At 65.7% G+C, this 43316-nt stretch carries 37 protein-coding genes and 1 riboswitch; of the genes, 20 read left to right on the forward strand and 17 right to left on the reverse strand.

Going from position 1 to position 43316, the window contains the following annotated elements:
• Window positions 1-908 precede the first annotated feature (908 nt).
• The 6 genes from V8683_RS25800 to V8683_RS25825 form a co-directional block, all read right to left on the reverse strand.
• On the reverse strand, window positions 909-1943 hold the full coding sequence (locus tag V8683_RS25800) for a hypothetical protein (RefSeq protein WP_411192899.1): 1035 nt from the start codon (window positions 1941-1943) through the stop codon (window positions 909-911).
• A 72-nt stretch (window positions 1944-2015) separates the two neighbouring features.
• Window positions 2016-3101 (reverse strand): type VI secretion system protein TssA, encoded by a 1086-nt coding sequence (tssA, locus tag V8683_RS25805; protein WP_411192898.1) that lies wholly within the window; start codon window positions 3099-3101, stop codon window positions 2016-2018.
• The gene (locus V8683_RS25810; RefSeq protein WP_411192897.1) at window positions 3098-7003 is read right to left on the reverse strand and encodes a type VI secretion system protein; all 3906 of its coding nucleotides are present in this window, start codon (window positions 7001-7003) and stop codon (window positions 3098-3100) included. The genes tssA and V8683_RS25810 overlap by 4 nt, the downstream gene beginning before the upstream one ends.
• Window positions 7000-8100: a DotU family type IV/VI secretion system protein gene (locus V8683_RS25815; RefSeq protein WP_411192896.1), complete on the reverse strand. Its 1101-nt coding sequence runs from the start codon at window positions 8098-8100 to the stop codon at window positions 7000-7002. Before V8683_RS25815 ends, V8683_RS25810 begins: the two co-directional genes overlap by 4 nt.
• Complete coding sequence (gene tssK / locus V8683_RS25820) at window positions 8093-9472, reverse strand: type VI secretion system baseplate subunit TssK (RefSeq protein WP_411192895.1); 1380 nt, start codon at window positions 9470-9472, stop codon at window positions 8093-8095. The genes V8683_RS25815 and tssK overlap by 8 nt, the downstream gene beginning before the upstream one ends.
• A gap of 34 nt (window positions 9473-9506) precedes the next feature.
• Entirely contained in the window at window positions 9507-10007 is a 501-nt protein-coding gene (locus tag V8683_RS25825; RefSeq protein ID WP_411192894.1) for a hypothetical protein, read from the reverse strand.
• Between the two features lie 452 nt (window positions 10008-10459).
• On the opposite strand from V8683_RS25825, the gene tssB reads away from it, so the two are divergent.
• The 9 genes from tssB (at window position 10460) to V8683_RS25870 (ending at window position 21879) form a co-directional block, all read left to right on the forward strand.
• On the forward strand, window positions 10460-11026 hold the full coding sequence (gene tssB / locus V8683_RS25830; protein ID WP_411192893.1) for a type VI secretion system contractile sheath small subunit: 567 nt from the start codon (window positions 10460-10462) through the stop codon (window positions 11024-11026).
• A gap of 141 nt (window positions 11027-11167) precedes the next feature.
• Window positions 11168-12643 (forward strand): type VI secretion system contractile sheath large subunit, encoded by a 1476-nt coding sequence (gene tssC / locus V8683_RS25835; protein ID WP_411192892.1) that lies wholly within the window; start codon window positions 11168-11170, stop codon window positions 12641-12643.
• Window positions 12644-12753: 110 nt separating this feature from the next.
• Window positions 12754-13251 (forward strand): Hcp family type VI secretion system effector, encoded by a 498-nt coding sequence (locus V8683_RS25840; protein ID WP_411192891.1) that lies wholly within the window; start codon window positions 12754-12756, stop codon window positions 13249-13251.
• A gap of 28 nt (window positions 13252-13279) precedes the next feature.
• Entirely contained in the window at window positions 13280-13774 is a 495-nt protein-coding gene (gene tssE, locus V8683_RS25845) for a type VI secretion system baseplate subunit TssE (protein WP_411192890.1), read from the forward strand.
• Window positions 13758-15545, forward strand: a complete 1788-nt coding sequence (tssF, locus tag V8683_RS25850) for a type VI secretion system baseplate subunit TssF (RefSeq protein WP_411192889.1) — start codon at window positions 13758-13760, stop codon at window positions 15543-15545. The genes tssE and tssF overlap by 17 nt, the downstream gene beginning before the upstream one ends.
• The gene (tssG, locus tag V8683_RS25855) at window positions 15509-16663 is read left to right on the forward strand and encodes a type VI secretion system baseplate subunit TssG (RefSeq protein ID WP_411192888.1); all 1155 of its coding nucleotides are present in this window, start codon (window positions 15509-15511) and stop codon (window positions 16661-16663) included. The genes tssF and tssG overlap by 37 nt, the downstream gene beginning before the upstream one ends.
• Complete coding sequence (tssH, locus tag V8683_RS25860) at window positions 16660-19287, forward strand: type VI secretion system ATPase TssH (protein ID WP_411192887.1); 2628 nt, start codon at window positions 16660-16662, stop codon at window positions 19285-19287. Before tssG ends, tssH begins: the two co-directional genes overlap by 4 nt.
• Before the next feature lie 28 nt (window positions 19288-19315).
• On the forward strand, window positions 19316-21304 hold the full coding sequence (locus V8683_RS25865) for a type VI secretion system Vgr family protein (protein ID WP_411192886.1): 1989 nt from the start codon (window positions 19316-19318) through the stop codon (window positions 21302-21304).
• A 14-nt stretch (window positions 21305-21318) separates the two neighbouring features.
• Window positions 21319-21879: a toxin-antitoxin system YwqK family antitoxin gene (locus tag V8683_RS25870; protein ID WP_411192885.1), complete on the forward strand. Its 561-nt coding sequence runs from the start codon at window positions 21319-21321 to the stop codon at window positions 21877-21879.
• 45 nt (window positions 21880-21924) lie between these two features.
• On the opposite strand, the gene V8683_RS25875 is transcribed toward V8683_RS25870, so the two are convergent.
• Window positions 21925-22320, reverse strand: a complete 396-nt coding sequence (locus tag V8683_RS25875; RefSeq protein ID WP_411192884.1) for a DUF4280 domain-containing protein — start codon at window positions 22318-22320, stop codon at window positions 21925-21927.
• A 75-nt stretch (window positions 22321-22395) separates the two neighbouring features.
• Window positions 22396-22478, forward strand: a riboswitch (cyclic di-GMP riboswitch).
• 60 nt (window positions 22479-22538) lie between these two features.
• Between V8683_RS25875 and V8683_RS25880 the strand changes: the two genes are divergently transcribed.
• Together V8683_RS25880 and V8683_RS25885 are read left to right on the forward strand one after the other, a co-directional pair.
• Window positions 22539-23387 carry a spherulation-specific family 4 protein gene (locus tag V8683_RS25880; protein ID WP_411192883.1) on the forward strand — a complete coding sequence of 283 codons (849 nt, stop codon included), beginning with the start codon at window positions 22539-22541 and terminating at the stop codon, window positions 23385-23387.
• 342 nt (window positions 23388-23729) lie between these two features.
• Complete coding sequence (locus V8683_RS25885; protein ID WP_411192882.1) at window positions 23730-24926, forward strand: porin; 1197 nt, start codon at window positions 23730-23732, stop codon at window positions 24924-24926.
• Window positions 24927-25100: 174 nt separating this feature from the next.
• Here the strand turns inward: V8683_RS25885 and V8683_RS25890 are convergent, their stop codons facing one another.
• Together V8683_RS25890 and V8683_RS25895 are read right to left on the reverse strand one after the other, a co-directional pair.
• Window positions 25101-26339, reverse strand: coding sequence for a Bd3614 family nucleic acid deaminase (locus V8683_RS25890; protein ID WP_411192881.1), 1239 nt, complete (start codon window positions 26337-26339; stop codon window positions 25101-25103).
• A 168-nt stretch (window positions 26340-26507) separates the two neighbouring features.
• A complete protein-coding gene (locus tag V8683_RS25895) occupies window positions 26508-26843 on the reverse strand; it encodes a GNAT family N-acetyltransferase (RefSeq protein WP_411192880.1) in 336 nt (111 codons plus the stop codon).
• Window positions 26844-27004: 161 nt separating this feature from the next.
• On the opposite strand from V8683_RS25895, the gene V8683_RS25900 reads away from it, so the two are divergent.
• Window positions 27005-27745 (forward strand): SET domain-containing protein-lysine N-methyltransferase, encoded by a 741-nt coding sequence (locus tag V8683_RS25900; protein ID WP_411192879.1) that lies wholly within the window; start codon window positions 27005-27007, stop codon window positions 27743-27745.
• A gap of 147 nt (window positions 27746-27892) precedes the next feature.
• Here V8683_RS25900 and argG read toward each other — a convergent pair whose 3' ends face one another.
• On the reverse strand, window positions 27893-29227 hold the full coding sequence (argG, locus tag V8683_RS25905; RefSeq protein WP_411192878.1) for an argininosuccinate synthase: 1335 nt from the start codon (window positions 29225-29227) through the stop codon (window positions 27893-27895).
• A gap of 163 nt (window positions 29228-29390) precedes the next feature.
• Here argG and V8683_RS25910 point away from each other — a divergent pair, with 163 nt between their 5' ends.
• A complete protein-coding gene (locus tag V8683_RS25910) occupies window positions 29391-29984 on the forward strand; it encodes a helix-turn-helix domain-containing protein (protein ID WP_411192877.1) in 594 nt (197 codons plus the stop codon).
• Entirely contained in the window at window positions 29981-30520 is a 540-nt protein-coding gene (locus V8683_RS25915; RefSeq protein ID WP_411192876.1) for a GNAT family N-acetyltransferase, read from the forward strand. Before V8683_RS25910 ends, V8683_RS25915 begins: the two co-directional genes overlap by 4 nt.
• A 39-nt stretch (window positions 30521-30559) precedes the next feature.
• Here V8683_RS25915 and V8683_RS25920 read toward each other — a convergent pair whose 3' ends face one another.
• The 3 genes from V8683_RS25920 to V8683_RS25930 all read right to left on the reverse strand — a co-directional run bounded on the left by V8683_RS25920 (window position 30560) and on the right by V8683_RS25930 (window position 33357).
• Window positions 30560-31672 carry a GGDEF domain-containing protein gene (locus V8683_RS25920; protein WP_411192875.1) on the reverse strand — a complete coding sequence of 371 codons (1113 nt, stop codon included), beginning with the start codon at window positions 31670-31672 and terminating at the stop codon, window positions 30560-30562.
• Window positions 31673-31765: 93 nt separating this feature from the next.
• On the reverse strand, window positions 31766-32581 hold the full coding sequence (locus tag V8683_RS25925) for a DUF2182 domain-containing protein (RefSeq protein ID WP_411192874.1): 816 nt from the start codon (window positions 32579-32581) through the stop codon (window positions 31766-31768).
• 8 nt (window positions 32582-32589) lie between these two features.
• Window positions 32590-33357 carry a DUF899 domain-containing protein gene (locus tag V8683_RS25930; protein ID WP_411192873.1) on the reverse strand — a complete coding sequence of 256 codons (768 nt, stop codon included), beginning with the start codon at window positions 33355-33357 and terminating at the stop codon, window positions 32590-32592.
• Between the two features lie 180 nt (window positions 33358-33537).
• On the opposite strand from V8683_RS25930, the gene V8683_RS25935 reads away from it, so the two are divergent.
• The 3 genes from V8683_RS25935 (at window position 33538) to V8683_RS25945 (ending at window position 36048) form a co-directional block, all read left to right on the forward strand.
• Window positions 33538-34770 (forward strand): helix-turn-helix domain-containing protein, encoded by a 1233-nt coding sequence (locus V8683_RS25935; RefSeq protein ID WP_411192872.1) that lies wholly within the window; start codon window positions 33538-33540, stop codon window positions 34768-34770.
• Between the two features lie 9 nt (window positions 34771-34779).
• On the forward strand, window positions 34780-35460 hold the full coding sequence (locus V8683_RS25940) for a Vgb family protein (protein WP_411192871.1): 681 nt from the start codon (window positions 34780-34782) through the stop codon (window positions 35458-35460).
• A 90-nt stretch (window positions 35461-35550) separates the two neighbouring features.
• Entirely contained in the window at window positions 35551-36048 is a 498-nt protein-coding gene (locus tag V8683_RS25945; RefSeq protein WP_411192870.1) for a cupin domain-containing protein, read from the forward strand.
• A gap of 68 nt (window positions 36049-36116) precedes the next feature.
• Here the strand turns inward: V8683_RS25945 and V8683_RS25950 are convergent, their stop codons facing one another.
• Window positions 36117-37166 carry an aromatic ring-hydroxylating dioxygenase subunit alpha gene (locus V8683_RS25950; protein ID WP_411192869.1) on the reverse strand — a complete coding sequence of 350 codons (1050 nt, stop codon included), beginning with the start codon at window positions 37164-37166 and terminating at the stop codon, window positions 36117-36119.
• A 24-nt stretch (window positions 37167-37190) separates the two neighbouring features.
• On the opposite strand from V8683_RS25950, the gene V8683_RS25955 reads away from it, so the two are divergent.
• The 3 genes from V8683_RS25955 to V8683_RS25965 all read left to right on the forward strand — a co-directional run bounded on the left by V8683_RS25955 (window position 37191) and on the right by V8683_RS25965 (window position 40062).
• Window positions 37191-38222: a LysR family transcriptional regulator gene (locus V8683_RS25955; RefSeq protein ID WP_462880691.1), complete on the forward strand. Its 1032-nt coding sequence runs from the start codon at window positions 37191-37193 to the stop codon at window positions 38220-38222.
• A gap of 214 nt (window positions 38223-38436) precedes the next feature.
• Entirely contained in the window at window positions 38437-38919 is a 483-nt protein-coding gene (locus V8683_RS25960) for a hypothetical protein (protein WP_411192868.1), read from the forward strand.
• A 72-nt stretch (window positions 38920-38991) separates the two neighbouring features.
• A complete protein-coding gene (locus tag V8683_RS25965) occupies window positions 38992-40062 on the forward strand; it encodes an MBL fold metallo-hydrolase (protein ID WP_411192867.1) in 1071 nt (356 codons plus the stop codon).
• A 25-nt stretch (window positions 40063-40087) separates the two neighbouring features.
• Here V8683_RS25965 and V8683_RS25970 read toward each other — a convergent pair whose 3' ends face one another.
• The 3 genes from V8683_RS25970 to V8683_RS25980 all read right to left on the reverse strand — a co-directional run.
• Window positions 40088-40960, reverse strand: coding sequence for an AraC family transcriptional regulator (locus V8683_RS25970; protein WP_411192866.1), 873 nt, complete (start codon window positions 40958-40960; stop codon window positions 40088-40090).
• A 107-nt stretch (window positions 40961-41067) separates the two neighbouring features.
• Window positions 41068-42801 (reverse strand): purple acid phosphatase family protein, encoded by a 1734-nt coding sequence (locus tag V8683_RS25975; protein ID WP_411192865.1) that lies wholly within the window; start codon window positions 42799-42801, stop codon window positions 41068-41070.
• A gap of 114 nt (window positions 42802-42915) precedes the next feature.
• Window positions 42916-43316 (reverse strand): LysR substrate-binding domain-containing protein (locus tag V8683_RS25980; protein ID WP_462880690.1); only part of this gene is annotated, 401 nt, incomplete at its 5' end.

The raw sequence follows: 43316 nt of genomic DNA on the forward strand, positions 1-43316 counted from the left end.
CGCCGAACAGCCAGCCCGAACCGATGATCGAGCCGAGGCCCGTAAACATCAGCGCGAACGGGCCGATGTTCCGTTGTATTGATTGATTCACATTGTCTCCTGTCGACCTCACCTGGCGCTTTGGCGTCCGGTAGGATCCCATGCAATACGGTATGGACAGCGCGCGGGAGCGAGGCAGGCGAATACGGTACGCACGCGGCGATGTGCTGCGCCTGTCTCCGCAAGTCGGCGGGGTGCCGATAGCGCTGTTTTTTGTTGCGGTGCCCTGTGCAGGCGGGCGACCGCCGTTATGGCGGAGACGCGATGATGAAGTGGCGGGTCGCAGTCGTCTAATGCTGTATCAGCATGGGTATATGCAAAATTTGCATAACAGGCCGGAGCGCCTCCCTGCCCCCACTCGACGACGCCGGCCATCCTCGGGCGCTTTGGTCGCCGATGACCTCGCGGGCAGGTTCGGCGAACGCGTGGACGGCGTCCGGATGGCACGAACAAGTGTAGGCGATGGCCCGACGTTGACCGCCGCTTCGTGAGGGGTCACTCGACCGTCCGACCGGCATTGCCGAAATAGAAACGGTTGGTAAGCCGTTGCGCTTTGGGGACCTAGCTTGAGGAATTGCCCTGCATCTGCGTCGATATGCTCGGAGTTCTCATGCAAGCCATGAAGCCGTTCACGACGACGATCGAACCATGTCAACAGGACATCCCGCTTTTCGCAGCATTTTCAGGCGCCTTGTGTTCGCGGCACTGCTGACTTCAGCGATGTCGCTTCAGGGCTGCGCAACCGCCGTGGAGAATATCGCCGTGGGCGCCGGGCTCGGCGCGGTAGGAACTGTCGCGGCGCTCGGCTGCATGTTGACGTGCCAGGGACACGAACCGGGGTGGTAAACGCCAGCGCCAGCCAACCCGACTCACATTGTCATTATTGTCGCGTAGGCCGCCGCCCCTCCCGCCATGATGGTTCGATAGTTCACCTGCCCATTCGAGCGGAAAATGTGGCCGCCCTCGGACTCAAAGACAGATGACTGGGTAATGGGATCGTAGGCAAGGTAGAGATGAGTGGGCACTGAAAGTGAATCCGGTATCTTGTAAGGCAATATTGTCAGGCAGTTGTGCAAAAAAATAGGCATCTCACCCGTCGTAGGTTTGGGCTCAAGGGTCAGCGGATCGGCCTCGATATGTTTCATATCGCCGAAAAATGCCCATAAAAGACTCCTGGTCTCGGGCGACGGCTCCCATATGTTCGTGATCTGGGTTGTCACCTTCTCATCACAAAACGGCTTGCATTTCCCTACGCTAAACAGCCTGGAGGAAGATATTTTCCCCATGGCTTGCGTACTGATACCGGCGAGCATAAGCAAAATTCTCGTCGGCCTTAGCCCGCTTAAAAAAATGCTGTTCGCAAGATTGAAAATTTGCGTTCCCGAGTAGCTGGCGTCGTCGACATAGAGCACGTCATATTGTCCGGGCGGCAATCCCTTCTTGTGCTCTTGCTCTGGAATAAGTTTGGCACGCACACCAAAGCCAATGCCTTCCGGGTTCAAGTCCGGCATCCTTTCCGTGCCCAACACCAGCCCGGTAAGCCAGGCGTCGCTTTTCCAGTCCGAGTTAATGACAGGGTAAATCGGCCGCCTTTCTGCTTTGAGCTGCGCCACAACCACTTCGGCGACTTGCTGGGCAAAATGAAGTTCTCCAGTGCGCATCAGGAGAGATACATTCCACGCCGCTTCCAGGTCACGGTCCAGTTTGTCTTCCCAGGTTGGGGCGTTTAAAAGGCTTTTGATTTTCTGGCCCGCTCCATCTTCCCGGAAGTTCGCAATCTCATTGAGCTTCGCTTTGAGCCAGTCGGTGTACGCCTTCGTGCCATGGGGTACCACACCACCAAACGAACTCATGCTGACCAACTTGCTGCATTCGGCCAATTTTTCGAGGTTGACTCTATACATGAAGCGCACCTGTGCCTGGTTGATAGTCGAGTTCGCGCAATGAACCGCTGAAAGACGGATTCGGCATTCCCCCTACCGCCCCTGTTCAGTCTCAGGCAGCAACCCCAGGGCACTGCCCAGCGCCCGACCTCTTTCCCCCGCCGTCAGTTCAAGCAGAAGCTCCGGCAACGGCCTCGCCCCCCAATCCAGCGCCCGCCTCAGCATATAAGGCACAGGACTATGCGGCTCATAACGCATCAGATAATCGGCAACGACCGCCAGCAACCGGTACGCCTCCTCGCGCGACTGCAGCTTGTCGATCCGCTCGACGGGCCGGCTCTCCGGCATGCCAACCACCGGCGACTCCTGAATCGGTGCGACTTCAACCATCGCTTCCTCCTTCCAGTCCGGATGCAACGCGAGCCACTCGCGCAAGACACCCTCGATCCGCTCGATCGTTTCCAGCAGCGACGCGAAACCCGGCGCCTCCGCACCCAGCCGTGGCGTGCACCACGCATCGAGTTTCGCAATAGGCTCACGAGCCGCGCCAACGGCCCGCAACTGCGCATGCAATGCGGCGGGCGTAGCGCCCAGCACCGCCTGCACCAGCGCCATCGCCGCGCGCGCCGCTTCTTCTCGCTTCGCGGCCGGCACATCCTTGCGGTCCTTCACGGCGATCGCCTCGCGCTGGGTGGCCACCCAGCGAGCAAGCGTCAACGCGGATCCATCTGGCCCGGCACACAGAGCCACACGCCCCGCAAGCAGGGTTGGATAGTTCTGCGAAATCCACGCCAGCGGCGCGGCACGAAAGCCATAATCGCCATCGCGCGGCAGCGGATGCAAGCAATCCCAATGACGCGCACAGAGTTCGCTCAGCAGTTCGAAACATGCCGGCAGCGCGCCGCATCCGTATCGATGCAGCCAGCTCTCGCCCAGCCACGCCGCCAGCGTCAGGTCCTTGCTGCGCTCCACCAGCAGCGTACGGCATCCGGCTTCGACCTCGGCCCAGTCGGCCACTTTCAGCGCGGTCTGCCAGATGCCGGCCGGCAACGCCGGATCGTCTTCGCGGCGCGCGGCCTTGATCGCGTCGAACGCGGGATCGTGAAGCAACGAGACGCCGCCGGGCGTGTCGCCCGGTATCGGCTGAACGAGCGCTTCGATGTCGTAGATCGGCTTCATCCGTGCCCTGCTTCGGTATTGGCCGGCCACTGTCCGTAGCTGACGGTTCGCGGGATGTATACGCTGCTCCCCGGCGCCGAGAACGGCAGGTCCGGATACGAGAGCGCGGTCTTCGACGCCCCCGTCATGCCCACGCGCATGAACATGCGCGCGGTCTGGGTGGCGCCGTTGCGATCGCGCACCGGGACGCTCAGCAGCATGCGCGCGTTGCCCGCGCCCTCGGCGCTATCTTCCGGTACCGCATGAAGGCGCACGAGACGCAGCAGCGCCCAGGTGTCGTTGGCGGCCCAGGTGGCGTCCTCGCCGTCGACCGACAAGGTCGGTTGGGCAGCGTCCTGCATCGGCCGCCACGGTCCGTCCTTCGCCCAGCGCAGGCTCAGCGCGGCGGCCTGCCCCGGCGCCCAGCGCAGCGGCGAACCGCCGCTGGAGGGCCACGCGAGCGTCTGACCACCGCTCTCGACCGACCACTGGATCACCTGGTCGGCGCCGGTTTCGTCGGCGCGATCGATGCGCCAGTCCACCGCCACGTCGACGCCCACGAGCGCGCCGTCCGCCCCCCGCGCGACGAGCGCGTCGAGCCACGGCTTCGCGCGCGCGAGCTTAGCGAGGAACTGCTGCGCGTCCGGATGCGCGGCCCCGCTCGCCTCGGCCGCGCTCATGCCGCGTTGCGCGTCCGCGAGCTTCGCATCGAGCAGCGCCACGAAGGCCGCCGTCTGGCGCAGATCGGCGGCCGGTGCATTCGCGTCGGCGGAAAACGGGAAGCGTCCGGCCAGGTTGCGCGCAAAAGTGCTGCGCAACTGTTCGTACGCATCCGTGCCGGTGCCGATCTGCAAGCGGTAGCAGCGCTCGCGTGCCGACGAGACGAGCTGCATGCCCGCGCTCGCGATGACGTCGCCCGTTGGCGGCACGTCCGCCTGAGCGAGCGAGGCGCCGCAGGTGTCGAGGTCCATCTTGTCGAGCTGATTGGAGATGACGGCCGGCACGGCCACGAGCGCGCTGGCCGGACTCCTCGCGCGGTATTGCGTGAGATCGGCGAACAATGCCTTCCAGCGGGCCACGAGATGCGCATCCGCAGTGGACAGCGGCGGGTTCTGCGTGGCGAGCCAGTCGAGCGCGCTCGCGGCACCGGCCGCCGTGTCGGACACGGCGCTGGCTTGCGCGGCAAGGTAGGTTTGCAGCGCTTCGGGCGTTGCTGCGCCAAAGGCGCGCTGCGATCCGCCCGGGCTGCCGTTCCATCCCGAGAAGTCGCCGCGCAGCGGTCGAAACGGTTCGAGCGATTGCAACTGGACGTCGGTCGAGCGCAGCACGCCGAGCGCCGCGTCGCTCACGCGCAGCGCGACCGCCTGCGCGAGATCCGTGCGCCCGAGCGAATCGAAGGCATCGACGAGGTCGAGCGCGTTCTTGCGCAAGGCGTCGAAGGGCGGCGCCTGCGTTTGCGGCACATACGCCACGTCGCGCGGGGTGCCGGGCGCCGCGGGCTCCGATAGCGCCGCCACCATGCTGTGCACGGTGGCGTTGCCGGCCGCGGCGAGCAACGCGCCGCGCCACGCTTCGGGCGCCTGGGCGAGAAGCCCGGCGGCGTACTGCTTGTACGCGGGCAGCACCGCGAGCGCCTGCTGGGCGGAATCCGCCGTCACGCCGCGAATCTGGGCCTCGGCGCCGCCTTCGCCCGAGACGAACGACTGGCCGAGCAAGGTGCGCAACGCGTCGCGCAGCGGCAGCAGGTCTTCCGCGAGTTGCAGCCCGCTGCTGGCATTCGAATTCAGGACGCCCGGCAGGTTGCCGCTCGCGAGCCACCGCGCCGCAAAGGCGCTCTGCTCGCCCTGTTCGTGTTCCAGCACGGCGGCTACCGGTCCCGCGCCGATCAGGTGCAGCCCTTTCGCCGTATCGAAGGTGGCGCCAAGGCCCGGCACCAGCTCCTGGCCGTGGGCGCCGGCCCAGCCGTGGTCCGCCGTATCGACCTGGGTGGCGAGCGTATCGATGCGCGTCGCCAGTTCGTCGAGCGCCGCCGTCGTGGGCGCCGCGCCCGACGCCTTGAGGTCGCCCAGCATGGACTGGATCTGCGCTGCGTTCTCCGTGAGTGAGGAGTCCAGATAGATCTGGTCGAACCAGTGATCGAACGTCTCCTCGAAGCAGACGCTCGTGCGCGCGCGCGCCGCAAGGGCATCGGTGCCGTCGAACGGCAGCGCCCCGTCGTCGGCTCCGTACACGCGCAGGGCTTCGTCCAGCTCCGCGCGATCCTGCACGTGATCGGGCGGAAAGCTCGCACCCGCCGTCCCGAGCATGAGGTGGGCCAGCATCGCGGTGTTGCCGCTTTCCGGATCGACGAGTTCGTTGTAGCCCTGGACGAGCCGCTCGGTCTGCGCGGCATTCGCCACGAGACGCGTCCCCATGGTGTAGTCAGGCAGATCCTGGGGCCGCCGCGCGCCGCTCGCCGCGGCGGCATCGCTGGCCGACGGGTCGGATGCCGCGGTCGTGTCGGCGCAGTTCAGACTGGCGAGACGGCTGACAAGCCGCTCGCGCAGCGGTGCGAACACGAGCCCGCTCAGCATGTGGTGCTGCGCTTCGGTAAGCCGCTGCCGCAGGCCGAACCAGGACAGCGGCATGAACAGCGTCGAAAGCTGCCAGCGCGGCACCTTGACGAACGTATCGGCCGCGCTGCCGAGCACGCGCTTCGCCGCCGCTTCGCTGTCGCTCGCCGCCGATTCGTGCCATGCCACGCCGGCCAGCGTCAGCGTGTCGTAGGCGCCCGCCAGCGCATGCGCGTCGCTGCGTACGTGCCAGGTCGCCACGCCCAGCCCAACGCTCCATAAGCAGCCCACTACGATCGCCAGCGCGGTGGCCACGCGGTAGCGCCGCATCCGCAGGGCGAGCACGCGCGGAATGGCGACGGTAAGGCCCTGCCCCCGCATCAGCAGGTCGTGCCAAAGGCGCGACGCGAAGACCGGCGGCGCGGCGGCAGCGGGTTCGCCCGGCTCGGCCGCGAGCGCATCCAGCGCGCGCGGCACCGCGCCCACGCACCAGATGCCGCGCATGAGCGGCGCGGTGCCGTCCGCGGCCCCGCGCAACGCGGGCTCGATGTGCTCGCACAGCGGCTCGCGCAGGGCATCGAGGCGCTGCGGCAGCAGGAAGACATCGCCGTCCAGCGCGCCGTCGAGCGTGCCCATTTCCGTGATGGTCGCCGCGAGCGCGCGGCACAGATCGGCAAAGGCGTCGTCCATCCACGCCGGCTCGAACGTGCGCCGCAGCGCGTATGGAGAAGCCCAGCCCAGCGGGGTCTCCGCACGCACGCGCTTTAACCGCGCCGCGAGCGTGTCGAAGCCCGGCACGGCGTCGCAGCCGGTCACCACGATGTAGAGCGGCAGCATTTGCCCCAACTGCCGCTGCAGCGCGATCAGCGTCCGCGAGGCCTCGATCGCCGCATTCGTGTCCGCGCGCGGTTGACCGTTTTCGTCGATCAGCGTGTCGTGCGCCACCACCCAGAGCAGCGCATCGAGCGGCCGACCGGGACGGTTGCGCAGCAGCGCGCGCGTGAGCCGCCGCCAGGCGCCGCGCCGACGCTCGGCCGCGGTGCCGAGCACGTCGCCAGGCTCCGCGAGCAGGATCCCTTCCGCGTCGTGCCAGACCCGGCCGTACCATGCCGGCTCGCCAACCGGAGCGAGGCGCCAGCTACGCGCGAGCGCGTCGAGCGCCGCCGGCGTTCCCGTCGCCAGCACCCGCGGCACGGAGTACGCGTCGCGCACGCCCATGGCGGCATGCACGGCGCGGATCACGGCGTTGAAGCTACGCAACGGCTGGCGTTCGTCGCGCCCGCGCAACCAGCGTATGAGCAGCGCAATCAGCACGCACGCCAGCAGAAGCGCGATGAGGACGAGGAGGACCGTCACGAGCGTATTCGTCATGGCCGCGCTCCCGCCTGCAGCGAATCTCCGCTCGCATCAGCGCCATCGAGCGTGCCGTCACGCGTGCCATCATGCGCACCGACGGTAACGGCGACGACCCGTTGCACCGCGACCGGAGGCGCCAGCGCGAGCGTTTCGGCCGGCGTTGTCGAAACAGTCGGCGTGGCAGGCGTCTGCGGCACGCTGGTGGAAGGCCACGGCGCACTGCCGCCGAACGGCGCCAGCGGGTGCACCGCGCCCTGCCTCTCTGCACGCGGCAACACCACGCCCGAGGTCGTGGTCGCATCGACATGGGTCGGACGTTCCGCCACGAGCGAAATCGCCTCGAACCGATCGAGCGCGGGCCTCACGGGCGCGGTCGCGAAGAGCCACAGCAGTTCCGACATGCCGATGAGCGCCGCGCAACCGCCCCCCACGAGGAGCGCGAGGCGCGCGCGATCCGGAAACATCTGGCCGAGCGGCCGAACCTCGCCCGGTGCCAGTGCGGTGCGTTCGAGCGGCGCGCTGAGGCGTTCGGGTTCGGGATCGCGCTGCATGGCGAAGGCGAACAACGCATGGCGCAGTTGATCGTGGCGCAGCGCGCCGGCCTCGCCTCGCAGCCGTCCCTTGAAACCTAACGTGAGGCAGGCGAGGTAGACGTTCGCGAGATCGCGCTGCGACGGATCGCGTTGCGCAAGCAAGGCCTCGATGGCGGTCGGCACGCGTTCGCCCGCGGAACGGGTGCCGAAAATCCGCGCCTCGAGCGGCTGCGTTTCCCATGCGCTCGCACCGGGCCACGCGGAAAACAGCAGCCGTTCGTCGAGCAGCGCGACGTAGGCATACTGCGCGGCGGCGATGTCCGCTTCGCCCGCCGCCCCCGTCCACGCCATCGCATCGCGCGCGAGCTTGCGCGTGGCGACTTGCAACTGGGTGGCCAGCGCATCGGCTTGCTGCCGGGCATCGGGGCGCGCTCCGCCGTCGTCGGCGGCGCTGGTCTCTCCTGCCGGTCCGGCCCGCTCGGCAAGGTGCGCGCGCGCTTCTTCGGCGTGCGCGAACGCCGCGACAAACGCACGCGTCAGCGGCAAACGCTCCTGATCCTTGTTGGCGGAGTCAAACATCGCCGGCTCCGGATCGGCGGCCATCGTCGTCTCCATCGTCGGACGGCGTGAACAGTTGCACCGCCCAGGGAGCGCGCCCCGTAGCGGCGGACCGCACCTCGATACACAAGGGCTGGGTGCGGTCGAACCACGTTTCCTCCGACGAAAGCATGAAGAGCGTCGTGTCGTCGCCCGTGGCATACGCGGAGCGCTCTTCGCGCGCAAGCCGGCGCCGTGACAGCCCGCGCATGCGCTGGCGCGCGAGCGTCGCCACATGGGGACGCGACGCCACCACGGCCTGATCGAGCCACTGGCTCGCATCGTGTTCGCCGGCGTCGGGAGGCATACGCAAACCGATCACGAGTTCGCGCGGCACGCTGCCGCCGCTACTACCGCTACCACCAAACGGCGGCGCAATCCAGAAACTGCCTCCCTCCGCGTTGAACGCGCGCACGCGATAGCCCTGCCGTATGGTTGCAAGAGCATCCTCCGTCCATTCGAGCAGCGGATCGAACGATGCAAGCAACTCCATGTAATCGAATGCCGCGAAGGCGGGCACGCCGTGCGCGGGACGCAGCGCGGCGAGTGCGCCCGCCATGCCGGCGACCGCGCGGTAAAGCTCGGCGGGATGCGCAACGCCCGTGGCGAGCGTCGCCTCGACCTCCGGCAAGCGGGTCCAGAGCGCGCAGAGCTGACGCTCGATCAACGCGGCATCGTCGCGTTCCTCCGCGCGCTGGGCCGCCTGCAACCGCCCCGCGAGAAAAACGCACTTCTCCCGCACGCGCATCAGCACCCGCATCACGCGCTGACCGAGCAGCGAGTCGGCGCGCACGAACGGACACGGCGCGGCGTACTCCGTCACCGCCACGCCGCCGCCCTGCTGCTTGAGGCGCATGAGCGGCAACCGGTCGAATTCGTGCCGGCCGAGATCCGTCATCAGATGCAGGCGCGGCGACCAGGTGGTGATCGAAGCGGGCTCGCCACCCGAGACGAGGTCCGGCACGTCCGTGCTTTCGCGCTGCCGGTAGCGCCCCGCCTGGGGGTCCAGTTGCCCGCTCCGATAAAGCGGCGGCACCGCGAGATAGATGGTGACGGCTTCATCGGGCTCGCTGAACGCGCGGGCCACGTCGACCTCCAGCACCGGATCGAGCGGCGTGTGGCGTATCGCGAGGCCGTCGGCCAGGATCGCCTCCAGCGCGCTGATACGCACGAGGCCTTGGGCGAGGCCCGCCGCGTCGTACTCGAGCGAGAGCACGCCCCAGTAATGGGAACGCGCTGCGCTGGCCAGCAACGCGGCATGACCTGCCGCGTGCAGCGCCTGGGTCTGAAAGTGTTGCGGCAGCAAAGGCATGCCGTCGAACCAGCAGACCGGATCGGGAAATGGGATGCGCATAGCGGAGAAGGTGGTCGCCTCGATGTGCCTTCATTCAGCGTGCGGCCTGCACGCTCAGGTCCTGATCGCCTAATAGCAGCAGCGCATTGGCAGGGCCCATGTCGAGCCTCACGCGGTGCGCGCCCGGTGTCTGGTAGTTTGCGAACACGACTACGCCGGCCCCGCGCTTGCCTCCGAACGCGAACGGCGTGGCCGCGATCTGCTGGCCCGGCACGACCTCGTAGGACACGACGGCAAGATCATCCGGATGATCGCGCCGCCATTGGTCGCGCTGCGCGAACCACTTCGAGGACGGCAAGCCGAGCAACGCATCGAGCAACTGGGGATTGCGAACGAGTACCGCATCGACTGCTATAGGCGTGTCCAGATTGGCCTGCGTCGACACCGCGATCGCCAGCGTGTCCACCTCGACCTTCGGCAGCGATGCGGAACAGCCGGCGAGACCCCACACGGCGAGCGCCGCGAGCGCGGCAAGTCCCCCCCTGCGCGGCGCCCTGGCCGTGCACGGCGTGTTGACCGATAGCGTGGTGATCACTGCGCAAGCCCCATTGTGTGCGTCGCCTCCGGTCCGCCACGATCTCCATCGCTCACGCGGATCCCCTCATGCTGGTTCGTATTTCTAATCATTGCGCATGTTTTCCATGCCGGCAGCTTCGCGCGTAGTCTACAAGCCGGAATGACGCTCGTGCAATAACGATTTATTACCGGATCTATTCATGAAATTCGTTAAAGCAATGTGAAAGTCACGCCAATTCATGCGCAGTAAATATTGTTTGAACTTTGTTGTTTCCTGTCCTAAAGTCGTGACCGTCGATCCCCGAGGTCACGCAGCACTGGCGAGCGAAGCGGTGTCATCGCGCCAACCCTGCTTGCGGCAGAACCCTCCGCACCTCGTATACGACATCGGGGCATGCCGCATTGCATTCGATATGCGCACAGGCCTCTTTCACTCGACTATGCAATAAAAGAAAGAATTCCGAGGTGACCATGGCCGACAGTACCCAGCACTGGTTCGAAAGGAACCGCCCACCGCGTGTCCAGATCACGTACGACGTCGAAACCGGCAACGCCATCGAAAAGCGGGAGCTGCCCCTCGTGGTCGGCATCCTGGCCGATCTGTCCGGCAAACCGGCCGAGCCGTTGCCGAAAATGACGGAGCGGCGCTTCGTCGACATCGACCGCGACAACTTCAACGACGTCATGAAGTCGATCGGCCCGCGCGCCGTACTGCAGGTCGACAACACGCTCGCCGCAGACGGCAGCAAGATCAACGTCGAACTGAAGTTCGAGAACATCGACGACTTCGATCCCGTCAACATCGTCCAGCAGATCGCGCCGCTCAAGCAGCTCTACGATGCGCGTCTGCGCCTGCGAGACCTCCTCACCAAGCTCGACGGCAACGACGAACTGGACAAGCTCCTCCAGGAAGTCGTGCACGACCCGCAGGGTTTGAACGAAATCCGCTCGGCCCATCCGCAGGACGCCGCGCCCGCCCAGTTGCCGCCGCCGGGCGACGCGCCGGAGCCGCCCGCCGGCGAAACGCCGGCTGCTTGAGCGTTCAATCAGGCGGCCGACCGGGTGGTCAACCGCGCGGTCGACTGCGCGGTCAACTGCGCGGCCAGCCGGGCCGCTAACTGCGTGGCCAACTGAGCGGCGAATGACGCCGCCAAACGGCCGCTACGCGAGGAGAAACTCATGTCCGATATCCAGGCCGCCGCGCAAGCGCAGGCGGAACCGGTCGCGCTGCTCGATCGCATCGTGCACGAAGGCCGCATGGCGCAATACGAGGAACAGCAGCAGCACGCGCGCGAACTGCTGGCCGAGTTCGCGCTGCAGGTGCTCGACAAGAACATGACCATCAGCCGCGACACGGTGGCGATGATCAACGACCATATCCGCAAGATCGACGAGCTGATCAGCGAGCAGCTCAACGAGGTGCTGCACCACCCCGACATGCAGGCGCTCGAATCGTCCTGGCGCGGGCTGCACTTCCTCGTCAAGGGATCCGAAACGAGTTCGCGGTTGAAGCTTCGTCTGCTGAACGCCTCGAAAAAAGACCTGCAGAACGATCTGGAGAAAGCGATCGACGTCGACACGAGTGCGCTCTTCAAGAAAATCTATGAAGAGGAGTACGGCACGTTCGGCGGTCATCCGTTCAGCGTGCTGGTGGGCGACTACTACTTCACGCGCCAGACGCCGGACGTGAGTCTGCTCGAGAAGCTGGCCTCGGTGGCGGCGGCCGCGCACGCCCCGTTCATTTCGGCGGCGCATGCGCAGCTCTTCGACATGACTAGCTTCACGGAACTCGGCGTGCCGCGCGACCTCTCGAAGATCTTCGAAACGATCGACATGCACCGCTGGCGCGAATTCCGCAAGAGCGAGGACTCGCGCTATGTCGCGCTCGTGCTGCCGCACATCCTGATGCGCCGCCCCTACCATCCGGACAGCAATCCGGTGGAGGGCATGAACTTCTTCGAAGACGTGGACGGCACGGACCATACGAAGTATCTGTGGGGCAATGCCGCCTACGCGCTCGCCCAGCGGATCACCGACGCCTTCGCGCAATATAGCTGGTGCGCCGCGATTCGCGGCGTGGAGGGCGGCGGCGCCGTGGAGAAACTGCCGGACCATATCTTCCAGACGGCCTCGGGCGACAAGGTCATGAAGTGCCCGACCGAAGTGGCGATCACCGATCGCCGCGAGAAAGAGCTCGACGCGCTCGGCTTCATCGCCCTCGTCCACAAGAAGAACGAAGGCCTCGCCGTGTTCTTCGGCGGACAGACCGCCAACAAGCCGGTCGCGTACAACACGCCGGAGGCGACCGCGAACGCCCGGATTTCGGCGATGCTGCCATACATTCTCGCGGCCTCCCGCTTTGCGCACTACATCAAGGCGATCATGCGCGACAAGGTGGGGAGCTTCATGACGCGCGATAACGTGCGCAGTTACCTGAACACCTGGATCGCCGACTACGTGCTCGTCAACGACAACGCGCCGCAAGAGATCAAGGCGCAGTATCCGTTGCGCGAAGCGCGCGTCGACGTGACCGAGGTTCCCGGCAAACCGGGCGCGTATCGCGCGACGGTGTTCCTGCGGCCGCATTTCCAGCTCGAGGAACTCACCGCGTCGATCCGGCTCGTCGCGACCTTGCCGCCGCCCGCGGCCGCCTGATCGCCAAGTTATCCTTACGACCGCGGCGCCTCGCCGCCTCCATCCCCTGAACACGCCCGGCGCCGCGATGGCGGCCCGCGCGGTTCCCCCTGTCCCGGGAGCAGCAAACCATGGATTCGATCATTCTCGACCTCGGCAGCGACATCAAAGGCGAGTGCACGCTGGAGGGCTACACGGACAAGATCGAGTTGATGTCCTATAGCCACAACGTGGCCATGCAGGTGACCAACGACGTCAGCAATTCGGAGCGCACGTCGGGCAAGCCCCACATCGGCGAATTCACCGTCACGAAGTTCGTGGACGTGGCCACGCCCACGCTCAACGAATACTGCTGCGGCGGCAAAGCCATTGCTTCGGCGTCCGTCGTAGTGGGCCGCAACGCCGCCGAAAGCGACGGCAAGATCATGCCCTTCATCACCTATACCCTCGACAATGTCGTGCTGAGCAACGTCAGCGTGTCGGGCGGCGCGGGCGGCAAGCCGGTGGAGACGCTCTCGCTGAACTTCACGAAGATCAAGTGGGAGCTGACCTCGCAGAAGGACGACGGCTCCAAGGAAGGCACGGCGGCCTCGACGTGGGATCTCGCCGCGAACAAGGTCGTGAAATAAAGGGGAACTGAGGCAGCGCACACCGCCCATGCCGAACGACCGTCCTGTCGTACTGATCGCGCCCATGCCGCTCTTCGAGCGGCTCGCCGACGACGCCCCTTTCGAGCTCGAAGAGCGCGGCAACGAACTCGCCGCGCGCATGCTCGACGCGGCGGGCTTGCGCGCGTCCGTCCGCGCAGAATTGCTGCGCCTCCTGAACACGCGCCGCGGCACGCCGCGCGTGCCGCGTGCGCCGGAAGTGCTGCTTTACGGTCTGCCCGACTGGAGCGCACAGAGCGCGGCGCGTGCGGAGGACCGGGCCGTGATCGAGCGCGAGGTGGCCGAAGTCGTCCGCGCATTCGAGCCGCGCCTGCAAGGGCCGCGCGTGAAAATCGAACCCGACGAAGGCGCGCCCTGGCGCCTGTGCCTGCGCATCATGGGCACGCTGCGCGGCAACGACGGCGTCGAGCATCCCGTCACCTACATCGCCGGTCTGGATGGCGAAACGCAGTCGATCGGGATCGTCGATGAACGACTCGCTTGACCCGGAACTGCTCGACTACTATCAGCGCGAGCTGACCTGGCTGCGCCGCGCGAGCGAGAGCTTCGCCGAGCGCTACCCGAAGATCGCGCGCCGGCTGGAACTCGGCTCCGGCGAGAGCGCCGACCCGCACGTCGAACGCCTGATAGAAAGTTTCGCCGTACTGACGGCTCGCATCCAGCGCACGCTCGACGACGAATACGCCACGCTCACCGACGGCCTGCTCGAGCAGTTCTACCCGTACGCTTCACGCCCGGTGCCGTCCATGACGATCGTGCAGTTCGAGCCGGACCCGACGCAAGGCAGCATTGCCGCGGGCTATCGCGTGCCGCGCGGCACGCCGCTCCTGCACGTGGATGCGAGCGGCACGACGATCCACTGGCGCACGAGCGCCGAGGTCACGCTCTGGCCGCTCGCCTTCGACGCAGTCCGGCTGCTGGACGCGGAAGAAGCCCAGGCCCTCACGGGCAATGCGTCGTTACAGTCGGCATTGCGCCTCACATTGCGCGGCATCGGCCCGCATGCGCTGGGCGCCCTGCCGATCGAACGCCTGCGCGTGCGGCTCGCGGGATCGCCCGTCACGGTCGCGGCGCTCTACGATCTGCTGGGCGCCCATAGCACCGCCGTGTGGCTACAAACGGAAGACGGCGCTTTGCATCGCCAGAGCGGCCTGCCCGCGCCGGTGGGCTTCGACGAGGAAGAGGCGCTCCTGCCGCTCGAAGACGGTGCCCATCCGGCCTGTCGCCTGCTGGTCGAATACTTCGCATTCCCGGAGAAATTCGCTTTCTTCGACCTGCCGTTCAAGCCGCCGCCGGAAGCGGGCGAAGCGATCCACCTCGTCGTCGGCTTCGCGGCGGGTCCGCGCGGCCGCTTCACGTTACATCCCCGCGATTTCGCTCTCGGCTGCGCACCTGCGCTCAACCTCTTTGCACGCACGTCGGAGCCGTTACGGCCGGATGGCACGGCGCGCGAAATGCGCGTGAGCCCCGATTCGCACCGCGAATCGTGCACCGAGATCTACGCAGTACGTAACGTGCGCATGGTAGCGGGCCGCACCGTGACCGACGTGCCGCCCTGGTACGGCGCGCGCCACGGCGTGGCTTCGGACGTCTACTGGCACACCCGGCGCGTGAGCGGGCTGCACCCGTCGCGGCCGGGCAGCGACGTGATGCTCACGTTCGTGGACACGCGGTTCGATCCCGCCGTGCCCGCCATGCGCACGCTCACCGCCGACCTGCTGTGCACCAACCGGCATCTCGCGCACCGGCTCGCGCCCGACGCCGCGCTCTCGTTCGAGGTGCCCGGCCCGGTGGCCAGCGTGCGGCTCGCGCATCGCCCCACGCGCCAGATCGTCGCCACGCTCGACGGCAGCTCGCGCTGGCGCCTCGTGTCCCAGCTCGTGCTGAACCACGTCTCGCTGGTCGAAGGCCCGGATGCCGTGCCGACGCTGCGCGAAATGCTCGTGCTGCACAATCTCGGCGACCATGCCCCGGCGCAACGCCAGATCGCCGGTATCACCCGGATTTCGAGCGAGCGCGTCGTGGCGCACGTCGGGTCCGATAGCTGGCGCGGCTGGCGCAGCGGCCTGGGCGTGCGGCTCGAACTCGACGAAGCCGGCTTTGTCGGCACGAGCCCGGTGCTCTTCTCCGGCGTGCTCGCGCATTTCTTTTCGCTCTACGCGAGCGTCAACCGTTTCGTGCAGACCTCGCTCGTATGCGACGGTCGGGAGATCCACACATGGCGGCCGATGACGGGCAGCCCGCTCGTACTCTGACCGAGCGGCTGTTCGAAGAGCCGCACGCGTTCGAGTTCGCGCAGGCCGTGCGACTCCTCGAACTGCTGAGGCCGAACGCGCAACCGCCGGGCACTGGGCTCGACCCGCGGCAGGAAGCCCTTGCGCTGAGTGGCACGCTCTCACCCGCGTTTCCCGCCAGCGCGCTCGGGCCGCTGCGGCGCGGTTTGCCGCGCTCGCTCGCGCTCGAGCCCGACGCGGGTGCTGGCGCGGGCCCTGAAACTCGCGGTGAATCTGCCGCAAAGCGAGCCGGACAGCCCCAGCTCCAGGTCAATTCGTTCGCGCTGGGCGGGCCCGACGGCCCGCTGCCCGGCGCCTGGCAGGAATGGCTGCAGGATCGTCTGCGCCGCAAGGACAGCGCCGCAACGGCGTTCCTCGATATCTTCCAGAACCGGCTGCTCGCGCTTCTCTATCACACGCAGCGCAAATATCGCAGCGCCGAGCCGCTGCCTGCCACGCTCACGCGGTCTGCCGATGTCGTTCTGCGGGCCGTCACGGGGCTCGTCTGGGCCTCGCCGCCCAAGGTGGACAAGCCCGCCGTTTTTGGCGACTCGCCCGACCTGCGTGCGCTGCTCGCGCGCGCAGGCCTCTTCGCGAACCGTCGTCGCTCGCTCGCCGGCTTCGACGTGATGGCGCTGCACCACTTCCGCGTGCCGGTGCGCTCCACGCCGTTCGCGGGCGGCTGGCAGACGCTGCCCGCCGCGAGCCGCACGGCAATCGGCACCGGGGGCCGCAACCGGCGCATCGGGGTGGACGCGGTGGCCGGCACGCGCATCTGGGACGAGCACCGCGGCATCCGGGTACGCCTCGGTCCGCTGAACCGTGAGCAATACGAAGCATTTCTGCCGGGAGCGCATGCTTACGCCGCGCTGCATGCCCTGGCCGCCGCCTGGTTCGGCGCGGAATTGCAGGTGCATCTCGAACTGCAGGTCCCGGCGGGCGAACTTCAACGCGCGATCCTGTCGCGCCATGCCCCGTTGCGGCTAGGCTGGACCGCCTGGAGCGGCGCCGCCCAAACGGCGCCGGCGCGCCTCACGCGTCTTGCGCCGCGCGACGCCACTCCGCCGGATACGGCATTCGCTGCCGCACCCGCGCCGTGACACTCGATCTCAAGTCCCTCGTCGCGCGTCTCGAGCGCGAGCCGCGCGAGGCGCTGGAACGCGCGGCGCAGCAGTGCCTGCGCGAATCGCATTTCGTGGTCGAAGTCGAGCACTGGTTACTCGCACTCGTCGAAACCGAGGGCGGAGACTTCGCGTGCGTCCTGCCCCACTTCGGCGTGGAACGCACGGTCGTTTCCGCCGAGATCCGGACCGCCCTGGCGCGCTTCAAGCGCGGCAACCCGGGCATGCCGTCGTTTTCGCCCGAGCTGCTCGTGTGGCTCCAGGACGCGCTCGTGCAATCCACCGTGGTGCTCCAGCAACCGCGCGTGCGCGCCGCGACGCTGCTCATCGCGCTCCTTGAAAACGACGCCCTGCGCGCGCGGGCAGCCCACTGCGCACCTGCGCTAACGCGCGTGGCGAGCGCCGCGCTGCGCGCCAACTTTGCGGTCTGGCTCGCCCCCATCGAGGCGCTTTCCCCTGCCGCGCCACCCGTCGCCGCGGACGAAGGGGCCGCGCTCAGCGAGCTGGGATCCGACCTGGCCGCCCCCGAGCCGACGCCGGCCATGCTCGACCAGTACACGCTCGACCTGACCGCCGAAGCACGAGCCGGGCGCATCGACCCGATCGTGGGCCGCAACGCCGAAATCCGCCAGACGGTGGACATCCTGCTGCGGCGCCGGCAGAACAATCCACTTCTCGTCGGGGCGCCCGGCGTGGGCAAGACGGCCGTGGTCGAAGGCCTCGCGCTGCGGATCGCCGCGGGCGACGTGCCGCCGCCGCTTGCGGACGTTTCCCTGCGCATGCTCGACCTCGCGCTGCTGCAGGCGGGCGCGGGACTGAAGGGCGAATTCGAGCGGCGTCTGCGCGCGGTGATCGACGAAGCGCGGCGCTCGCCGAGTCCTGTCGTGCTCTTTATCGACGAAGCGCACACGATGATCGGCGCGGGCGGCGCCGAAGGCGGCAGCGACGCGGCGAACCTGCTCAAGCCCGCTCTTGCACGGGGCGAACTGCGCACGATCGCGGCGACGACCTGGCTCGAATACAAGAAGTACTTCGAACGCGATCCGGCGCTCGCGCGGCGCTTCCAGCTCGTGCAGATCGAAGCGCCCGACGAGCCCACGGCCATCGCGATGCTACGCGCGCTCGCGCCAAGGTTCGAGGCTCATCACAGCGTAACGATCCTCGACGCCGCGATCGTCGATGCCGTGAAGCTCTCGCATCGCTACATCTCCGCACGCCAGTTGCCCGACAAGGCAATTGCCGTGCTCGACACGGCGTGCGCCCGCGTCGCGCTCGCCCAGCACGATACCCCGCCGCAGCTCGAAGCGGCGCGACACCGCCAGCGCGCGCTCGACGACGAATTGCTGCGCCTGCGCACGGAAATGCTGATGGGCGGCAATCACGCCCTGCGGCTCGCCACGCTCGAAAGCGAGCACGCCCGCAACGCCGCGCTCGTTCAGGAACTCGAAGCGCGCTGGCGCGACGAGGCGGCCACCGTGCGGGAAATTCTGGCGCTGCGCAGGCGCATTGCCGCACTCGACACCCAACCGCGCGACGAGACTGCGGCCAGGCTCACCGCAGCCTCAGCCGCCGGGAACGACGCGGCCGAAACCGCCGCCGACCCGCGCGAAGATCTCGCCGCCGAACTGGCGCGCCTCGAAAGCGGTCTCGAAGCCATCCGCGAAGACGACCCGATGGTGCCCGTCTGTGTCGATTCCAAGTCCATCGCGGCCGTGATTGCAAGCTGGACCGGCATTCCCGTCGGCAAGATGCTCGCGGACGAAGTGCATGCCGTGCGCACGCTCAAGGGCCGTCTTGCCCAGCGCATCGTCGGGCAGGACGCCGCGCTCGAACGCATTGCGAAGCGCATCCAGGCCTGGCGCGCGGGGCTCGCCGACCCCTTGCGTCCCGTGGGCGTCTTTCTGCTCGTCGGGCCCACCGGCGTCGGCAAGACCGAGACGGCCTACGCGCTCGCCGACGCGCTATACGGAGGCGAGCGCAATCTCATCGTGATCGATCTCGCGGCCTACCAGGAAGCGCACGCCGTCTCGCAGTTGCGCGGCGCGCCGCCGGGCTACGTGGGCTACGCGAGCGGCGGCACGCTCACCGAGGCCGTGCGCCGGCGTCCCTATAGCGTCGTGCTGCTCGACGAAATCGAAAAGGCCCACGCCGACGTACTGGAAGCGTTCTACAACGTGTTCGACAAGGGCGTGATGGAGGACGGCACCGGGCTCGTGGTGGACTTTCGCAACACCGTGATCCTCGCGACCAGCAACGTGGGCGCGGAACTGCTGCTCAATACGCCCGCGGCGGCGCTCGCTTCGGATGCGTTTGCGCGTCGACTTCACGAAGCGCTGCAACAGGTCTTTCGCCCGGCCTTTCTCGCGCGCATGACGGCCGTGCCCTACGCGGCGCTCGACGACACCGTGCTGCGCGCCATCATCGAGAAGAAACTCGAAGAACTGCGTGCGCGCTATCGCGACGCCACGGGCAAGCAGTTCGCGTTCGACGAAGGCATCATCGACGCCGTGCTCGCGCGCTGCCGCGCCGCCGGGGCACGGGAGATCGACAACGTGCTCATGAACGAACTGGTCGGCACGCTCGCCCAGTGGGCACTCGAATAACCCTTGATCGCGCCCCTCCAACTCCGCGATGAACCGTCCCGTTTCCGCCGATACCAACGCACGCATGAGCCTGACCGGCTCCGCCTTCAGTTCGATTTTTCCCAATCGTCTCGAAGCCCGCGAGGCGCTGGACACGCCCGCCATACTGAGTCTGCATGTGCAAGGCGGCTTGCCGGCCGTCGCGCCCGCCACGATGACGGGCAACCACACCACCCTCTCGCTCGCGTGGGGCGACGCGCCCCGTCTCATCGACGCGGTCTGCACGCGCGCCGCCATGCTGCCCTCGACCGTCGACGCAAGCCACTTCGCGCTGGAGCTGCGCTCGTGGCCCTGGCTGCTCACGCTCTCGTACAACAACCGCATCTTCCAGGGCAAGACGGCCCAGCAGATCATCGAAGCCGTGTTCGCCGGACACGGGATGACCGATTACTCGTTTTCGCTGACCGGCACGGCCGCAGTGCGCGAATGGTGCGTGCAGTATGCGGAATCCGATTTCGCGTTCGTCAGCCGCCTGTGCGAAGAGGAAGGCTGGTTCTACTTCTTCCGCCACGCGGCAGGCAGCCATACGCTCGTGATCGCCGACAGCAACGACGCCTTCGCGACGCTGCCCGGCAATGCTACGTTATCCTATACGACTGGCACCAGCGCGGCGCGCGAGATGGCGCAGATTTTCTACTGCGAGATCGTGGAAGACACCGCCGCAGGCCTGTTCGCACATAGCGACTACGCGTGGCAAACACCGTCCGCCCAGTTGTACTCGCAGGCCCAAGCCGCGTCGAACGGCTACACGGTTTACGAATATCCGGGCCGCTACACCACCAGTGACAGCGCATCCACGCTCGCGAAACAGCGGGTGGACGCCTTGCGCACGCCGACGCGCCAGCTCGTTGGCGAAAGCGACTGCCGTGCGCTCACGCCGGGCTACCGTTTCACGCTCGCGGATCACGAAGACGACAGCGCGAACGTCGAATGGGTTGTACGCAGCGTGGTGCACGAGGCCGATCACAATCGCTATCGCAATCGCTTCGAGGCGTTTCCGGCCACGACGACATGGCGCCCCGCACGTATCACGCCTCGCCCGGTCATGCCCACGCAAACGGCAACGGTGGTCGGCAAGAGCGGCGAGGAACTGTGGACCGACCAGTACGGCCGCGTGAAAGTCCAGTTCCACTGGGATCGCGACGGCAAGAACGACGAACAGAGTTCGTGCTGGATACGGGTTGCGCAGCCGTGGGCCAGCAAGCGGTTCGGGATGCAGTTCATGCCGCGCGTGGGCGACGAAGTCGTGGTGAGCTTCGTCGACGCCGATCCCGACCGTCCGCTGATTACCGGCAGCGTCTACAACGGTGCCAACCTGCCGCCTTATACGCTGCCCGACAACCAGACGCAGTCCGGCATCAAATCGAACACGTCCAAGGGCGGCGGCGGTTTCAACGAGTTGCGCTTCGAAGACAAGCAGGATAGCGAAGAAGTCTTTCTGCAGGCCCAGAAGGACCTGAACGCGAACGTGCTGAACGACGCCGCGTGGACGATCGGCCACGACGAAACGAGCACGATCAAGAACGCGCGCACGCATACGGTGAAGGAAGGCGACGACACATTGACGGTCGAACAGGGTAATCGCAGCGTGACCGTGAAAACCGGCGACGAGACCGTCGACATCAAGGGTGCGCGCACCGTGAAAGCCGGCGGCAACGAAACACGCACGGTGGGGGGCGACCTCGCGCAAACCGTCACGGGCAACATGACGCTCACGGTGGACGGCAATCTCACCATCAAGGTGAGCGGCACGCTCACGCTGCAGAGCGGCGGCAACCTGAGCGCGAAGAGCGACGGATCGATCACCCATCAGGCCGCGATGTCGCTGACGAATCAGGCCGGAACGTCGCTCACGAACAAGTCGGACGGCACGCTCTCGAACGAGGGGCAAAGCGTGACGAACAAGGGTGCCGTCGAGCAGACCGTGGACGGCGGCGGCATGCTGACCGTCAAGGGCGGCATCGTGAAGATCAACTGACTGGGGCACGCCTCATGGCTACGCAATCTGTTCGCAACGTGACGATCGAGCGCGGCGACTCGCGCATCGACGGTACGACGCTCGATGGCGAATTGCACGGCTCGGCGCGCGTGCTGGCCGGCGGCGTGCCGGTCGCGCTGCTGAGCTACGCGCATGGGGTCCTGCACGGCCCGGCGACAATGATGAACCCGGACGGCAAACCATCTGCACAACTGAACTACGAGAACGGCAAGTTGCACGGCAAGGCGGTGTATTACCAGCCGGACGGCTCGATACAGCGCGAGGCCAACTACGCGAACGGCCTGCTGCACGGCGAATGCAAAACGCGGCTGCCCGACGGCACGGTGCTGGAGCAGGCAACTTATCGCCAGGGCAAGCTGCAAGGTGTTCTACGGCGGTTCCATCCCAACGGCCGTCTTGCGGAACGCCAGGCGTACAACGCGGGCAAGCCCGTCGAACCCGCGTGGCGCTATGCAAGCGACGGGCGGCCGCTCGACGCGAACGGCAAGCCCGTCGCGCGCTGGAAACACTGGTGGCAAGGCTTGTCGGGCAAACCGATGGAAGCCGAAGCATGAGCCGAAGATCGCTCCAGCGCATGCCCCGGCGAATCGGAATCAGGATCAGGGAACGAGCGTGCTGACCTGCCCCGGCTGCGTAACCTTGATGACGCCACCCCAGATGCACATCAGCGTGCCTTGCGCATCGAGCGCGGGCATCGAGCCGACCAGCACCGTGGCGCCCCCGCCGGGTAGCCAGGGTGCAGGCGTGGCCGGCACGCACGGCATCGGCGTGAAGACGCCGAGCGCGGCCGCCGTGGCCGCGATGACCGTCGGGTTGGCCGCGCTTTGGCACAACGCGAACGGCGTGATGTTGACGATCGGGATCGAATCGGCAATCGTCGCGGCCGGCACGCCGCCAACCAGCGTGCGATTGACTGGCAATACGTTCAGCACCGCGGGCGCGCCGCCGAACGAACATTGCAGCGTGGCACCCGCGCAGACCTGTGGGCTCGACATGATTCATCTCCTTTCGCGGCACGACGATGAACGACTATAGCGAAGTCGACTCAAGATTATCCACTCGCGACCGTTATCAGCAGTTGGCAACCCCGGAGCGATCCGGCTACGCAAAGCTACAGGGACTCCAGGCATTTCGGAGTCAGCCAGTTACCCGCACGGTTTCCGATTCCCGGCGGGCCAATCAACCCGGGCTCCGAGCCCGTTGAAAGGCAAACATGAAAAAAACCCGCATCGGTACGACAACGGAGTCGGCTGTCCTGGCCGCGTTTACCCGCCTCAATCGCTGCGCCCGAATCTTCGGCACCGCGTTCCTCTTGACCGGTTCGCTGGCAATGAGCGGACCGGCCCACGCACAAACGGCGAAGAAACTCGAACTCGTCGTGCCTGCCTACTTCGATGCGCAAAGCGATCCGGCGGACTGGAATGCGCTGGCGACTTCCGCCGCAAGCGCACCCACCACGGCCATCCTCAATCCGGACAATGGTCCCGGCAAGAAAGCCGATTCGGCTTATTTTGCGGCTATCGCGAAGGTGCACGCGGCGGGCGGCAAGGTGATCGGCTATGTCTCGACGAAATACGGCAAGCGTGCGCTCGCGGCTGTCGTGCAGGACATCAATCTTTATACGCAGATGTACCAGATTGATGGATTCTTCATCGACGAGATGACCACCGACAGCAAAACGGCCGACCTCCAGTTCTATCAGTCGATCTACAACTACATCAAGGGACTTTCGGCGAACTACCAGGTAACCGGCAATCCGGGCACCAACGTTCCCGAGATTTACGCAAGCCTGCCGGTGGCCGACCAGCTCGTCGTATTCGAAGACAACGCCAAGGCCTATACGAAGTTCAAGGCGTCCGCATGGCAATCGAACTATCCGGTCAGCCGCTTCGTGCACATGGTCTACAACGTACCGGCGGCTTCGCTCGCCGGCGTCGTGCAGTTTGCCGCGGAGAATGGCGCTGGCGGCATCTACGTAACCTCGTTGACGCTGCCGAATCCATACAAAAAGCTTCCATCGCACTGGGCAACCGAAACCTCGGACGCCGCCGCGGGCCGATAAACGCCGCATCATCCAGATCCTGACATTGCCGAATATTTAAAAACCCGGCGCTCCTCGTGGGTATCGGCTGTCGGAAATTCACAACACGAAAAAGCAGGGTTTCCCCTGAAATATCGAGGCTCCGCGGCGCATGAGCCGACTAGTGCGTCCATCGGAGCCCCGAATTGAAGGGACAGTGCGCTCACTGCATGAATTTTTGTCATTTTTATGACGCACTTGCATATAGAAATCTCAATGACATTTTTGCAATGTTCACGCTATAGCATCACATCGAAACCTTACACTTCATCCCGCAGGAAATTTGCAGGTGAATTTGCAGGACAAACCGTAAGGGGTTAAGTGATGAAGAGTCGATATATTGCCGCCGCCGCGGCAATGCTGGTGACCGGTGTGGCGCACGCTCAAAGCAGCGTTACGCTTTTTGGCGTGCTGGATACCGGTATCGTGTACCAAAACAACGCACGCAAATCGGCGTCGAGCGCAAGCTCGGCGGGCGCGAGCCTCTGGTCGATGCAAAGCGGCAACGTCTATACGTCGCGCTGGGGTCTGCGTGGTACGGAAGATCTCGGCGGCGGTCTGAGTGCAGTCTTCTGGCTGGAAAGCGGTATCAACGTCGATACGGGCGCGCTCAAGAACGGCGGCGACCTGTTCGGCCGTCAGGCATGGGTTGGTCTTCGCTCGAGCCAGTACGGTACGCTGACGCTTGGCCGTCAATACGACTTCATGGTCGACTACGTCGCGCCGCTTAGCGCGACCGGTTCGGGATTTGGCGGCAACCTTGCATCGCATGTGTACGACAACGACAACCTGAACAACGACATGCGGCTGAACAACTCCGTGAAGTTCAGCAGCGTGTCGTACGACGGTTTCAAGGCCGGTGCGATGTATGCCTTCTCGGGCGCAGCAGGCCAGTTTGCGAATAACAGCGCATACAGCCTGGGCGCCGGCTATTCGTATGGCCCGTTCAATGTGGCGGCCGCGTACGTGCAGCTCAATCGTACGGCGCAGCCCGCGTCGGCCAATGCGACTGGCGCTGTGAGCACCGGCGACGGCGACGCGCTGACCACCGGCGGCGACCAGCAGATTTATGGCGTCGGCGCGCAGTACAAGCTCGGCGATTCGTCGATTGGCGTTCTGTGGACGCATTCGGTTACCTACAACGTGACCGGCGTCTGGCAAGGCGGCAGCACCTCCACGGGCGCACTGGGTGGCGAGTACGTCAAGTTCGACAACTTCGAAATCAACGGCCGTTACTTCCTCCGTCCGGACCTGGCGCTGGGCGCTGCGTACACGTACACGACCGGTGGCTTTGGCGGCGCGTCGAAGGGCTACGCGTCGGCTTCGCCGCACTGGAACCAGGTGATGGCTCAGGTCGACTACCTGCTTTCGAAGCGTACCGACATCTATCTCGAGGGTGTCTACCAGAAGGTTAGCGGCGGCAACAACAATGGCGCATTCGACGCCAGCATCTACAGCCTCGACCCGGCCTCCGGCGATGAACAGGTCGTCGTGGGTGTTGGCCTGAAGCACCGCTTCTGATCCAAAGAGTGCGAGCAGCGCTGCCCCGGCTTCTGGCCGGGGCGGTCGTCGGCGGTGCTGTTTCGGCTGCTGCACAGGCTGCCCGCACTTTTCTCGTTTACTGTGACGGACTATCGCCGCATGAATGTGCGTGGCGTATGCCGGGCTCTTGCCCGCTGCGCGTCTATATCTTCCTCAGCTTGACTGCGCCTCCAGCCCCTTCAGGTAATAGCCATACAGCGTCCTGGCAAACGGGCTGATTGCACACAGCAAATCCATTGCCTGGATCCACAAATCGACTTCCCACCGGCTCGGCGGAATATTTGCGCCGATCTTGAAGAACTCTTCGAGCGCATCGCCCATCAGGCCCCGCGCGGCTTCGGTCGCAAGGCTGCCGGTGGTGGATAGTCCCCCCTGGATGCCCAGGAGCGCAGGCCCGGTGGTTTCGCCCGGACGCATGACGTTGCTGCAGTTGTTCACGCGTCGATCCAGCGCACTGTTGGTGATGTTGCGGTCGTCCTGGCCGTAAATAACGGTGCAGTCCGGCGCGGCACTCACAATGGTGCCGGCGCACATATAGCAAGGTTTCAGGGTGGTATAGATGCGCGTGCCAACAGGCAGTGGTCCGCCGTTGGTGCGCTGGTGGGTCAGGATCGCCATCGTTTCGCCGTGCAAACTAGCCCCGACAGCGGTCAAGTTGAGCCCCCAGCCGAAGATCTTGCCAGTACCATCAATCATGACGCAGCCGATATTGTGGCCGCCAAACTCCTCGGCCTGCGTGTTGTGGCCGTCGTGCCTGATGGCACCCTCGGACCAGGACACCCGCACAATGGCATACGCCAGCGCCATCAAGATTGCGTCGCTCAGCGGGGTTGGCCGATAGTCCGGCGGCGTACCGGTAAAATCAGGCACCTCGACCACCGTGGGCGGTGTGTATTCACGCACCAACTGGCCGCGCATATCCTGAACCTCGGTCGAGACCATGGGCGGATGCAGCAATTTGCCATCCAGCCGATTAATGCGCAGCCAGCTATTGGCCATTACCACGCGGTTACTCGCGCTGGCGGTTACCCAAGGGCGAGCGTCTTCTGAATACGCCACTACGCCGGCCGCCCACACGAACGAAGCGACGGTGGCTTTGTAGATTTGCGAATCGGTTGCCCAGAACAGTCCGCCGGCCACCGAATTCATCTGGAACATGCCCTGATCCAGTTCGCCCGGCACATAACTCAGGCAGATCAAACCAGTGCGCCCGTAATTGCCATTGCGCAGCAAATTCACCAGCGCCGTGCGGATCTGGTAGCGGTCTGTTGCGGTACTGATCCCGCCTGCTTTCACGCCGGTGGTTTCGATATAGACGGCGACTGGCCTGCCGGTCAGCTCGGCGAGGGAATACGCGAAGTACAGTCCTTTTTCATGCAAAGACAGAGACATGGCGGCTCCACGATAATGTTATGCGAACATCGTAACGAGACCTCTCTCGAAGGTGGACCTTCCGATGCTGACTAGATCGAAGCGCCTCGCCACACTAACCGTTTTGATCGGGACTGGTCGACTACTGCCGCATTCTCCGGTAGCAACTCGGCACGGTCCGGCACCTCTCTATTGCGCATCAGGACGGCAATCTCCGCTCGTCGCTTCCAACTTTACGCATTCGACCGTCTTAAACCAACATTCTGCGGCAGAAATTAAAGCACGACCGATACCGTCTCCCCGGTAATGCTCGTCGACGACCATGCTGGTTATGCGCTCCAGATAACCGGCTGCATGGAACAGCGAAAGCACATGTAAGCTGATGCTACCGACGAATTTACCATCGATTGTGACTATTAATACCTTATCTGTAGGACTAGAAATCAATAATTCCGCATTTTTGAGGATCAGTGCGGGCGTCGTCTCGTACCCGAGACGATGCAACGCAAGCGGCCGTTTGACCACCTCCCTCAGTGATTAGGTGTGTAAAGTTAGCCTTGATCTGACAGCAGATATCAGAACATCGCCCTCTGTTCGACCAACAGCAGATACTTCGCCTATACTGATTTTTCTGACTCGCCAGCTAATTTAGCAAAATAATTGCTGCAAAGATGGAGAATCCGCTTATGGCAACATCCGCAGTTCGCTTTGCTGTCACGTCTTGGGGCAAGGAGTACCAGCTCACCGCCACCGAGCCGATTAAAGAAGGCGAGGTGATCGTATCCGAAACACCATTAGTCGCTGTTCTCGATGCCACCCCCAGGTACTCCACTCCCACTTGGGATCTGGTAGATAAAATCCTGTTGAAAACCGATCTGACGCAACGCTATTGCGCCTTGTGTCTGAAGGTAACCAAATATCTCATGGATCCAGAAGATAACCGGATCGAGCGAAATTTGGCGAAGAAGCATAGGCGCACCCGGGATTTCGTAAAAAAGCTCTACTTTGGCGTTGCCACTAACAACATTGGATATGTGGATGCCCGTCGCGAAATCATCGGCCATGGCATCTATCCCGTTATAAGTCGAGCTAACCATTCCTGCAGGCCAAACGCCACTTATGAACCGGGCAGTATCGAGAAAAAGGAGGTTACGCTTGTGGCGCTTCACGATGTCCAGGCGGGAGATGCCATCACCTGGAGCTATCCTCAGTCACCTGATTTTGATGACGCCGACTACGCAACGCGCAACTTTGCCTTGATGGATGTTTTTCGCTTCGTCTGTAGTTGTGCTCGATGTCAGGCAGAAATTCCATCAGAGCTTGCGATGCTACCTAATCTTCCCCGGTACTTTGATGATTGGATCATGCGCTTTACACGAGCAGAGGTGGAGAAAGAAATCAAACCTCCAGGAGGAGAGGCTTGGTGATGCAGTTGGCGGAAATTTTGCAAGCCGGTGAATCTGCGTCCCCCGCACACCTGCGAAGAACCCTAAAAAAACGGGCTGCAACGACTCCCTGAGTCGCCGCAGCCCGCTCATGCACCTGCAACTTCGCCGCGCAATTAACGGCGCTAGTTACTTCGTCTCTTCCTTCAGTTGCGGCAACGCCGAAGCCTCGCCCGGCGTAAGCAGCCCAACCTGCGAATAAACGCGCAGCTTGTCGCGCGTATCCGTGATGTCGAGATTGCGCATCGTCAGTTGTCCGATGCGGTCGCGCGGCGAGAACGTCGAAGCCACCTTCTCCATCGAGAGGCGTTCCGGCTTGTACGTGAGGTTCTCCGACTTCGTGCTGAGGATCGAGTAGTCGTTGCCGCGGCGCAGCTCGACGGTCACTTCGCCCGTGATCGCGCGCGCCACCCAGCGCTGGGCCGTTTCGCGCAGCATGATGGCCTGCGGATCGAACCAGCGGCCCTGGTACAGCAGGCGGCCCAGGCGGCGGCCGTTCTCGCGGTACTGCTCGATCGTGTCTTCGTTATGGATGCCGGTGACGAGCCGCTCATAAGCGATGTAAAGCAGCGCCAGGCCCGGGGCTTCGTAGATGCCGCGGCTCTTCGCTTCGATGATGCGGTTCTCGATCTGGTCGCTCATGCCCAGACCGTGGCGGCCGCCGATGCGGTTCGCTTCGAGCAGCAGTTCGACCGCGTTCGGGAAGGTCTTGCCGTTCAGCGCAACGGGCTGGCCCTCTTCGAAGCGGATCGTGACTTCTTCCTTGTCGATCTTCACGTCGTCGCGCCAGAAGGCCACGCCCATGATCGGGTTGACGATCTTGATGCCCGACTCGAGGCTCTCCAGGTCCTTCGCCTCGTGCGTCGCGCCCAGCAGGTTCGAATCGGTCGAGTAGGCCTTCTCCGCTGACATCTTGTACGCGAAGCCCGCCTGGCGCATGAACTCCGACATTTCCGCGCGGCCGCCCAGTTCGTCGATGAAGAGCTGGTCGAGCCACGGCTTGTAGATCTTCAGGTCCGGATTGACGAGCAGGCCGTAGCGGTAGAAGCGCTCGATGTCGTTGCCCTTGTAGGTGCTGCCGTCGCCCCAGATGTTGACGCCGTCTTCCTTCATCGCGGCGACGAGCATCGTGCCCGTCACGGCGCGGCCGATCGGCGTGGTGTTGAAGTACGTGACGCCGGCCGTCGTGATGTGGAACGCGCCGCTTTGCAGCGCGGCAATGCCTTCCGCCACCAGTTGCGCGCGGCAGTCGATCAGGCGGGCGCCCTCGGCGCCGTATTCCGTGGCGCGGCGCGGGATCGAATCGTAGTCGTCCTCGTCCGGCTGGCCGAGGTTCGCCGTGTAGGCGTAAGGCACGGCGCCCTTCTTGCGCATCCAGTGCAAAGCGGCGCTGGTGTCGAGGCCACCTGAAAACGCAATGCCAACTTTTTGACCCACCGGAAGACTTTCGAGAATCGTGCTCATGGACAGAACCGTGTAATGGACGTGGAGAAAAGGACGCGGAAAACCGTCAGTTTACTCGATGGCGCGAGGCATGCCGCTGCTGGAAATCCGCTATGGCGCGATTTGACCCGCCCCCGCAACTCGTCTATTTTACTGGAAAACGGCATCCACTATTCTGGACAGCATGGACATCCACGCCACGATCGCCCGCCGCATCCACGAGATCCGCGACGCCAAAGGCTGGTCGCTGGAAGCGCTCGCCGAGCGCAGCCAGGTGAGCCGGTCGAACATTTCGCTGATCGAGCGCGGCGAAAGCAGCCCCACGGCCGTCGTGCTCGAAAAGCTCGCCACCGCGCTCGGCGTCTCGCTGGCCTCGCTGTTCGAGTCGCCCCAGGGTGACAGCGCCGGTGCGCCCTCGCCGCTCAGCGCCGCGAGCGAGCAGGCCATCTGGACCGACCCCGAATCGGGCTATGTGCGGCGTAACCTCTCGCCGGCCGCGTGGTCGCCCATCCAGCTCGTCGAGGTCCGCTTCCCGCCCGGGCAGCGCGTGGCCTACGACACGAGCCTGCGCGATCCCGACATTTACCAGCAGATCTGGATTGTCGAAGGCACGATGGAGATGAGCGTCGGCGAGCGCCAGTGGCGCCTCGAAGCAGGCGACTGTCTGGCGATGAAGCTCGATCGCCCCATCGTCTACCGCAACCCCACGCGCAAAAGCGCCCGTTATCTCGTCGCGCTGTGCCGGCTCGACGACGTGCCTGCCAGGAGCAGCCGATGAGCGACACTTTCGCCAGCCTTTCGATCCGGCGTCTCGCTGCGGAAGACGCGCTCGCCCGAGCGCCCCAACTCGCCGAGGTGCTGATCGACTGCGTGGAGGGCGGCGCTTCCGTGAGCTTCATGTTGCCGATCTCGCGAGACACGGCGCTCGACTTCTGGCGCGGCGTCGCGCAGGGTGTGGCGCGAGGCGAGCGCATTCTGCTCGTGGCCGAGGACGGAGAGGGCCGGATCGCAGGCACCGTGCAGCTCGTGACCGCCCAGCCCGAAAACCAGCCGCACCGCGCGGACGTCGCCAAGATGCTCGTGAGCCGCCGCGCGCGGCGCCAGGGTGTCGCGCAGCGCCTCATGGCCGTCGTCGACGAAGCCGCGCGCGAGGCCGGCAAGACGGTACTGGTGCTGGATACCGTGACGGGCGGCGACGCCGAACGGCTCTACCAGCGCACCGGCTGGCAGCGCGTGGGCGTGGTGCCGAACTATGCGCTGATGCCCGACGGCACCTTCTGCTCGACGACTTATTTCCACAAGCAACTCGCGTAGCCGGCCCGCGGGCCCGGCGGCGCGCGCTTCAAACCTGCGTCAAACCGGACTGCCCGCCGCGGCGGTCTGCCAGTCCACGCGGTTGCGTCCCGCGCGCTTGGCCCGGTACATCGCCTGGTCGGCGGCGTCGATGAGCGCGCGCGCCGCGTCGCCGGCGGGCGGCCCGTCCGGCGCCATCATTCGCGCCGCCACGCCGACCGAAACGGTCAGCCTGAGCGGCTCGCCCGTGTCGTCGAGTACCGCGAGCCCCTCGACCGCCGCGCGCACGCGTTCCGCGACCACGCAGGCCTGCTGCGCATCGCCCTGCACGAGCGCGACGAATTCCTCGCCACCGTAGCGCGCCACCGTTTCGCCAAGCCGTACCGCACGCCGGATGCAGGCGCCGACGGCCACGAGCGCGCGGTCGCCCACGCCGTGCCCGTAGGTGTCGTTGATGGGCTTGAACGCGTCGATGTCGATGAAGAGGCACGCCACGGACGCTGCGACCCGCGCCGCACGCTGCACTTCCTCGTGCAGCCGGGCGTCGAAATAGCGGCGGTTCGGCAGGCCCGTGAGCGGGTCGGTCACGCCCTCCTGCCTCAGGCGCTGCCGGTGCGCGACGTTCACGAGCCCCGCGCTCACGAAGATCGCGAAGCGCTGCAGCAGGTCCGTCGCCATGCCAGGCACGAAACGGCCCGGATCGGCGCTGCCCATGCACAGATAGCCGCACACGCCCTCGCCGCCCTCGATCGCGAGAATAGCGACGCTTTGCGGCTCGTCCTCGGGATCGAAGAACGCCGCGCGCAGCGGCGCCGCGAGTCCGGCGGGACGCCCCAGCCAGGGCGCGCGCCGCCCCCGCGGCGGCCACGGCAGGTCTTCGCCTAACTCGTTCGCGCGGCCGCCGCGCAAGGAGCGCGCGTCGGGCGTATGGCCCGGTTCGGCATCGAGCAGCTCGCCGACGTGCGGCGCGCATGCGTCGAGCCAGAGCGTCACAAGCGAGAGCTCGAACGCCCGCGCGAGATCGGAGACGAGCGCGTCCAGAAAGGACGCGAAATCGTCGGCGCTGATCAGGCGGACCTCGATCTGCTGGAAACGCTGGAGTGCCCGCTCGTTCTGCTGAACGGTGTCGATCAGGGTGCGCAGGCGCGTGGACAGGGTGTTCGACTGGCTCACAAGTCGCTCTACAGGCTTCGATACCTCGTATAACGACCGCTATGCGCCATGGTTTAGGCTTTTCTGCGCTCCACGCTAAACAAGCCGCGTCTTTCAGCCGGGGCCGCCCCAAAACCGCGCAATCATCACAAACCCCGCCGCCACGATCAACAAGCCAGTCAATCGCGCCACGCGTTCGCCGTCGCGCGCGAAGCGCTCGGCGAAAATGGCCGCCGCGGCACACGCCATGGCGTGCAGATCCATGACGCCCACGGCGAGCAGCATGAGCGTGAACCCCGCGCAGCAGCCGCTGCAATGCAGCCCCAACCGCACGCCGTGACCCAACGCGGCGCGCGCGCCCGATCGCGCCGCCGGGCCACATGAGGTCGCGGCCCGGCAACAGGCCAGATAGCGCATTTTCGTCGCGGAAGTCTGAAACCACCCCGCCATCAGCAGCGCCACGCCGCTGCCCCACGGCACGGCGCGAGCCAGCGCGGGCATGCGCAGCGCGAGGTCGGCGAGTGCCGTGCCAACCGGATAGAGCGCCACGCCCATGCCGATCCACACGGCGAAGTAGCCCGCACCCGCCAGCACTGTCCACTCCGCACACAACACGTCCCCGCGCCCCGCTGCCGCCGCGTGCGAGCGCCGCAACGCCGGCGCCAGCACGGGCAGCATCATCGCCACGGTCATGGCCGTCCACATGCCGACGAAGGCCGCCGCCGCGCCGGTCCACGTCTGCCCACACATGCGCGCCCAGGCCATCGACATCGTCCAGCCGCCCGCCATCGGCACGCCGCCCTTCGAGGCCATCGAAATGCAGATCGCAATCGTCGCAGCCGTGGCGGCGCTGAAAACGAGTGCGGCCACGCCGGTCCACACGCGCCCGGCGAGGCGCCCTGGCATGGCGGTGACGAGCATGGCGCGCATGATCCGCCTCAGCGCGTGGCGTACTCGTCGTGACGGCGCCACCACACGCCCGTCTCGTTGCGGCCGAGCGGCGCGCGATCGAGCCACTGGTACATGCCCCAGATCGCATCCACGCCGCGCGCGTAGGTCGAATACGTGTGATAAACGGCACCGTCCTCCATCGCAAATGCGCTCATGCCGGGCCGGTCGCGCGCATAGGTTCGGGCGTCGGTGCCGCACACGGTCGCGAACTGCACGACGGGTGCGGGAGCGGGCACCGCGTCCATCGCATGGTGCCCGCGCATGTAGTTGTATTCGACGGTACCGTCACACTGCTGCGCCTCCGTGAACGACACGTTGAAGTCGTAGTTGAAATCGGCCTCGAACGAAGACGCCCACGGAAAGCGCCAGCCCATGCGCTGCCGGTAAGCCAGCAGCTTCGCGAGCGGCGCGCGCGAAACGGCCATCAGCGTGACGTCGTGATGCGCGAGGTGGACCGCGACGCCGTTGAAGCTGTCCGCGATCGACGAGCACGACGGGCAGCCCGCCGCGTAATCGGGGCCGAACATGAAGTGATAAACGAGCAGTTGCGAGCGCCCCTGGAACAGGTCAGCGAGCGTCGCGCGGCCGTTTTCCGTGTCGAAGGCGTAAGTCTTGTCGATGCGCACCCACGGCAGGGCCTGGCGCCGCCGGGCGACCTCGTCGCTCTGGCGCGTCAGTGCCTTTTCGGCAGCGAGTAGTTCGAGACGCTCGGCGAGCCAGGCTTCGCGCGTTCCGGTCGTGTGCTTCGTGTCCATGTTTCGCTCCTTTCGGTGGGTTGTCCGGGTGGTTGTCCGGGTGGTTGTCCGGGTGGTTGTCCGGGTGGTTGTCCGGTGGTCGAGCGGCCGGCTCGCACCGTGCGAAAGCGGCCACCACACGTGTGCTAGATTAGGTCCGGGCTTGCTCGCGGCGGGAGTGACAAATGTGGCGGGATTCCGATGGACTCGATGCTCGCAGACGCGGCGCGCGCCCTCGCGGCCGGTGATCCGCTCGGCGCACTGAACCGCGTTGCGCTGCGCGACGATGCGCCCGCGCTCGCCATGCGCGGCATCGCCATGGCGCAGATCGGCGACTTCGAACGCGCGAGTGCGCTCGTGCGCGCCGCGGCGCGGGCCTTCGGCTCCGGTGCGCCGGTCGAGCGCGCGCGCTGCGTGGTTGCCGAGGCCGAGATCGCGCTCGCGGCGCGCGATCTGCGCTGGCCGCAAGCTGCGCTCGAAACCGCGCGCGCCACGCTCGAAGCGCACGGCGACGCCGCCAACGCCGCCCATGCGCGCCTGCTCGAAATACGTCGCCTGCTGCTGGTCGGCCGTCTCGACGACGCCGAAGACCGGCTCGCGGCCCTCTCCCCGGCCCTTCACGACAACCGGCTGCCGCCCGCGCTTACCGCCATCCTCGAACTCGTGACCGCGGGCATCGCCATGCGGCGGCTCCTCGCGAAACCCGCTCGCGCGGCGCTGACCCGCGCGGCGCACGCGGTTCGCGCCGCCGCCATTCCCGCACTCGCCGCCGAGGTGGCCACCGCCGCCGCAATGCTCGATGCACCCGCGGCCCGCCTCGTCTCGCGCGGCATTGAACGCCCGCTCGCGCTCGACGATATCGAAGCGCTGCTCATGTCGAAGGCCTTCATCGTGGACGCCTGCCGCTACGCCGTGCGCGAGAGCGGAACCGTGGTGACGCTCGCGCGCCGGCCGGTGCTGCTCACGCTCGCACGCGCGCTGGCCGAGGCGTGGCCCGCCGATGTGCCGCGCGAGGCGCTCATCGCGCATGCCTTCCGCACGAAGCACCCCGACGACTCGCACCGCGCGCGCCTGCGCGTCGAGATGGGAAGGCTGCGCGCGATGCTGCGCCCGCTCGCCGCCGTGCAGGCCACGCAGCAGGGTTTTGCGCTGACGCCGCACGCCGCGCGCGAAGTGGTCGTGCTGGCGCGCACGATCGAAGAGCCCTATGCGGCCATCCTTGCGCTGCTCGCCGACGGACAGGCATGGTCGAGTTCGTCGCTTGCGCTGGCGCTTGGCGCGAGCCAGCGCACGATCCAGCGCGGGCTCGACTCGCTCGCGGCCAGCGGCAAGGCCACGCCGCTCGGACGCGCACGCGCGCGGCGCTGGACCATGCCGCCCGCGCCCGGATTCGCGACACCTTTGTTGCTCCCTTCTCCGCTACCGACCGATTAGGATGACTTCATGAAACGCTCACAGGCCGAAATCGTCCGCGAATATGGCCCCTTCGCAGGCACGCCTCCCGTCCACGGCGTCACGTACGACGGCCAGCATGTCTGGTTCGCTTCCGGCGACAAGGTCAATGCCCTGGACCCGGCGAGCGGCGAAACCGTGCGCGCGATCGACGTGCCCTCGCATGCGGGCACGGCCTTCGACGGCCGCTATCTCTACCAGCTCGACGGCACGCACATCCGCAAGATCGATCCCGCCAACGGGCAGGTCGTGGCCGCGATTCCGTCGCCCGCGGGCGACGGCAACTCGGGCCTCGCGTGGGCCGAGGGCAGCCTGTGGGTCGGGCGCTTCGACGAACGCAAGATCCTCGAGGTCGACCCGCAGAGCGGCAAGGTGCTGCGCGCGCTCGAATCCAACCGCTTCGTCACGGGCGTCACCTGGGTGGACGGCGAACTCTGGCACGGTACGTGGGAGAACCACGAAAGCGAACTGCGCCACATCGACCCGCACACCGGCGAGGTGCTGGAGGCCCTCGACATGCCGGAAGGCGCGGGCGTCTCCGGGCTCGAATCGGATGGCGCGAACCGCTTCTACTGCGGCGGCGGAAACAGCGGCACGGTGCGGGCCGTGCGCAGGCCCGCGCGCGAAACGGCGGTGGCCGGCGCGGTTGCAGGAGAAGGGACGGAAGGCTGAGCATCGCGGCACGTCGCGGCGACGAAAGGCTGGACAACCGCACCGGCGCGTGATGATATGGCACGCCTCATCATCGAGGAGACATCGCGCATGCAACGCCCTGATTTCATCCGCCACTGGACGGAACTGGAAAATGAGGCGCCGGCACATTACACCGGCGATAGCGAACCGATGGCCTTCGGCGCGCCGCTCGCGCGCAAGCTCGGCCTCACGCGAATCGGCATTCACCACGAACGCCTGGCGCCGGGCCGCCGCACCTCGTATCCGCATGCCGAAAGCGCGGAAGAGGAATTCGTGTTCGTCATCGAGGGCACGCCCGACGCCTGGATCGATGGTCATCTGCACCGGCTGCGGCCCGGCGATTCGGTGGCGTTTCCGGCCGGCACCGGCATCTGCCACACGTTTCTGAACAACACCACCGAGGAAGTGCGGCTGCTCGTGATAGGCGAAACGCCCAAGGACGAGAACCGCATTCGCTATCCGAAGCACGAAGCCTACGAGGCCACGCGCAAGGATCGCTGGGTCGACTGGCCGGCGCGCGAGCTTGGCCCGCACGATGGCGTTGCGCGCGCCGAGGGCGAAGCGTAGACCGATTCCCGGGCGGTTACAGATCGATGAGCCGTTCGCTCGATCTCGCCCGGGATACGCAAATCATGTCAGCCCTCCCTGGCAGGTTGCCGAAGGGCCTCGCGTTCCTCTTCGAGACGTTGATTCACCACCCGGCGAAATTGCGTCAACGCGGAATCGATACCAAAGGGCATCATCTCGAAGTCGGGATCGAGTGCGAGATTCCTCTGCTGCGCCGTAATGATGGCGCGGTCCTCGGCGAACGCGTCAATGATCGATTGATGGACGGACCGTGTGACTTCGGGTTGATCGATTGCAAAGTTGTGAGGCTGCGCGAAGAAGTAATGCGTGGAATGTTCCGTCTCGGGCGTCAGGGCCTGGCACGAGCGAAATTCGGCTGCGTCCACGCGGGTGCCTTCGGGCGCGCCCGTTCCCGCAGGCGCCATCCCCGAATCCATGCGCAGAATCGCGGGTACAGTGAAATCGTAGATATTCCACCGGTCCACTTTGCCGGGCCACCCTTTCACGGCAGCGGCAAACGGCGGAGCATCGGTGTTCATCGTCCAGCGCGTGACGCGCAAGCCGTTTTCGAGGCGCTCGATTTTCGGTTGCACTTTGGCGTAGTCCTCCGGGCCGCCCAGCGTGGTCGGATGAACGAACGGAAGATGCGAAAAATCGAGCAGGTTGTCGCAGATGAGCAGGTAGTTCACGTCGTAGTGAATATAGCCGGGCAGGCTGCGCCACTCGGGGTCGTCCAGCCAGTGGGTGTCGGGAATCGTGTCTGGGTTGGCGAGTTCGGGGTCTCCCATCCAGATCCAGATCCACCGATGGCGTTCGACAACGGGAAAGCTGCGCACCTTCGCGCGCGGCGGGATCCGTTGCTGCGCCGGCGCTTCGACGCAGGCGCCCGCGCTGTCGAACTTGAGTCCGTGATACATGCAGCGGATGCAATCGCCTTCGCGGCGACCGGCCGAAAGCGGCGCGCCTCGATGACAGCAACGGTCTGCGAGCGCGATGACGCTCCCCTCTTCCTTGCGATACATGACCACCGGGATGCCGGTGATGATCCGCGAAAACAGCGCCTCCGACGCGACTTCGTGCGACCACGCGGCCACATACCACGTATTCCTGATGAACATGGATCGTCTCCTGATGGGTTGTTGGTGTCGTTGTCTGTGCGCCCTGGCGGCGAGGCGCTTGACCGCACGATAGGTTTGCCTCGATCATGCGTCAAGCTAATGGCATTAATAGATTCAATGCACGATATGCATATTCGAGATCTCGACCTGAATCTGCTGGTGGTCTTCGACGCCTTGCTGCGCGAGCGCAGCGTGACCCGCGCCGCGCAAGACATCGGCATCACGCAAGGGGCGATGAGTCACGCGCTCAACCGCCTTCGCGCGTTTTTCGAAGACCCGCTTTTCATCAAGACGCCGGACGGCATGACGCCGACCCCGAAGGGCGAGCAACTCGGCGCGACGATTTCCGAGGTCATCGCGGCGATCCGGCAAAACGTGGTGGTGGAGGCTGGCTTCGATCCGTTGACCGCGCAACGAACCTTCGTGCTGTGCATGACCGACATGGGCGAACTGGTCTTCCTGCCGCCGTTGATCCGGCGACTGAGAAAGCTGGCGCCCCGCTGCACGTTGCGGTCGGTTCAGGTTCCTCTGGAGCAGATCGAAGGCATGCTGTCGTCGGGAGAAGCGGATCTCGCGCTAGGTTCGGTACACGCGGCGCCCGAAGGGCTCTACCAGCAGCAGCTCTTCATGCATTCGTTTGTGACGCTGGTCAGCGTACGGAATCGCAAGATCGGAAAAACGCTCACGCGTGCCCAGTTCGAGTCGATGCCGCAAATCACCGTCTCATTGAGCGGACGCGCGAGTGCGGCCTATGACAGCGCGTTCGACGCCTATGGCGTGAAAAGAAACATCTACCTCACCACCCCGCACTTCCTTGCGGTACCTCACCTGATCGACGCTCAACCCGACCTGATTGCCACGGTTCCTCTTGAGCTTGGGCTGGTGTTCGCGCGGCTCGGCACCGTCAAGTTCGTGCCGCCGCCGGTCGAGCTGCCGCCATTCGCGCTGCGTCAGCTTTGGCATTCCCGCTTCAACGCCGATCCGGCCAACGTCTGGCTGCGCAGTCTCATCAAGGAGACCTTCGAGCACTATCCGGACATCCCGGAGCCGCCGTAATCGAACGAAATAGACAAAGAAAGCAAACTGTCCCGAAAATTAATAAACTGGAAGGAGCCGGTCCTGCTCAAGGGTAGCCTTCACCGGGCGAGCATTCGTCGCCCGCCGGACCCAACTTGAACCGGCAGGGACTCTCGAGGTAAGCATGATGAACAGGCGCAAGGCATGCCAGTTGGTGCTGATTCTGGCGGCGATGGCCACCAGCGGCGCAGCCGTGGCAGGAAGGGGCGGTAGCTGGAGCGGCGGCGGCTCCTATCACGGCGGAGGCTGGGGCGGCGGGGATTACCATGGCGGCTGGGGTGGCGGCTATTACCACGGTGGGTATTACCACGGCGGCTACTATCACTGGGGCGGCGGCTGGGGTTGGGGCTGGGGCGGCGGCGCCTATTTCGGCCCGGGCTTTGCCTGGGGTTACCCGGGCTGGGGCTATCCCTACTCCTGGTACGGATACGGCTCGCCGTACCCGTACTACGCCGGCTACCCTTACGGGCCCGCGCCCGTCGATGCGTACGGGTATACGTCGGGACCAACGCAATACGTCGAGCAGGCCCAGGGCGGACAGGCGGATCCGGGCGGCGGCGCGGCGCCGGACGCAAACTACTGGTATCACTGCACCAAGCCGGAAGGGTATTACCCGTACGTGAAGTCCTGCGCCCGGGGATGGCAGCGGGTGCCGTCCCGGCCGCCGGGCATCTAGGCATCGCGCGACTGAAACGGGCCGCGGCGGCCTGCGAAGATCGCCGCGCCTTTCCTCCCAGAGAGGTCCGCGATGGTCTTTCGCCAGCTCTTCGATCCCGCGTCGTCCACCTACACCTACCTGCTCGGCGACCCCGAAAGCGGCGAAGCGCTGCTGATCGATCCTGTCTACGAGCACGTGCCGCGCGACCTCGCCCTGCTGCAGGAACTGGGCCTGCGGCTACAGGCGACGCTCGACACCCACGTGCACGCCGACCACGTGACGGGGGCGTGGCGCTTGCGGCAACGTTGCGGTAGCGCAATCGCGCTTGCCGAGGTGGTCGGCGCCGCGGACGTGAACCGGCCGCTGCGCCATGGCGAGCGCGTCGCTTTCGGCCGACGCCATCTGGAAGTGCGTGCAACGCCGGGGCACACGAGCGGCTGCCTGACCTATGTGCTGGACGACGAGAGCATGGCTTTCACCGGCGACAGCCTGTTGATTCGCGGCTGCGGCCGCACCGACTTCCAGGGCGGCAGTCCGCAGCAGCTATTCGCCTCCGTGCGCGAGCAGATCCTGACGCTGCCCGACACCTGCCTGCTCTACCCCGCCCACGACTATCGCGGCATCACCGTCACGAGCGTGGCCGAAGAACGGCGTTTCAATCCGCGCCTTGGCGGCGACGTGGATCTTGGCGACTTCGCGGGCTACATGAACAACCTGAATCTGCCGCACCCGAGGCAGATGGCCCTCGCCGTGCCCGCCAACCTGCGGTGCGGGAAGCCGGAAAGCGAAGCCCCCCTGGACGAAACGCCCGACTGGGCGCCGCTCACCCTGCGTTTTAGCGGCGTATGGGAAATCGAACCGATGGCGCTGCTGGAGCATGCGGCAACTCTGCAGATCGTCGACGTGCGGGAAGCGCCGGAATTCATCGATCGTCTTGGCCATCTGCCGGATGCGAAGCTGGTGCCGCTCTCGCAACTGGTGGACCGGCTCGGCGAACTCGACCGCGAACGGCCCGTCGTGGCCGTGTGCCGCTCGGGCGTCCGGTCGGCCCAGGCCAGCGTGCTGCTGACCAAGGCCGGCTTCGGCAAGGTGGCCAACCTCGCCGGCGGCATGCTGCGCTGGAAGGCGGAGGGGTTGCCCGTCGCGTCGGGCAGCGTCTGAAGGCCGGTTCGCAGCGCGTCCCCCGTCACGCGAGCGGGATGTAGATATCGGTCTGCCACTGGTCCTGCGGCGTTTCCGGAAAGACGCTCAGGTAGTGAAAGAACAACGGATGGTCCCGCAGTTCCTCGCCGCTGCCCGGCAGCCAGTCGCGATAGATCGGATAGATGGTCTCGCCGATATGGTCGGTCGAGCCCGTATGCCGAACCACCGCGCATCGGCCGCCCGGAATCGTGAGCGCGCGAACGCCCTGGTCATTCGGCGCGACCGGTTCGGCCATCTCGCCGCAAATGTCGAAGCGAAATGCCTCACCCGGCGTCGTATCGGGATTGTTGCGCGGGATACCGAAAGTCCGGCTCGACGCGAGCGGCGATTGTCCGCTCTGTTTGCGCCAGTCGATGAACTTCCGCACGCTCTCGTTGACGAGTCCGGGCGGTCCGCAGTGTTCGAGCGCGGCGACACGCGTCTCGGCAAAATCCACAATTCGCACTTGCATGGTCAGTTTCCTTGAAAGGTAGGGGACGACGAAGGTCGCACTCCAGATCTCCCAGCCCGGATGCCGCCGGAACGCGCTCGGCGCCCTGCCGAACGCACGCCGGAACGCCCGGCTGAACGCCTCGGGGCTATCGAAGCCCGCGTCCAGCGCGGCATCGAGCACGGTGCAGGGCTCGCGCGCGGCAAGCCGGCGGGCGGCTCGCCGCAGACGCAGCAGTTGCACGTAGCGTGCGACCGGTACGCCCACGTAGGCGGCAAACTGGCGATGAAAATGGAACTTCGAGAAGTTCGCCACGCGGCTCAGCGCGTCGACCGACAAGTCGCCTTCGAGATTCGTGTCGATATAAGCGAGTACGGTATCGAAACGTTTCGTGTAGGCGCGGGCGGCGTCGGTGTGAGCTTGCATGGGCTGGGTGTCTGGATCGTGCAACAGGCGCTATGGTGCCGAGGTTCGGTCGATCCCGCCTAGCCGCGCTTGCTCGATTTCCGCGCATGTCGCGTGGACGATGCCGGCTATTCGAGGCCGGCGCCACCAGCCTGCACGCGCCGCGGCTTCTCCATCACAATCGTTTCGAACAACTCATAGTTTGCCGTCGGCGTCCGATCTGCGCCCGGCGCGTGATAGTAGTTCATCGTAATGGTCGTCTTGCCGCCCGCTATGCCAGGATCGTAGTCGAACACGGCGAGGCCGTAGCCGGTGCCGGTATCGCGGCGCGCCGACCAGATCGCATCTTCCAGCGCGTCGGCCGCCGGGCGCGTATACGTGTCCGCCGTTTTGCCGGGTACCGGACGATTGGGTTTCGTGAAGACCTTCGCCTGAACCTGGCCCGTGGCGGCATCCTTGCCGTAGACGTCCAGCGGTGCGTTCGTCCCGCCCCCGCCCAGAATCAGATGAATCGTTCCCTGGCTCGTGTCGAACGTGGCATCGGCCGGCTCGGCCGCGACGACGGGTCTGGGCTGCAACGTATCGACTACGGCGCCCGTCGTTGCGTCGACACCCGCGTTACGATTGCATCCGCGCACGGGATAGCTGCGCTCGTAGTCGTGATCGTGGCCGCACAGTACCAGGTCCACGCCGTAACGATCGAACAGCGGAAGCCATGCCTCGCGGATCCCTTTGTCGGAGCCGTTGCCGGTCGACGACGAAGAGAGTGCGTCCTGATGCATCTGCACGACGATCCAGTCGATGCCCGGATCGGCCGACGCCCGCAGCAGCGTTTGTTCGAGCCAGCGGGTCTGCTCGCCATGGCTGTAGCCGCGAACGTAGAGCGAGGTGCCGGCCGCGACCGGCGGATTGCCGCTGCGGTTCGCCGGCACGAGGGGATCGGGGCCGGGCACGAAGGCGGCGGCGTCCTGGTAGATCACGTCGTCCGCATCGAGCGACACGAACAATACCGCGCCCACCTGGAAGCTGTACCAATGGCCCGGAAAGCGCGTGCCGTTGTCGGGCAGCGTGTAGCGCGTCAGGTAGGAAGCCAGGCCCTGGTCGCCGTTATGGAATTCGAGTTCGTGATTGCCGGGGCACGGCATCCACGGTCGATTCGCCGCGGAGCCCTGCACGTTGTTGCCGAAGTCGCGCCACACGGACGGTTGCGAGGTGGGGTTCAGGTTCCCGTAGCACAGGTCGCCGTTCAGCAAATGGAAGAGCGGCTTGAACTGCTCCACGGCCGCCACGGCGAACCGGCTTTGCGGGTACGACAGCACCCACTTCGTATTGGGCGTGGCGAGATCGCCGTAACTGGTCCAGCGAAAAGGCGTGCGTCCTCGCGGCGCCGTCTGGAAGTCGGCCGCGAACGGCGCGCCCTTGTTGCCGTCGTTATCCGCCGTGATCTGGTACTGGTAGCGGGTGCCCGGTTGCAGGTCGCGCAGGGCGACGTGGTAGGCGTACACCGTTTCGCCGTTGATGCCGTCCACGTAGCTTCGTTCCTGTGCGGGGTAGACCTGTGCATGCTGCCCCGTTGCGCTTGCCTGCACGCTGACGCGGGGATTGACCGCAGCGGCAGGCGACGCCCACGAAACCACCGCTTCGCGGGACGGATCGCTGCCCCAGGTCAGGTGTATCTGCTCCGGCGTCCCGTCCGGGCTCGCCTCGGCAGCGCGGCCGCTCACGGCCAGCACGCCGGTCCCGGCAGTCAGCCCGGAAGCGCCCGCGAGTTTCAGGAAACCACGGCGCGAAACGCCGGTGCGGGGGTCGCCCGGTTGATCGTTATGGGTGGCACAGCATGCATACGCGGGAGTCTTGTCCATAGTTCAATTTTAGCCATCAAGCTTCGGGGCCATCGCCACGCCCCGAATAGTTCGCATACCAAACCGTCTCGATTCGCGCTTCAACGAAACATCGCTGCGGCATGAGCCATGCCCTCACGCTCCCGCCACATACGCCCCCAAACCCGCAGCCAACGCGTCGAACGCCGCCTTGCAGCGCGGATTGCCGCGCAGATCCTCGTGCATCGTGATCCAGGTCTCGAGCGCGAACGTACAGCCCTGCGCCAGCACCCGCACGAGCCGCGGATCGCGCCGCGCAATGCCGGCCTGGCAGAAGCCGATACCGCAGCCCGCGCGGATCATCGCAAGCTGTGCGAGATCGCTGCTGCTGCGAATCGAGAACGCCTCGCGCCGCCACGCCGGAAACCCCTTCGCCGCGGCGCGCAGGAACGGCGTGGTTTCGTCGAAGCCGATCAGCGCATGATTCGCGAGATCGTCTAGCGTGTTACGGCTCGGGCTATTTGAGTTTGGGCGGGGGGTATTTGTCTCGCGTTCGT

This window comes from Paraburkholderia sp. AV2 (assembly GCF_054968425.1).

What these genes read in the sequence shown, in the direction of transcription:
- V8683_RS25800 (WP_411192899.1), bottom strand. Translation starts at nt 1,943, where the DNA reads ATGTATAGAGTCAACCTCGAAAAATTGGCCGAATGCAGCAAGTTGGTC.
- tssA (WP_411192898.1), bottom strand. Translation starts at nt 3,101, where the DNA reads ATGAAGCCGATCTACGACATCGAAGCGCTCGTTCAGCCGATACCGGGC.
- V8683_RS25810 (WP_411192897.1), bottom strand. Translation starts at nt 7,003, where the DNA reads ATGACGAATACGCTCGTGACGGTCCTCCTCGTCCTCATCGCGCTTCTG.
- V8683_RS25815 (WP_411192896.1), bottom strand. Translation starts at nt 8,100, where the DNA reads ATGTTTGACTCCGCCAACAAGGATCAGGAGCGTTTGCCGCTGACGCGT.
- tssK (WP_411192895.1), bottom strand. Translation starts at nt 9,472, where the DNA reads ATGCGCATCCCATTTCCCGATCCGGTCTGCTGGTTCGACGGCATGCCT.
- tssB (WP_411192893.1), top strand. Translation starts at nt 10,460, where the DNA reads ATGGCCGACAGTACCCAGCACTGGTTCGAAAGGAACCGCCCACCGCGT.
- tssC (WP_411192892.1), top strand. Translation starts at nt 11,168, where the DNA reads ATGTCCGATATCCAGGCCGCCGCGCAAGCGCAGGCGGAACCGGTCGCG.
- V8683_RS25840 (WP_411192891.1), top strand. Translation starts at nt 12,754, where the DNA reads ATGGATTCGATCATTCTCGACCTCGGCAGCGACATCAAAGGCGAGTGC.
- tssE (WP_411192890.1), top strand. Translation starts at nt 13,280, where the DNA reads ATGCCGAACGACCGTCCTGTCGTACTGATCGCGCCCATGCCGCTCTTC.
- tssF (WP_411192889.1), top strand. Translation starts at nt 13,758, where the DNA reads ATGAACGACTCGCTTGACCCGGAACTGCTCGACTACTATCAGCGCGAG.
- tssG (WP_411192888.1), top strand. Translation starts at nt 15,509, where the DNA reads ATGGCGGCCGATGACGGGCAGCCCGCTCGTACTCTGACCGAGCGGCTG.
- V8683_RS25865 (WP_411192886.1), top strand. Translation starts at nt 19,316, where the DNA reads ATGAACCGTCCCGTTTCCGCCGATACCAACGCACGCATGAGCCTGACC.
- V8683_RS25870 (WP_411192885.1), top strand. Translation starts at nt 21,319, where the DNA reads ATGGCTACGCAATCTGTTCGCAACGTGACGATCGAGCGCGGCGACTCG.
- V8683_RS25875 (WP_411192884.1), bottom strand. Translation starts at nt 22,320, where the DNA reads ATGTCGAGCCCACAGGTCTGCGCGGGTGCCACGCTGCAATGTTCGTTC.
- V8683_RS25880 (WP_411192883.1), top strand. Translation starts at nt 22,539, where the DNA reads ATGAAAAAAACCCGCATCGGTACGACAACGGAGTCGGCTGTCCTGGCC.
- V8683_RS25885 (WP_411192882.1), top strand. Translation starts at nt 23,730, where the DNA reads ATGAAGAGTCGATATATTGCCGCCGCCGCGGCAATGCTGGTGACCGGT.
- V8683_RS25890 (WP_411192881.1), bottom strand. Translation starts at nt 26,339, where the DNA reads ATGTCTCTGTCTTTGCATGAAAAAGGACTGTACTTCGCGTATTCCCTC.
- V8683_RS25900 (WP_411192879.1), top strand. Translation starts at nt 27,005, where the DNA reads ATGGCAACATCCGCAGTTCGCTTTGCTGTCACGTCTTGGGGCAAGGAG.
- argG (WP_411192878.1), bottom strand. Translation starts at nt 29,227, where the DNA reads ATGAGCACGATTCTCGAAAGTCTTCCGGTGGGTCAAAAAGTTGGCATT.
- V8683_RS25910 (WP_411192877.1), top strand. Translation starts at nt 29,391, where the DNA reads ATGGACATCCACGCCACGATCGCCCGCCGCATCCACGAGATCCGCGAC.
- V8683_RS25915 (WP_411192876.1), top strand. Translation starts at nt 29,981, where the DNA reads ATGAGCGACACTTTCGCCAGCCTTTCGATCCGGCGTCTCGCTGCGGAA.
- V8683_RS25925 (WP_411192874.1), bottom strand. Translation starts at nt 32,581, where the DNA reads ATGCGCGCCATGCTCGTCACCGCCATGCCAGGGCGCCTCGCCGGGCGC.
- V8683_RS25930 (WP_411192873.1), bottom strand. Translation starts at nt 33,357, where the DNA reads ATGGACACGAAGCACACGACCGGAACGCGCGAAGCCTGGCTCGCCGAG.
- V8683_RS25935 (WP_411192872.1), top strand. Translation starts at nt 33,538, where the DNA reads ATGGACTCGATGCTCGCAGACGCGGCGCGCGCCCTCGCGGCCGGTGAT.
- V8683_RS25940 (WP_411192871.1), top strand. Translation starts at nt 34,780, where the DNA reads ATGAAACGCTCACAGGCCGAAATCGTCCGCGAATATGGCCCCTTCGCA.
- V8683_RS25945 (WP_411192870.1), top strand. Translation starts at nt 35,551, where the DNA reads ATGCAACGCCCTGATTTCATCCGCCACTGGACGGAACTGGAAAATGAG.
- V8683_RS25950 (WP_411192869.1), bottom strand. Translation starts at nt 37,166, where the DNA reads ATGTTCATCAGGAATACGTGGTATGTGGCCGCGTGGTCGCACGAAGTC.
- V8683_RS25965 (WP_411192867.1), top strand. Translation starts at nt 38,992, where the DNA reads ATGGTCTTTCGCCAGCTCTTCGATCCCGCGTCGTCCACCTACACCTAC.
- V8683_RS25970 (WP_411192866.1), bottom strand. Translation starts at nt 40,960, where the DNA reads ATGCAAGCTCACACCGACGCCGCCCGCGCCTACACGAAACGTTTCGAT.
- V8683_RS25975 (WP_411192865.1), bottom strand. Translation starts at nt 42,801, where the DNA reads ATGGACAAGACTCCCGCGTATGCATGCTGTGCCACCCATAACGATCAA.